Source organism: Hoylesella loescheii DSM 19665 = JCM 12249 = ATCC 15930, assembly GCF_000378085.1.
Lineage (GTDB): Bacteria > Bacteroidota > Bacteroidia > Bacteroidales > Bacteroidaceae > Prevotella > Prevotella loescheii.
Window position 1 is genome coordinate 115,343 of record NZ_KB899214.1, and the last position, 53,749, is coordinate 169,091.

General features: G+C 46.7%; 58 protein-coding genes, 2 tRNA genes and 1 pseudogene (1 of these 61 only partly in view). 11 read left to right on the forward strand and 50 right to left on the reverse strand.

Features of this window, described 5'->3' with window-relative positions; translation table 11 throughout:
* Together F453_RS0106730 and F453_RS15845 are read left to right on the forward strand one after the other, a co-directional pair.
* A protein-coding gene (locus tag F453_RS0106730) for an RluA family pseudouridine synthase (protein WP_018967326.1) crosses the window boundary here: on the forward strand, positions 1 to 861 show its 3' portion. 36 nt of this gene lie to the left of the window's left edge; only the last 861 of its 897 coding nucleotides appear in the window; the start codon falls outside the window, past its left edge; it ends in the stop codon at positions 859 to 861.
* 7 nt (positions 862 to 868) lie between these two features.
* On the forward strand, positions 869 to 1,024 hold the full coding sequence (locus F453_RS15845) for a hypothetical protein (RefSeq protein ID WP_009235821.1): 156 nt from the start codon (positions 869 to 871) through the stop codon (positions 1,022 to 1,024).
* Between the two features lie 37 nt (positions 1,025 to 1,061).
* On the opposite strand, the gene F453_RS0106740 is transcribed toward F453_RS15845, so the two are convergent.
* Positions 1,062 to 2,111: a type I asparaginase gene (locus tag F453_RS0106740; protein ID WP_009235820.1), complete on the reverse strand. Its 1,050-nt coding sequence runs from the start codon at positions 2,109 to 2,111 to the stop codon at positions 1,062 to 1,064.
* Between the two features lie 224 nt (positions 2,112 to 2,335).
* Here F453_RS0106740 and uxaC point away from each other — a divergent pair, with 224 nt between their 5' ends.
* The 3 genes from uxaC to F453_RS0106755 all read left to right on the forward strand — a co-directional run bounded on the left by uxaC (position 2,336) and on the right by F453_RS0106755 (position 5,506).
* Positions 2,336 to 3,733, forward strand: coding sequence for a glucuronate isomerase (gene uxaC, locus F453_RS0106745; RefSeq protein WP_018967327.1), 1,398 nt, complete (start codon positions 2,336 to 2,338; stop codon positions 3,731 to 3,733).
* An 83-nt stretch (positions 3,734 to 3,816) separates the two neighbouring features.
* Positions 3,817 to 4,542 (forward strand): hypothetical protein, encoded by a 726-nt coding sequence (locus F453_RS0106750; RefSeq protein ID WP_018967328.1) that lies wholly within the window; start codon positions 3,817 to 3,819, stop codon positions 4,540 to 4,542.
* 145 nt (positions 4,543 to 4,687) lie between these two features.
* A complete protein-coding gene (locus tag F453_RS0106755; protein ID WP_018967329.1) occupies positions 4,688 to 5,506 on the forward strand; it encodes a carboxylesterase family protein in 819 nt (272 codons plus the stop codon).
* A 1,299-nt stretch (positions 5,507 to 6,805) separates the two neighbouring features.
* Here F453_RS0106755 and F453_RS0106760 read toward each other — a convergent pair.
* The 4 genes from F453_RS0106760 to F453_RS0106775 form a co-directional block, all read right to left on the reverse strand.
* Positions 6,806 to 7,588, reverse strand: a complete 783-nt coding sequence (locus F453_RS0106760; RefSeq protein ID WP_018967330.1) for a prephenate dehydrogenase/arogenate dehydrogenase family protein — start codon at positions 7,586 to 7,588, stop codon at positions 6,806 to 6,808.
* 4 nt (positions 7,589 to 7,592) lie between these two features.
* Positions 7,593 to 8,657, reverse strand: coding sequence for a bifunctional 3-deoxy-7-phosphoheptulonate synthase/chorismate mutase type II (locus F453_RS0106765; protein WP_018967331.1), 1,065 nt, complete (start codon positions 8,655 to 8,657; stop codon positions 7,593 to 7,595).
* A gap of 198 nt (positions 8,658 to 8,855) precedes the next feature.
* Positions 8,856 to 10,046, reverse strand: a complete 1,191-nt coding sequence (locus F453_RS0106770; protein WP_018967332.1) for a pyridoxal phosphate-dependent aminotransferase — start codon at positions 10,044 to 10,046, stop codon at positions 8,856 to 8,858.
* Positions 10,027 to 10,863 (reverse strand): prephenate dehydratase, encoded by an 837-nt coding sequence (locus tag F453_RS0106775; protein ID WP_018967333.1) that lies wholly within the window; start codon positions 10,861 to 10,863, stop codon positions 10,027 to 10,029. Before F453_RS0106775 ends, F453_RS0106770 begins: the two co-directional genes overlap by 20 nt.
* A gap of 549 nt (positions 10,864 to 11,412) precedes the next feature.
* On the opposite strand from F453_RS0106775, the gene F453_RS0106780 reads away from it, so the two are divergent.
* Positions 11,413 to 11,487: transfer RNA gene (locus F453_RS0106780), tRNA-Arg, on the forward strand.
* A gap of 95 nt (positions 11,488 to 11,582) precedes the next feature.
* On the opposite strand, the gene F453_RS0106785 is transcribed toward F453_RS0106780, so the two are convergent.
* The 3 genes from F453_RS0106785 to F453_RS0106795 are packed head-to-tail and all read right to left on the reverse strand — an operon-like array spanning position 11,583 to position 12,452.
* Positions 11,583 to 11,873 carry a DUF1294 domain-containing protein gene (locus tag F453_RS0106785; protein ID WP_018967334.1) on the reverse strand — a complete coding sequence of 97 codons (291 nt, stop codon included), beginning with the start codon at positions 11,871 to 11,873 and terminating at the stop codon, positions 11,583 to 11,585.
* A gap of 4 nt (positions 11,874 to 11,877) precedes the next feature.
* Positions 11,878 to 12,141 carry a GlsB/YeaQ/YmgE family stress response membrane protein gene (locus F453_RS0106790; RefSeq protein WP_025790036.1) on the reverse strand — a complete coding sequence of 88 codons (264 nt, stop codon included), beginning with the start codon at positions 12,139 to 12,141 and terminating at the stop codon, positions 11,878 to 11,880.
* A 17-nt stretch (positions 12,142 to 12,158) separates the two neighbouring features.
* Entirely contained in the window at positions 12,159 to 12,452 is a 294-nt protein-coding gene (locus tag F453_RS0106795) for a hypothetical protein (RefSeq protein ID WP_009235808.1), read from the reverse strand.
* Positions 12,453 to 12,876: 424 nt separating this feature from the next.
* On the opposite strand from F453_RS0106795, the gene F453_RS0106800 reads away from it, so the two are divergent.
* Positions 12,877 to 13,419 (forward strand): beta-class carbonic anhydrase, encoded by a 543-nt coding sequence (locus F453_RS0106800; RefSeq protein WP_018967336.1) that lies wholly within the window; start codon positions 12,877 to 12,879, stop codon positions 13,417 to 13,419.
* Between the two features lie 113 nt (positions 13,420 to 13,532).
* On the opposite strand, the gene F453_RS0106805 is transcribed toward F453_RS0106800, so the two are convergent.
* The 26 genes from F453_RS0106805 to F453_RS0106935 all read right to left on the reverse strand — a co-directional run bounded on the left by F453_RS0106805 (position 13,533) and on the right by F453_RS0106935 (position 38,457).
* Positions 13,533 to 14,858, reverse strand: a complete 1,326-nt coding sequence (locus tag F453_RS0106805) for an McrC family protein (protein WP_018967337.1) — start codon at positions 14,856 to 14,858, stop codon at positions 13,533 to 13,535.
* Positions 14,842 to 16,953, reverse strand: coding sequence for an McrB family protein (locus tag F453_RS0106810; protein ID WP_018967338.1), 2,112 nt, complete (start codon positions 16,951 to 16,953; stop codon positions 14,842 to 14,844). The genes F453_RS0106805 and F453_RS0106810 overlap by 17 nt, the downstream gene beginning before the upstream one ends.
* A gap of 458 nt (positions 16,954 to 17,411) precedes the next feature.
* Positions 17,412 to 17,660, reverse strand: coding sequence for a hypothetical protein (locus F453_RS0106815; protein ID WP_018967339.1), 249 nt, complete (start codon positions 17,658 to 17,660; stop codon positions 17,412 to 17,414).
* Between the two features lie 153 nt (positions 17,661 to 17,813).
* Positions 17,814 to 18,323, reverse strand: coding sequence for a DUF6808 domain-containing protein (locus F453_RS0106820; protein WP_018967340.1), 510 nt, complete (start codon positions 18,321 to 18,323; stop codon positions 17,814 to 17,816).
* Positions 18,324 to 18,325: 2 nt separating this feature from the next.
* Positions 18,326 to 18,757 carry a DUF5675 family protein gene (locus tag F453_RS0106825; protein WP_018967341.1) on the reverse strand — a complete coding sequence of 144 codons (432 nt, stop codon included), beginning with the start codon at positions 18,755 to 18,757 and terminating at the stop codon, positions 18,326 to 18,328.
* Between the two features lie 12 nt (positions 18,758 to 18,769).
* On the reverse strand, positions 18,770 to 19,042 hold the full coding sequence (locus F453_RS0106830; protein ID WP_018967342.1) for a YfiM family lipoprotein: 273 nt from the start codon (positions 19,040 to 19,042) through the stop codon (positions 18,770 to 18,772).
* The gene (locus tag F453_RS0106835; protein WP_018967343.1) at positions 19,039 to 19,356 is read right to left on the reverse strand and encodes a hypothetical protein; all 318 of its coding nucleotides are present in this window, start codon (positions 19,354 to 19,356) and stop codon (positions 19,039 to 19,041) included. The genes F453_RS0106830 and F453_RS0106835 overlap by 4 nt, the downstream gene beginning before the upstream one ends.
* A 5-nt stretch (positions 19,357 to 19,361) precedes the next feature.
* On the reverse strand, positions 19,362 to 19,856 hold the full coding sequence (locus tag F453_RS0106840; RefSeq protein WP_018967344.1) for a hypothetical protein: 495 nt from the start codon (positions 19,854 to 19,856) through the stop codon (positions 19,362 to 19,364).
* A 12-nt stretch (positions 19,857 to 19,868) separates the two neighbouring features.
* Positions 19,869 to 20,309 carry a hypothetical protein gene (locus tag F453_RS0106845; RefSeq protein WP_018967345.1) on the reverse strand — a complete coding sequence of 147 codons (441 nt, stop codon included), beginning with the start codon at positions 20,307 to 20,309 and terminating at the stop codon, positions 19,869 to 19,871.
* Position 20,310: 1 nt separating this feature from the next.
* Positions 20,311 to 20,829: a DUF4376 domain-containing protein gene (locus tag F453_RS0106850; protein WP_018967346.1), complete on the reverse strand. Its 519-nt coding sequence runs from the start codon at positions 20,827 to 20,829 to the stop codon at positions 20,311 to 20,313.
* Positions 20,830 to 20,834: 5 nt separating this feature from the next.
* Positions 20,835 to 21,881 carry a leucine-rich repeat protein gene (locus tag F453_RS0106855; RefSeq protein WP_159105097.1) on the reverse strand — a complete coding sequence of 349 codons (1,047 nt, stop codon included), beginning with the start codon at positions 21,879 to 21,881 and terminating at the stop codon, positions 20,835 to 20,837.
* Positions 21,882 to 21,895: 14 nt separating this feature from the next.
* On the reverse strand, positions 21,896 to 22,891 hold the full coding sequence (locus F453_RS0106860; RefSeq protein WP_018967348.1) for a hypothetical protein: 996 nt from the start codon (positions 22,889 to 22,891) through the stop codon (positions 21,896 to 21,898).
* Between the two features lie 152 nt (positions 22,892 to 23,043).
* A complete protein-coding gene (locus tag F453_RS14685; protein ID WP_018967349.1) occupies positions 23,044 to 27,303 on the reverse strand; it encodes a phage tail family protein in 4,260 nt (1,419 codons plus the stop codon).
* Between the two features lie 25 nt (positions 27,304 to 27,328).
* Positions 27,329 to 28,171 (reverse strand): hypothetical protein, encoded by an 843-nt coding sequence (locus F453_RS0106870; protein WP_018967350.1) that lies wholly within the window; start codon positions 28,169 to 28,171, stop codon positions 27,329 to 27,331.
* Between the two features lie 5 nt (positions 28,172 to 28,176).
* Positions 28,177 to 28,599 (reverse strand): hypothetical protein, encoded by a 423-nt coding sequence (locus F453_RS0106875; protein WP_018967351.1) that lies wholly within the window; start codon positions 28,597 to 28,599, stop codon positions 28,177 to 28,179.
* Positions 28,600 to 28,604: 5 nt separating this feature from the next.
* Entirely contained in the window at positions 28,605 to 33,074 is a 4,470-nt protein-coding gene (locus tag F453_RS0106880) for a hypothetical protein (RefSeq protein WP_018967352.1), read from the reverse strand.
* Positions 33,075 to 33,300: 226 nt separating this feature from the next.
* Positions 33,301 to 33,816: a hypothetical protein gene (locus F453_RS0106890; RefSeq protein WP_018967354.1), complete on the reverse strand. Its 516-nt coding sequence runs from the start codon at positions 33,814 to 33,816 to the stop codon at positions 33,301 to 33,303.
* 16 nt (positions 33,817 to 33,832) lie between these two features.
* Positions 33,833 to 33,905, reverse strand: a tRNA-Ile gene (locus tag F453_RS0106895).
* A gap of 96 nt (positions 33,906 to 34,001) precedes the next feature.
* Complete coding sequence (locus F453_RS0106900) at positions 34,002 to 34,517, reverse strand: hypothetical protein (protein WP_018967355.1); 516 nt, start codon at positions 34,515 to 34,517, stop codon at positions 34,002 to 34,004.
* Positions 34,518 to 34,530: 13 nt separating this feature from the next.
* A complete protein-coding gene (locus F453_RS0106905; protein WP_018967356.1) occupies positions 34,531 to 34,941 on the reverse strand; it encodes a hypothetical protein in 411 nt (136 codons plus the stop codon).
* Positions 34,934 to 35,431: a hypothetical protein gene (locus F453_RS0106910; protein WP_018967357.1), complete on the reverse strand. Its 498-nt coding sequence runs from the start codon at positions 35,429 to 35,431 to the stop codon at positions 34,934 to 34,936. The genes F453_RS0106905 and F453_RS0106910 overlap by 8 nt, the downstream gene beginning before the upstream one ends.
* A gap of 3 nt (positions 35,432 to 35,434) precedes the next feature.
* The gene (locus F453_RS0106915; protein ID WP_018967358.1) at positions 35,435 to 35,749 is read right to left on the reverse strand and encodes a hypothetical protein; all 315 of its coding nucleotides are present in this window, start codon (positions 35,747 to 35,749) and stop codon (positions 35,435 to 35,437) included.
* Positions 35,750 to 35,758: 9 nt separating this feature from the next.
* Positions 35,759 to 36,091: a DUF6706 family protein gene (locus F453_RS0106920; protein ID WP_018967359.1), complete on the reverse strand. Its 333-nt coding sequence runs from the start codon at positions 36,089 to 36,091 to the stop codon at positions 35,759 to 35,761.
* 3 nt (positions 36,092 to 36,094) lie between these two features.
* A complete protein-coding gene (locus F453_RS0106925) occupies positions 36,095 to 37,015 on the reverse strand; it encodes a major capsid protein (RefSeq protein ID WP_244869412.1) in 921 nt (306 codons plus the stop codon).
* A 194-nt stretch (positions 37,016 to 37,209) separates the two neighbouring features.
* Entirely contained in the window at positions 37,210 to 37,812 is a 603-nt protein-coding gene (locus F453_RS0106930) for a hypothetical protein (protein WP_018967361.1), read from the reverse strand.
* Between the two features lie 36 nt (positions 37,813 to 37,848).
* The gene (locus tag F453_RS0106935; protein ID WP_018967362.1) at positions 37,849 to 38,457 is read right to left on the reverse strand and encodes a hypothetical protein; all 609 of its coding nucleotides are present in this window, start codon (positions 38,455 to 38,457) and stop codon (positions 37,849 to 37,851) included.
* A 243-nt stretch (positions 38,458 to 38,700) separates the two neighbouring features.
* Here F453_RS0106935 and F453_RS0106940 point away from each other — a divergent pair, with 243 nt between their 5' ends.
* The 4 genes from F453_RS0106940 (at position 38,701) to F453_RS0106950 (ending at position 41,025) form a co-directional block, all read left to right on the forward strand.
* Positions 38,701 to 40,146 (forward strand): DUF4942 domain-containing protein, encoded by a 1,446-nt coding sequence (locus tag F453_RS0106940; protein WP_025790168.1) that lies wholly within the window; start codon positions 38,701 to 38,703, stop codon positions 40,144 to 40,146.
* 49 nt (positions 40,147 to 40,195) lie between these two features.
* Positions 40,196 to 40,390, forward strand: coding sequence for a hypothetical protein (locus tag F453_RS0106945; RefSeq protein ID WP_033404202.1), 195 nt, complete (start codon positions 40,196 to 40,198; stop codon positions 40,388 to 40,390).
* 57 nt (positions 40,391 to 40,447) lie between these two features.
* On the forward strand, positions 40,448 to 40,684 hold the full coding sequence (locus F453_RS15190; protein WP_018967365.1) for a hypothetical protein: 237 nt from the start codon (positions 40,448 to 40,450) through the stop codon (positions 40,682 to 40,684).
* A gap of 86 nt (positions 40,685 to 40,770) precedes the next feature.
* Positions 40,771 to 41,025 carry a hypothetical protein gene (locus tag F453_RS0106950; RefSeq protein WP_154650691.1) on the forward strand — a complete coding sequence of 85 codons (255 nt, stop codon included), beginning with the start codon at positions 40,771 to 40,773 and terminating at the stop codon, positions 41,023 to 41,025.
* Here the strand turns inward: F453_RS0106950 and F453_RS14690 are convergent.
* The 16 genes and pseudogenes from F453_RS14690 to F453_RS14185 all read right to left on the reverse strand — a co-directional run.
* Complete coding sequence (locus F453_RS14690; protein ID WP_018967367.1) at positions 40,995 to 43,664, reverse strand: putative phage head morphogenesis protein; 2,670 nt, start codon at positions 43,662 to 43,664, stop codon at positions 40,995 to 40,997. The genes F453_RS0106950 and F453_RS14690 overlap by 31 nt on opposite strands.
* A gap of 19 nt (positions 43,665 to 43,683) precedes the next feature.
* Entirely contained in the window at positions 43,684 to 45,123 is a 1,440-nt protein-coding gene (locus F453_RS0106960; RefSeq protein WP_018967368.1) for a phage portal protein, read from the reverse strand.
* A gap of 52 nt (positions 45,124 to 45,175) precedes the next feature.
* Entirely contained in the window at positions 45,176 to 46,660 is a 1,485-nt protein-coding gene (gene terL, locus F453_RS0106965) for a phage terminase large subunit (protein ID WP_018967369.1), read from the reverse strand.
* Positions 46,657 to 47,190 (reverse strand): hypothetical protein, encoded by a 534-nt coding sequence (locus F453_RS0106970; protein WP_018967370.1) that lies wholly within the window; start codon positions 47,188 to 47,190, stop codon positions 46,657 to 46,659. The genes terL and F453_RS0106970 overlap by 4 nt, the downstream gene beginning before the upstream one ends.
* Positions 47,191 to 47,228: 38 nt before the next feature.
* Positions 47,229 to 47,921 carry a ParB/RepB/Spo0J family partition protein gene (locus F453_RS0106975; RefSeq protein WP_199899121.1) on the reverse strand — a complete coding sequence of 231 codons (693 nt, stop codon included), beginning with the start codon at positions 47,919 to 47,921 and terminating at the stop codon, positions 47,229 to 47,231.
* A 118-nt stretch (positions 47,922 to 48,039) separates the two neighbouring features.
* Positions 48,040 to 48,387, reverse strand: coding sequence for a VRR-NUC domain-containing protein (locus F453_RS0106980; RefSeq protein ID WP_009235771.1), 348 nt, complete (start codon positions 48,385 to 48,387; stop codon positions 48,040 to 48,042).
* A 26-nt stretch (positions 48,388 to 48,413) separates the two neighbouring features.
* Positions 48,414 to 48,872: a hypothetical protein gene (locus tag F453_RS0106985; RefSeq protein WP_018967372.1), complete on the reverse strand. Its 459-nt coding sequence runs from the start codon at positions 48,870 to 48,872 to the stop codon at positions 48,414 to 48,416.
* A gap of 3 nt (positions 48,873 to 48,875) precedes the next feature.
* The gene (locus F453_RS0106990) at positions 48,876 to 49,100 is read right to left on the reverse strand and encodes a hypothetical protein (RefSeq protein ID WP_018967373.1); all 225 of its coding nucleotides are present in this window, start codon (positions 49,098 to 49,100) and stop codon (positions 48,876 to 48,878) included.
* Between the two features lie 6 nt (positions 49,101 to 49,106).
* Entirely contained in the window at positions 49,107 to 49,421 is a 315-nt protein-coding gene (locus tag F453_RS0106995; RefSeq protein ID WP_234398582.1) for a hypothetical protein, read from the reverse strand.
* Between the two features lie 102 nt (positions 49,422 to 49,523).
* Positions 49,524 to 50,363 carry a hypothetical protein gene (locus F453_RS0107000; RefSeq protein ID WP_018967375.1) on the reverse strand — a complete coding sequence of 280 codons (840 nt, stop codon included), beginning with the start codon at positions 50,361 to 50,363 and terminating at the stop codon, positions 49,524 to 49,526.
* Positions 50,360 to 50,638 carry a hypothetical protein gene (locus tag F453_RS0107005; RefSeq protein WP_018967376.1) on the reverse strand — a complete coding sequence of 93 codons (279 nt, stop codon included), beginning with the start codon at positions 50,636 to 50,638 and terminating at the stop codon, positions 50,360 to 50,362. The genes F453_RS0107000 and F453_RS0107005 overlap by 4 nt, the downstream gene beginning before the upstream one ends.
* A gap of 284 nt (positions 50,639 to 50,922) precedes the next feature.
* A complete protein-coding gene (locus tag F453_RS0107010) occupies positions 50,923 to 51,138 on the reverse strand; it encodes a hypothetical protein (protein ID WP_018967377.1) in 216 nt (71 codons plus the stop codon).
* Between the two features lie 155 nt (positions 51,139 to 51,293).
* Complete coding sequence (locus F453_RS0107015; protein ID WP_018967379.1) at positions 51,294 to 52,163, reverse strand: phosphoadenosine phosphosulfate reductase family protein; 870 nt, start codon at positions 52,161 to 52,163, stop codon at positions 51,294 to 51,296.
* A 31-nt stretch (positions 52,164 to 52,194) separates the two neighbouring features.
* Positions 52,195 to 52,563, reverse strand: a complete 369-nt coding sequence (locus F453_RS0107020) for a hypothetical protein (protein ID WP_018967380.1) — start codon at positions 52,561 to 52,563, stop codon at positions 52,195 to 52,197.
* Positions 52,547 to 53,467 carry a GNAT family N-acetyltransferase gene (locus F453_RS0107025; protein ID WP_169333982.1) on the reverse strand — a complete coding sequence of 307 codons (921 nt, stop codon included), beginning with the start codon at positions 53,465 to 53,467 and terminating at the stop codon, positions 52,547 to 52,549. The genes F453_RS0107020 and F453_RS0107025 overlap by 17 nt, the downstream gene beginning before the upstream one ends.
* Positions 53,468 to 53,502: 35 nt before the next feature.
* Positions 53,503 to 53,749: pseudogene (locus F453_RS14185) on the reverse strand (A1S_2505 family phage non-structural protein); the annotation flags it as partial.

Below are 53,749 nucleotides of genomic sequence, written 5' to 3' on the forward strand. Positions count from 1 at the left end.
GACTACGACCGCTATGTGGTGGCCGAAGAAACCATGCTGCTAGATTGGCTACTGCACAATGTCAAAGGCAAGAGCAGAAACAAACTGAAAGACATTCTGCGTGGTCATGGCGTGTTTGTAGACGGCAAATGCGTTACGCAGTTCGATTACCGCCTACAGCCAGGCATGAAGGTGACGGTAAGCCGAGCAAAGAAAGCGGCCCCATTTAAGAGCCGTTATATAAAGATTGTGTATGAAGACCGCTACCTCATTGTTGTAGACAAGAGTGCGGGCGTGTTGTCTATGGCTGCTGGGCACTCGTCGTTGAATGTTAAAGCCATACTCGACACCTACTTTGAAAAGAGTGGGCAAAAGTGTCGTGCTCATGTAGTTCATCGGTTAGACCGCGAAACAAGTGGTTTGATGGTTTACGCCAAAGACATTGAAACCGAGCAAATACTTGAACATAATTGGCATGACATTGTGTACGATCGTAGGTATGTCGCCGTGGTATCGGGCGAAATCGTAGATGAAGGCGGAACAATCAGCAGTTGGCTGAAAGACAATAACTCGTACATCACTTACTCGTCGCCCGTAGATAATGGTGGAAAGTATGCCGTTACGCATTTTCATGTGCTCAACCGCACCACAACGCATTCGCTGGTTGAGTATAAATTGGAAACGGGGCGTAAGAACCAGATACGCGTGCACACGGCCGACATCGGCCATCCAGTGTGTGGCGACCTGAAATATGGCAATGGCGACAATCCGCTCGACCGTTTATGCCTTCACGCTTACATGTTGTGCTTCTACCATCCTATAACGCGCGAACGAATGGAATTCTTCACGCCCATACCCCAAACCTTTAAACAATTATTCTAATAAATTTATGTCGAGCTTATCTTATTTTATATTGGTGCTTGTGGCCATCATCATTGGAGTGGTGGTAATAAAGAAAGTTACGGGTTGCCTCATACGGTTTGTAGTCGTATCGGTGCTGTTAGCCATCTTGGCTTACCTGTATTTCACCTATTTTAGTGCGTAATTGGCAACAGCCTTTCTCGTATAGCGTCCTTTCGAAGCTATACTGATATTTCACCAGCGATGTTTTTATGCATCAGTTTTCTTACTGTTCCATTATCGCGATACATGCCTTGTAAAAACATCAGTTTGGCTAAAGCTGCTTCCACAGTGCTGTCGTAACCGCTCACCACACCAGCATTTTTAAGCTGAAAGCCCGTGTCGTAGCGCTCCATTTCTACGCTTCCGGCAATGCATTGGCTAATGTTCACCACCACCACGCCACGATTAGAGGCCTCTTTTAGCAGCTTCATCAACCATGGATGTTGCGGAGCGTTGCCGCTACCATAACTTCTCATAACGATACTGCGAAGTTCGGGTGCCTCTATCAGGTGGCGAATGATGTTTTCTTGTATGCCGGGGAAGATAGATAACAGCGTGATATTCGAGTCGAGGGCGGTATGCGGAACCATTGGTTGCTCGTAATTTGGCTTCAAAATTTCATGGTGATGAAAATTAAAGTTGATGCCTGCGTCGCAAAGCGAAGGGTAGTTAAACGACTCGAAGGCATTAAACCCTTCGGCGTTTTGCTTGGTCGACCTGTTTCCGCGAAGCAGTTTTCCACTGAAATAGATACATACTTCAGGTACCATCGGTGTTCCGTCTTCGTGGTGAGAGGCAGCCAAGTCGATGCTTGTAACAAGGTTTTCCTTGCCGTCGGTGCGCAATTGGCCGATGGGCAATTGGCTTCCGGTTAGCACAACGGGCTTGGTAAGATTCTCCAACATAAACGAAAGGGCCGATGCCGTATAGGCCATGGTATCCGTTCCGTGTAAAATAACAAAGCCATCATAACTATCGTAGTTATCGGCAATAATGCCTACAAGGTGTGCCCACAGCCGTGGAGCCATGTCGCTAGAATCGATGGGCGATGCAAACTGATACACCTCGATACCCGTTTTAAGGTATTTAAATTCAGGCAGATTGTCTACTAGACAATTAAAGTCAAGTGGTTCGAGGGCTCCCGTAGCAGGATTTTTGCCCATTCCGATGGTTCCGCCTGTATAGATAAGCAATACTTTGTTTGTTCTTTTATATGTGAAAGTTGCCATAACGACAATTTTTTAAACTTAATTTTTGCTGCAAATATACGTCAAATCTTCCGTTAATCAAAAAATAAATGTATATTTGCGTTGCGTAAACAAAGGCCTTCGAACACCTTGTTTTAGGCATTGTGTTATCCATTGCAGTGCCATAGCCTACAAAGTGTAGTTAAAAGGTGGATTGTGCCTGTCGGTTTTGCGATAAAACAACAAAACAAAGAAACTTATCTATAATGTTAAATATAGGCGAAAATTTTCTTCTTGAGACTCATTTTGCCCAAGAACTCTATCGAGAACATGCACAACGGATGGCTGTAATAGATTATCACAGCCACATTTCCCCACGTGATGTGGCCGAAGATCGCATCTTCGACTCCATTACCAGCATCTGGATGGAGAACAACCCATATCTATGGCGAGCCATGAGGGCGAATGGCGTGGAAGAGACGTATTGTACAGGGACGGAAACCGATGATTGGCTGCGATTTGAGAAGTGGGCGCAAACCATGCCTTATCTTATGCGCAGTCCACTTTACTTGTGGTCGCATTTGGCTTTGAAGACGGTTTTCGGCATTGACGAAGCGTTAAATCCACACTCGGCCCGTCGTATTTTCGATGCGTGCAACGCACAGTTACAGGGTGGGGAACTTAGCGCGCAATCGCTGTTACGCCGTTTTCGCATAGCGTGCATTTGCACCATCGACGATCCTATCGACAGTCTTGAACATCATCGAAAGTTGAAAGGCGAGGGGAGCGACATACGGATGTTGCCCACTTGGCGTCCCGACAAGGCCATGAACATTGAGAAAAAGGAGTTTCGTAACTATGTAACGCAGTTGGGCGAGGTGGCCAATATAGACATTTCTACCTTCAATGGCCTTGTTGATGCCCTGCAAAGCCGACACGACTTCTTTGCGCAGAATGGCTGTCGCATAGCTGATCACCAGCTAGAAGAGTTTTACGATGAGCAATATACCGACTCGCAGATAGAGATTATCTTTGAGAAGGCCATGCGTGGACAAGACCTTTCGCGTTCAGAGGTGCGCCAATACAAACACTGTTTTTTGAAACTCACAGCCGAAATGAACCACGCCGCCAACTGGACGCAACAATATCATTATGGAATTTTGCTAGACAATAATTCCCTTTTATACGAAAGTGTGGGGCAGGGTATTGGTGCCGACTCGATTGGCGAACCCTATACGGCGCACGCAATGAGTCATTTTCTCGACGATTTGCATACTCGCGGCAAGTTGGCACGCACCATCTTGACCTGCTTGAACCCTGCCGACAACGACATGCTTTGCTCTATGACAGGTAATTTCCAAGAGGCGGGCATCCCCGGTAAATTGCAGTTCGGTATGGGATGGTGGTCTAATGCCCAACCCGGATGTGTTGGCGAACAGATAGATGCCCTATCGCGCTTTGGCCTTTTGGGACGTTCGATAGGTGTGTCTACAGGCTCTCGCTCGCTGCTCTCGCTTGTAAGGCACGAGTATTTCAGGCGTTTATTGTGCAACCTTTTGGGTAACGATGTTGCAAAGGGGCTTCTCCCCACCGACATGGAGGCGGTAGGTGCGCTGGTGCAAGACGTTTGCTATAACAATGCCCATCGTTATTTTGGGTTCTAGATAGATGAGTGAGCACATGAACTTATAGGATATATATTACTGACAAATACATTTATAATTCTTAATTTTTAAAAACTGACAACATGAACAGAACATTTAAACAAATGGCTTTGCTGTTTTTCGCGGCATTGCTTTTCGCACAATGTAATCAACCCGATGCCAAAAGTTTGCGTATAAGAGGAAAACTAACGGGTGTGAAAGATTCGATTCTCTTTTCAATCACAGCTATAGAGAAGGGTGAAGCGGTGTTTCGTGACACAACGGTAAACACCAACAATGGTGAATTCGACTTCACAATGTCGCTCGATAGCGTATGCTCTATGGAGGTGGTAGATGGCGCAAGCGATCGAGAGAACCGCTATGTAGGCTTCTACACTTTGGCCGTGCCAGGCGAAGAGATGGTTTTGGAGGGCGACATTAATAAAGGATGGCGTTTTGATGGCAGTGCCTTTTACCGCGACTTTAATGAAGTGGAGCAAGCCATTCAGCCCATTAACTTAGAGATGAGGGCCTTTGCTGCGTCTTTTGACAGCATATTACAGGCTAATAAATTAACCGCAGAGGCCGAGATGCAGTATAGCAAGCATGGACTAGACCTTTATCGTAAACTAGAAAAAGCTGCTTTCGCTTTCGCTAAGTCACATCCCGACATGGAAGCGTCTGTAGGTCTGATAAGCTATTTGGATATAGACAGTGCCAAAAAACTAGTTAAACTGCTAAAACCTAGCGTGCTTGATGGACGCATGAAGGCGTTTGTAGATCCACGCATCAATTTACCCAGCATGCAGCCCGTACCATATAATAAGTAGAAAACGGAACTGTTTGTTGGCGATATTTAAGGCACGCCGTGGCTTTTGTCGTGCCTATAGGGCAAGTTGGGTAAACACCATCTAATTGCCTTTTCATGGAACGCGCCAATATGCCACGGCGTTAAAGATTGTATCAGTTAACGACATGAAGATGAGAAAATTGTTAATCTTGTCGGTTTTCTTTGCCTTGTGCCTTTCGGGTATGGCTCAGAGAACCGATAAAGGAAATTTTGTAACTAAGGTAAACGCAATACCCGGAGGGTATAACTTTTGGGTTTACACGCCTGTTGAATACGAAGTGGATCGACATCCCCTGCCATTGGTTATCTTTTTGCATGGAGCAAGCCTTTGCGGCAACAACTTACAGCGTGTTCGTCGCTATGGGGTTCTCGACGCGATAGACCGTGGCAAGATTATCCCTACACTTGTTGTGGCGCCGCAAAACCCTGGTGGCGCATGGAGTCCGCAGAAGATAAGCGACCTTTTGGAATGGACCAAGGCTAACTATTCGGTAGACACCACGCGTGTTTATGTGCTGGGCATGAGTCTTGGGGGCTACGGAACAATGGACTTTGTTGCCGCTTATCCCGAGAAGATTGCTGCTGCCATGGCCCTTTGTGGTGGGTGTTCGCGCAATGATGTCAGCGGGATAGGGCGTGTGCCGATGTGGATCATGCACGGAACGGCTGACCGAGCCGTGCCAATGAAACATTCGGAAGTGGTGGTAAACAAGCTTAAAGCCCAAGGCAACGATAAGCTTTTGCGTTACGATTGGGTGCAAGGTGGGTCGCACGGACTGCTTGCTAGACTTTTCTACCTGCAAAAAACATACGATTGGCTCTTTTCTCATTCGTTGCGCGACAATCCCCGAACGATAGACAAACACTTCGAAATTACTCGCGAAGATATCAATCAAACTTATCAAGAGCTTAAACGATTACCTTCGTGGTATGATAACGACTAGTTAAAATGAGGTTTTAAAAGCTGAGAGATAAAAGATGAAAGGGTGAAAAGATGTTGCTACCATTGGCAAAACGCTTTTCACCCTTTCACGTTTAAATCTTCTTTGTACACTTTTGCCTTTTCATTTTGATGCGAGTTCAGGATAAGAGAAATCTGTTATTTCAACTACCGCGTAGCGGTTGGTCTGTTGGTAGGGCAGGGTTGGTAGCAACGGCGATCTACCCTGCCTAAGTTGTACGTGAGCAAAGCTAGGCCGAAGGTCTTGGTCTTTTTATGGTTGAACTATCTTTTTGGGGAAACCAATGGATAAAAACGATGCCCTTCGTCAATAACATTTACCCTCATATCCGTCTATCGACTAGACGACAGATGCGGTAAACGTAAACAGATCAAGGCCTTCGGCCTAGTTTTGGTTTTCCATCTGCAAGACAGGGTAGCTTACTTCGTTAGCAACCCTGCCCTGCCAACAGACCAACCGCTACGCGGTAGTTGGTGAGGTAGTCATTCGTTTTTTATCTAATCTTTCTCAAAAGGCATTTTATCTTATCACGAATTCACGTTTAGATGAGAGTTCAGGATAAGAAACCTGCATTTTTGACCATGTGCTTAGGTAAAGAATACGCCTATTGGGTCCAACCGCCATACTGTGGTTGCTACAGGGAAGTATCTTTATAAGCAGACCATTATAAATTGTTTATAGCTTCAATAGGAACTAAATAGAATGGTGTTTATGTATATTGGTAACCGATAGGTGTTTAATGGGTTATGATAGTTTGAGCGAGTTTGGGATAAAACACAATCGTTATGCCAACTACCGCAACGCGCTAGTTGGCGAGATACTTATTCGTTTACCTGTCTAGTCTTGTTCAAGAGGCATGGTATCTTATCCCGAACGCGCCAATTAACCCTTCCGTGGTTCGCATTTTCATCGTTCCGAAGATGCGTCTTCTAAGCCCTTATGATGCGTTATTTGATTATCCACTGTGTTAAAGATGTCTTGGACACCTGTTCCATGTTATCTGGAATGCTGTTCCAGTTGATTTGGAATCCTGTTCCAACTTATCTGGAACAGGGTTACATCTTAGTGGTAACGTTGCAATTTACCCAAAAGCTTGTTGTGATTGCTAATCGATAGGCGTGCAGCAACATACATTTTAGCTTAAAACAAACTAGAAGAACGGTTTGGAAAGACGAAAAGGTGTGCCTGATAGGGATGACAAATTGTTTGCGATTAACCTTTAAAGGCCTATAAAATGGCGTCAGTTTCTTTTTGCCTTTTCACTTTTTCACCCTCTCACCTTTAAACCGCCTTTTCCACGTTCTTCCTTATCTTCGCAAGATATTCCTTCATTCCGTCGGCATCTTTCCTGTCGATAATCTCAAGCAGGTTGTTTAACTCGTCGCGAATATGGCCCACTTGTTCAGCGGTATAAGGGTTGAAAAGTATCTCGCGTAGCAAAAAATCGTCTTCGCCTAATACTCCACGTGCAATGTTAAGGTGTCTTTTGAAGGTTGTTCCGGGTGCATCTTGTGGCTTCATCACCGCTGCAAACACAAAAGTGCTAACAAAGGGGATGCTTAAAGAATAGGCCACGGTGCGGTCGTGCTGTTCAAACGTGTATTCGTGAATGTTCAGGCCCAACCTACCATATAGGTCGCGAAAGAAAATACGGCCCATATAGTCGCCCTCACTGATAATGATGGCGTTTTCGTCGCTTAGCTTATTGAGGTTGGCAAAAGTGGGACCGAACATCGGGTGCGAAGAGACGAAAGGGCGGTTGCAGCGTTCGTAATACTCTTGTAGTCCCGTTTTAACCGATGCAATGTCGCTGATGATACACTGTTGGGGCAGAAAGGGCATCACGGCTTCAAACGCAGCGACGGTATATTTCATGGTTACGGCGTTGATTAGCAATTGCGGTTCAAACTGTTTCACCTCTTCCAACGAAGAGAAACGGGCGCAATTGTATGTAAATCGCATTCTGCGCGGCTCTTTGTCGTAAACGGCCACCTCGTGTTCGAAGCTCAGTAGGTCGGTAAAGAAACTTCCCATCTTACCCGCGCCCAGTATCAATATCTTCATCTTGCTACTTGTTTATAATCTCCATTTGTTGTCTAACCGATTCTTCGTGTACGCTTTCGAACACCATTGCCACAAATTCGGGACTCATACCACATAGTGCACCCTGCGCACCACGCTTCTCTAATATCTCATTATATCTGCTTGCTTGAAACACCGTCATGTTGTGTTCTTTCTTATACTGACCAATCTGCCTGCAAACCCGCATACGTTTAGATAGCAGTTCCATCAATTGGTTGTCTAAATCGTCAATTTGTTGCCTCAATTGGGTGATCCCCTCCTGCATCAAACCTTTGTCGCGTACGATGAGTAGCGAGAGAATATAATCGAGAACATCGGGTGTAACCTGCTGCTTTGCATCGCTCCACGCCTTGTCGGGGTTGCAATGGCTTTCTACAATTAGTCCGTCGAAGCCCAGGTCCATGGCCTGTTGGCACAACGGAGCCACCAGTTCGCGCCTTCCACCGATGTGGCTTGGGTCGCAGATAATGGGTAGTGCGGGTATTCTGCGGCGCAGTTCGAGAGGTATTTGCCACATGGGCGAGTTGCGATACATCTTGTTGTCGTAGCTCGAAAAGCCCCGATGTATGGCCGCCAGCCGCTTAATGCCTGCCTGATTGATGCGTTCCATACCGCCAATCCACAATTCCAAGTCGGGGTTCACTGGGTTTTTAACCAGCACCGGCATATCCACTCCACGCAAGCTGTCGGCCAGAGCCTGCATGGCAAAGGGGTTAGCTGAAGTGCGCGCGCCAATCCAAAGGATGTCGACATCGTGTTTAAGGCATAACTCAACGTGCTTGGGAGTGGCCACTTCGGTAGCGATGAGCATACCCGTTTCTTCCTTAGCGCGCTTTAACCAAGGCAGAGCCATTTCTCCGTTACCTTCAAAGCCACCTGGTTTCGTGCGTGGTTTCCATGCACCTGCCCTGAAAATATGACATCCCTTTTGCGCCAAGGCGCGGGCGGCTTGCATCACCTGTTCTTCGGTTTCGGCCGAACACGGACCTGCCATCACAATGGGCCGTTCGTTGTCGCTGGGTAGGTTAAGGGGTAATAAGTCTAGTTCCATATCTTTTTTCCTATTGTATCGTTGTTATTTTGGGTTGATGGGTTGATGAGTTATTGAGTTCGTGAGCTGTTTGGGCTTTAAAATTGTCTTGAATTTACAGGTTCTTTGGCATATCGTCAATGGCTCGTGCGATAAAACGAAGAAGTTCAGAACCTAAACACTCATAAACTCATAAACCCAATAACTTAAAAACTCAATTTACTTGTTGCCGATAATTCTCTGTAAGGCTTCTTCCATTCGTTCTTTTTTTGCACACAACGAAATGCGCATATAACGCTTGCCGTTGCTGCCAAAAACAAATCCAGGTGTGACGAACACGCCATGTTGGTGAAGCAATTGTTCGGTAAGTTGTTCTGCATCGGTATATTCGTCGGGTATTTTTCCCCAGAGGAACATGCCTGTTTGTTGTGGGTCGAAGGTGCAACCTACCGCTTTCATGATCTTCTCGGCAATGGTTCTACGCTGCAAGTACACCTCATTATTATATTTGGCGTGCCACATTGGATCGTTTCCGATGAGTGCTTCGGCAGCTGCAAGTTGAATGCCACGAAACGTTCCGCTGTCTATGTTGCTCTTCACCTTAAGTATCCATTGCACCCAAGTAGCGTTGCTGACGCACATTCCCACACGCCATCCTGGCATGTTGTGGCTCTTGCTAAGCGAATTTAACTCGATACAGCAATCTTTGGCACCGTCTACTTGCAGTATAGACATTGGTTTGTCGTTCAGTATAAGCGAGTAGGGGTTGTCGTTCACCACGACAATGTTGTGCCTGCGGGCGAAATCTACCAGTCGTTCGTATGTCTTCCTTGTTGCCCTTCCACCAGTAGGCATGTGCGGGTAGTTGGTCCATAGCAGCTTAACACGACTTAAATCCATGTCCTCTAGTTCGTCGAAGTCCGGCTGCCATTGGTTTTCTTCACGCAAGTTATAGTTTAAAACCTCTACCCCTAGCAGTTTACTGAGCGAAGTGTAGGTTGGATAACCAGGGTTGGGTATCAACACTTGGTCGCCTACATTGGCTAAAGCTAGGGTAACGTGCAATATACCCTCCTTGCTTCCGATAAGTGGTAACACCTCGTTTTGCGGATCTACGTCCACGCCGTACCACCTACTATAAAATGCAGACATGGCTTTAAGCAATTCGGGCGTTCCCTTTGTGGGTTGGTATCCGTGTGCGTTCTCCTGCTGTGCCACCTCGCAAAGCTGTGCAATCGTGTTGGCAGAAGGGGGCAAATCCGGAGATCCGATGGCCAAACTGATAATGTCGTTGCCCTTGGCCACTAGCTGCGCCACCTCTTCCAGCTTTTTGCTGAAATAGTATTCTTGCACCAAGCCGAGTCTTTTTGCAGGCTTTATGCCAAGTGTTTTATTGTTTCCCATCTTCATATTCTCCTAAAATCTTAAGTTTTTTGGTAAGCGGAACGATGGCGTCGATGCTTTGGTGATAGCGTGTGATGTTATCGAACGTAACGTCAACGTAGAACAGATATTCCCATTCGTGTCCGATAACGGGCAGCGACTGTATCTTGGTGAGATTGATGTTGTAGAACGAAAGGATGGTGAGTACCTTTGATAGGCTGCCTTCTTCATGAGGGAGCGAGAACACCAAGCTAGCTTTGTTGGCGTGTTCCCATGGCCGCAGGCTACCCGCACGTTGCGGATGACACACCACTAGAAAGCGCGTGAAGTTGTGCTTATTGTCTTCAATGTGGTCTTCCAGTACCTTTAATCCATACAATTTGGCTGCCGAGGCGTTGCAGATGGCTGCCCAGCCTTGCTGTTTAGTTTGTGCGATAAGTTCGGCTGATCCTGCCGTGTCTTCCGCTTCCACAGCTTTTAGCTTGGGATGTTGTGCTAAGAACTCCCTACATTGCATCAAGGCCACGGGGTGCGAGTGCACTTCGCGCAACGAATGCCAATCGTCTTCGGGCAGACAGCAAATTGAATGCTCAATATGTAGCTTGTGTTCGCCAACGATGGTTGTGCCCGAGGCGCGTAGCAGTTCGTAGTTATGCAGCAACGAACCTGCAATGGTATTCTCGATAGCCACCATTCCAATCACCGTTGGGTCGTTGGCAATCTGGCGGAACACCTCTTCAAAGGTGTTACAATATATGCCCTGCACCTGCTCGGTGTTGAAATATTGGTGAGCGGCTATGTCGTGGAACGAGCCCGCGATGCCCTGAATGGCAATTCTCTTCATACTTCTTATAATAAAAAAACATCCCGCCTCAATGGTGTTGAAGCGGGATGTTGGTGTTATTTTATTCTTGTTATGTTTACGTCAGTTGTTGGCACGCATCTTCCCGCTTTACATTTTCTTTGTAAAGTAAAAGTAAAAGAAGTATGCGTTAAAGCTCAACATGTTGTATTATTTATAGAAATTACATCTGCAAAAGTATTACTTTTATTCTTATTTCCCAAAAGAATTATCACTTTTTTAGTGTCATAAGATATTTTTCTTCGGTTTTAAGGTGGATGGACTGTTGTCTGTGGTAGCTGAATGGTAATGTGTGCTGGGGGCTTCGATGCCTTATTTGGCTTTGTAGAAGTCTGTTTAGAGCATTCGTTGTAGCACGTTAACTTGTCTGCTAGTACATTTTTATCCATTCACCAGCTTGCCGATCTGTTAACTTGTTAACGTGTATTCGTCAACTTACCTAGCAACATTTATCGTGAAATATTTTGCTATCCCCCCTTTTTTTGCTACCTTTGCCCCCGCAAAACGCGGATGTAGCGTATTTGTGATACCGGTTCCGTAGCTCAGTTGGATTAGAGCAACAGCCTTCTAAGCTGTGGGTCTTGGGTTCGAACCCCAACGGAATCACTTGAGAGGACACCTTTTAGGGTGTCCTCTTTTGTTGTAAACGAAGCTTATTTCGGTACAGATATGACATTAATGCAGGGTTGCATTCGCCTGTGTTATATGCTGTTTAACCAGTATAAGGTAAACAGTAATAAGGAAAACTGAAGCACCATGACCAATGGTATGCCATATTTAAACTTCTTTTGCATCGTTTTATGATGCCATACTTTCATACCAACCCACGCCCCGATACTACCTCCTATTACCGTTACGCTTAAAAGTGTAGCCTCAGAAATACGCCACTTGTCATGTTTGGCCTTCCATTTATCTATGCCAAACAGAACTAAACCCAACACATTGACGGTGATGAAGTAAGCAAGAACGACATGCAAGGGAAGCCCTTTCATCGGCTTAATCGAAGATTTTCTTCCAAATCCATAATACCGATACTGCTCCAAGTACGCAAAAAACGAAGTTCGTGAGATAGCCTTTACCGAATAGCTCGATATTTAATAAGTGGCTGATAAACGTACCAGCGTAGCTACCCACAACGCCTACGACAAGGTTCATGCAACATCCTTTGCCTTCTCCACTCATGATACGATTGGCAACGTACCCAATCAAAAGGCCTGTCAGTATGGGCCATGCTGTAAAATCTGCTATATGTTCTAACATGAGTTTCCCTATTTTACTTAACATCCTTTGCCGTCAATGCTACATGCAGCACCTTCGGGAGCATCTTCTATCGTAATGTTGTCTAATGAAAACTGTACGCTTCCATCTTCAAGCAAGAAGCATGGAATGCCAACGCTACCATGTTTCTTAGCCTCGGCAAACGCAGGGTTATTGTCGCGGAGTGCCAAGAACTGCTTTAAGTTTCTTACGTGTTCACCAATATCTATCAATTCGTAAGCGGGATTACCTGCCAACTGTGCCTTTACCTGTGTACAATCAGGACAGGTGGCCATTACAAATACCTTTGTCATAATTTATTGTTTATTTATGTTGATGTTATATTTTAATTTTCAAACGCCGCGTCATTAAATGGATTGGTGTTCTTTGACGTGGGTTTACTCTTTCGTTATTGCAAAGTTACAGTAATTAATCCGAAATCCATCTTCTTGACTTGTGTATCTGAAGTCACTCATGTATTGACGCCTCATCTTAGTCTATGCAGTTACAATCCGTTTAGGTTAAATTCTAAACAACTTCTTTCGCCACGTCGTGGTTATTATATTGTCCTATCAGAAATTATCTTTTAATTGTTAATAATGCTTTGAAGATGGGAAGTTATTTATGGCTACCTAAGATATGGTAGAGAAAAAGTTGTAAATTAGCACTCGGAATTTTGCTCCAACCGATATAAATTAATAGGAGTTTTACTTCAACTTATAACTTAACGCCTCGATTATGATAGATCAGATTATAAACTACAACAAGACTTTTGTGGCGCAGAAAGGCTACGAAAAGTATATCACGGATAAGTATCCAGATAAGAAATTGGCTGTGCTTTCTTGCATGGACACAAGGCTTACCGAACTCCTTCCTGCTGCATTGGGTTTAAAAAACGGCGATGCAAAGATTATTAAGAATGCAGGAGGCTTGGTTATCTCTGCCTTTGATTCGGCCATGCGAAGTCTTATTGTGGCCATCTACGAACTAGGTGTAACAGAAATCATGGTGGTGGCTCACTCACATTGCGGTGCTTGCCACATGAACTATGACCACTTCCATCAAGAAATGATTGCCCGTGGCATAACGGACGAGACACTAAACACCATCCGAAAATGTGGAGTAGACCTCGACTCTTGGCTTGAAGGTTTTAAGGATACGCATACTTCTGTGCGCAAAACTGTTGATACGATCAAGACCCATCCACTAGTTCCAAAAGATGTTGTGGTTCGAGGGTTTATCATTGATTCTGAAACGGGAGCTCTAGAAGAGATTTTCTAAGTGGCTTGCATCTTTAAACGAGACTTCTCCCAATGGTCAATGCCTGGTTGGAGAAGGTTCTGCTAGGCATATTTGTTCCTTTGTTTGGCGCAAAATTCCTACCTACTTAATAGCTACATCTTTGGTTGGAAATGAGATTTGAGTGCAGTTTCCGATAACATCATACCTGCTGTAAACCTATTGTAATCACTTGCCGTTTGTGGTATGGGGTAATTGTATATTTGTAGTTCGGCATTGTTTTCTTCTCCATAACCTAATAAAAAAGAAACCTCTTTGCCTTCTGTATGGTTTGGATGAACGAAGACCCCACGTCTCCCTTGTAGCCGATACATGTAGGTGACCATTTGATTGGTATCATCTCGGTTGGTGTCCCACTTATATTTTGCATCTATAATAGTACTATCCCGTTCTCTATAAAAGTCTGGATAGCGTGGAATTTTTTTGTTTTTAGCCAGATAAATGCGGCCTATTCCTTTTTTGTTGTTGGGATGTTTAAAGCCTTCTTGTGTAAGAATGGTGGCAATATACTCTTCCCAAAGGTAAGATGTATCAAATATGATACCATGTATATTATCGTCTTGTGCCCTATATTTTACTTTCTCATGCCTCAATATGCGTAAGCAAAGTTTTTGAAGCGGGGCATATTGAGAGTAATATGGGTGGGTTACGATTTTTGAATTTTTCTTTATAACCTTTTCCCTGTCCTGTTTATTGTAACGGGGCGTTGCAGATATAATTTGTGCAACACAAGTTCTAGTTTCAGCATTGTTTTCCAACACCGCCTTTCCTAATTTGCTTTTGCCGATATAGTCAAGAGTGTGACGTATCAATTGTGTTACATGATTGTCGTGACTAAACTCTCTTGTGCGGTATGCAACACGCCCATTAAAAGGTACATTCTTTTTTAAATGCATGTTAATGTCTATTCTGCCTCGCAGATTGGCATCATTATATTCATTTTGTTGGTATTCTTTATATACTCCTTGCATTAATGCTTCATTGAGAAGTTTTGGGAATAGATAAAGCAGAAAGTTGAATATTTGCTCGTCTGTTGTACCATGTGAAAGGTTGACAATGTTTATACACAAAACCTTTTGAAGCATATAATGCAAGAAGAAGTCTTCTTCTGCTTTTGGTGAAAAGCGTGAATGGATGGAAATAGCGTGACCGTTGGCACTAATAAAGCCTATTATGTTCCCTGTTTGTAAGGTGGCTTTTGTGCATTGTTTCTCTTTCCAATGAGTTTGTAACGATAGGAGGTATTGCTGACCTATGCCGTCCTCGCATTTGTCAAATGAATAAGGGTAGATAAGTAGGTTATTATCGTTCTCGTCTAGAATGTCTGATATTTTCTTGTTTGCGATATTTTGTAATGACAGAAATGTTTCAATGTTGTTGGGTGTTGAAGAATATGAGGTGTTATCAGTTAATGTCATCATTGTTGTTCCCCTTAAAATATATCTGCTGCAACATATCTAAATCTTCCATTGCATTGGCAGTACCTCTTAGATACTCGAAAAGTACCCCTTTCAAATGGTTGTCCCAAAGGTTCATATAGGCAGCCTTCTTGTTTGAATGGTCTTCGTTTAGGTAAAGACTTAATTTGCTAAAATATGCTCCGCCAATATGATATGCTGAGTTAAGTCCCTCAATGCCTGTATTGGTTTCTTCATTCCAGATTGCAGCATTTAGGCGTTGCATTACTTCAACCACTTCATCTTTCATCTCTTTAAGTTCGTCTAACATACTTGTATTATCGTTAGCCTTTATTTCTTCCCATGCAAAACGACGGCGCATGGCGAAATCCATGCTTTCAACACTTCTGTCTATATCGTTCATTGTTCCAATGATGTACACATTTTCAGGAACAAAGAAATACTCACAAAATGGATCAGCCTCATCGCTTATCATATTTTGATATTGCGTTTTAACCATTCCCTTTCCTCCCCGATAAGCTGGGTCTATGCTGAAGAAAAGTTCTCCAAATATCTTTGACATTTCTCCACGGTTTATTTCATCAATGATGAAGACGAACTTCCTTGATGGATCGTCTTGAATGTCATTAGGTTGGTAACTAAGATAATGATCTTTTATATAGTCTCCAATTGACTTTATATAAGTGTCGTTAGGGTGCCAAACTCCGTTTGCAATGTAGCCTGACATTCTTCTATCTGATATACTCCATCCTGATTTATCAGGAACAGAAATTAGTTGATTCTCATTCAGCGCAGTTTTAATGATCGTATTACTTCTGAAACTTTTGATATCTACGTGTCCTTTTTCTCTTAGTTCGTCTTTAAATGCGTGTATTGCTTCTGAAATCGATTTTAATTTTACGAAACTGTTCATACCCTTTATTGCTTTTTTGCAAAATTCTTTGAACACGCCATCTTTTCTTTCAAATCCAATGTTGCCATTCCTGTCTGGTGGTGTAGGGCGCAATCCTTCAACAAAGTCTGTATAATCGTACGAAGGATGAAATTGAACGAAGTCGTATTCTGCGTTCATTGCCTCAGCTATGGCTTTTGCCAAGTAAGTCTTTCCTGTTCCGGGGGCTCCAGTTAAGATAAGATTTTTATTTGCTTCCAATAGCTTTATGTACCTATTATATTTATTATCGTCTCGCATCCTGTTATTGTTCAGTTTTAGTAAATAGTTATGGATATAATGTGGAATTTGGTCTTTCTTGCTCAGTGTTCCGTAAGGCGACCATTGTGTTTCAGGTGGATTAATGCCTAAATCGTGAACAGATATACATCCCTGTTTATTAAAACACAGCCAAGCCACATCAATATAATGTGAATAGAAAGAGTCTTTCCCCTCTTCATCTCTTCCTGCATAGTGGATATGTTTCTCGTATTTGTACTGAGATAAGGCAATTCCAATACCCCATAACCCATGGTTGTTATTAGTACAGCACACAATGTCTCCTTCGTTAATTTGTTTTATCAACATGAAAGACCTAATCGCTGCTGAGTCATTTTGATATTCCTGTTTAATTCTGTCCATGCTATAGTCCGTGTAATCTGTATTATTCCAGCCTATTGACATGATGTTCTTAGACAGGAAACTCTTCCACGCCTCCTCTTTTTGTCCCTGGCAGTGAGAAGGACAGATAAAATAACACTTGCGTTGTCGTTGCAAATCCTCGATTGTGAGATGATATGGTATAAAGAAATTAGGGGTATCTTTTTCTATTCCTAACGTCGCCATGAAACGTTCAAATTGCTCTGATAGGAAATCATCTGCTACTCCTTTGTACAATTTCAATTCCTGAAACTTGGGATTGGTATCTCTTCCATCCCCGTGGTTTTTTGTATGCTTCTCTATGGTGTTGTTCTTGTAACCAACAAAACGGCTTGGAGCAAAAAGCAAGATGTTTCCAAATGGCTCTACCACATACCATCTCCCTCGTTTGAAATGTTTCAAAGCCCATTCTTTCTCCTCTTCATTATTGCTCTTTGCATACGAATATAGCGTATATATGTTTTTTATAACATCAATTCTGTTTTCTATAAAATCATCTCTTTTCATGTTTGTTGTTAGATCTTAATCGAGTTTTAGTAGATAAAAGTGATTATATTACAATCACTTACCGATGCAAAATGTAAAGTTGGAGGTTGTTTATTATTATATGTGTATGATAGCTAGTCTTTTATTATAGTTTTATTGGATTACTGGTGTTATACGGGTAACAAACTGGTAACATATTTAATGAAAGCGCCTCCCGAGTTGATAGAAATCAGCTTCGAGAGGCAATTCAACGCAACTGATTAAATCAGTCGCGACAAAGGTACATCTTTTTTTAGAATTATCACTTATTATGTGTTTGAAATCAACATGTCATTCGTGATATAGCTGAGGCTTTACCATTATTGTTATCTTGGTTGTCAATAATGTGAAAAAGCCCGCTACATGAAACTTCTTCCTGTCATAATAGAATAGAGAACCCGAATTCAGGTTCTCTATTCTTATTGTATGCTTCTATCACACTAGATTTGTTGGTATTGTTCTTCAAACGTATGCTTTAATCGTTTGTACATTTCGAGTTCAGCATCAAATTCGTCGTTATAAAAATCCATGAACTCGTCACACTTTTCTCCATAGATGTATAAATCATAAATGCCATCACACTTCCTACTCTTGAAAGAAACAAATTCTTTACCATAGAACGACTTAAAGGTGTCATTAACGGCTTCTTCGGGAAGGCACTCAAACATTATAAAACCAAGCTCTTTCATATTTAATCTTTATTAGTTGTTTATTATTATGCTGCAAAGATACGAACTTATTTTGGTAGTACCAAATATTACACCATCTTTTTTTGAAAATCAATAAAATGGGTGTGTCATCGCGACACACCCTTACCAAAAACTAATACAAAACTATGAAAACTAAAAAATTACATACGTGACGCCAATGCCTATATACGGCTCGAATAATTTAGAGTTAATGCCATAGCCATATCCTGCGCTGATGCCGATGCCCCACTTTCTGGGAGGTTTGGTTACCATGCGTTCGATAGTGCGTGTGGTGTATACCATCTTATTATACGTGTGTATGCTGTCCAATCTCGGCTGATAGCCGCTTACCCATGCCGTATAGTTGCTGTCCCTGTATGTTCTCTGGGTGATTGGTAACGTAACATCAACGCTATCAGTGTCTTTTATCATTTTCGTGACCTCACGAAAATGGTGGATAGGAACTCTCGCCGCCTGCCACTTTACGATGGTGTCGTGGACAGGTTCGGGAGCTGCTGCTTTGATAGTGTCGTACATTGTCACCACCTCCGTCCTTATCCGCTCCTTTACGCGCTCTTCGCCTTTCCCACCTTTCCCTAGGATAAAGCCTAAGACGAGAGCAAAGAGCAGCAATACCAATATAAGAATGTTCTTTCCTTTCATGCCTACACAATTTCAATGAATACTTTCTTACCTCGTTGCACCTCCGCCGCCATTGTCCGATACAGCCTATCGAAAGTGCTGCGGCTTTCAACGAGTTGTCCCTTAATCTTGTTAAGGCCTACAAGGATGCACCCCTCCGTGTCTTCGGGGGTATTCCCCGAATGGATGCGCACGCCCTCAAATCCTTTCACATTCATAAGCAGGGGCATCACGCGCTTGAACCTTGGCGACATCGTGAGCCTTACCTCGTAAGTGCCTCGCGGTATGGCCGTCCTGCCTTTCACTTTCCCTTTTAGGATTTCGGCGGTGGTCATACTATCATTAAGCCCACGATTGGTGTCTTCCAACGTGTCACAGAAATACTCACCATCGACGAACAGGTGTCCAATGGTGTATGTTTCCTTGTTAGCCCTTGTCTTTAATGTTAATTTCATTCAGACCTCCTTTCACACTAGTCCAATTACAGAGCCACACGCCGCGCCGATGATGTCCGCCTTGATATCGCCCAAATCAAACGTTTCTTTTTCCTTAAACCTGTCATAACACTCCTTGCTGATGCCAACCGCCAAACTCACACAAAAGCCTAGACCAGCGGATAAAAGGCATCCTGCGCCACACCTGCGCAAGCATCGCGTGGTGATGTCGGCAAGGACAAGGGATGCCGTGATGTGCATCCACCTGTCCGAGCCGAAACTTGCCAATCTTTCGGTCAGTTTCATAGCAGTAAGCATATACCGATAGAAATGGCAGTCGCCACTAACGCCAACACAGGATTGTGCCAATCATAACGGGGTTTCTTTACCTTCTCTTCCTTGTCTTCCTCATCTTCCTCCACCTTGGGTTTCACCATTACCGCGCGCATGGCCTCCAAAAAGGCGCACATGATGGCGCAGGCAATGAATGCGAACACCCAATTGTACTCAGCCTCGCTTTCGGTCAACATCGGCACAAATCCGAACACTAGACCAAGGACGATGAACACCATCTTTGCCACACTAAAATACTTCTTGAAAAATTCCTTAACCTTTTCCATTTTTGCTATTGTTTTTTGTTCATGTTATTTTTCGTTCCCTCTATATTCTCCGCCCCGCTCTTCATGTACTCGCTTAAGTATGGTATCTTCTCCACCATCTTCAACGAAAGAACCCAGTAAAGGAAGTTGAAGAACTTCCACATTGGGGTGTCGGTAATTAATATCCTGCATACGTTCTTCAAGATGTTCACTCCGTAGAACCATACGGCCATAACGCACATTATCCGTATTCCTGTTACCGCCTCTTCCGCATTATGCAGGAAATAACCCACTATGCACATGCAGGCCGCAATGACGAAGAACACCAATATGTGCAGGAAAAACGTCTTCGCCTTACGCCATTCCCATCCGTTGCCCTTTACCACATCGTCAACAACCCCGAAAACGAAGTTGATGAGGAAGAGCAGCATCATCCCTTGCATGAAGTCGGCAATAGGCACGAGCCGTGAAAACAACCAACTGCCTATCACTAATAATACTCCTTTAATCTCGTCTATCATATATTTCTGTTTTTAAGTTAGAATTGTTCCATATATAAGCCCGAAAGCAGCCACCTCGCCCACATAGTACGGCTTTGGCAACTTAGCCGCCCAATAGCAACCCCACGCCATCGCCACACATGCCACAATCCGCGTATGGAATGACATTGCCCACATCACACCGCATATCAACGCAGTGAATGCCCCGACGGCGTGCATCTTGTCTACCTTGTAATGGGGGGCAATGGCGACTATCAGCAGCCCGAATACCACGAACAAGGCCAAGAAAGGAGCATCACCGCCCTTTTCCAACATCGGGGGCAGCATCAGCCCACCACTTACGGCTATTACCACGGAGAACAGCCACGGATGCTTGCCGATGTAGTAGTTATCGCTCACATACTCTCTCACTCCATACGCTAAGCCCATTGCCATTAGGTATGTCGCCAAAATTATTAAACTGATCACTGCCATATCACATCGTCTTTAAGTCCAACTTCTCGGGATAGCCTTGTGTATAGTCGTATCTCTGTACCTCCTCAATCGATTTCAACCCTCGCACCGCATGGATGTGAGCCTGCGTGCGGTTGTAGGCCTTGTAGGCGTAATGGCCTACCATACCCAGCATTTTCAAGGCTAGGTCGCAATTCACATTTAGGCAAAAGCCATTTAGCCATATCTCGCTCTCGGTTTGGCCATTCTCTTTGTCCAATTGGATAGCCCTGCTTGTTCCAATACGGTCTTCACGGCTTAGCCACGCGTCCATGCCATTCAACTTGAACGAATTGACCGCGCTAGATTTATCGTACTCCTTAATCTCGTCCACCTTATTCTCAATGGCTTGTTTCAATAGTTCCTCCTCTGATGGCATGGTTTCGATATACGGCATATATCCAGCCTTTTCGTATTGCTCGGCCGTTGGATTGATTACCATCATGCCGTCTACTACTATGTTGTTCGGGGCGAAATTGCCCTCATTGTCTATGTATCTCATGTCGTCTAGTTGTTAAATTCGCTCATCGGCCTAATTCTCTCACCTAAGTTTTTGAAATTGTGGTCAGCCTTATATTTGTCTACACTCTGGTCTGGAACATACAATTTCCACGTGTTATTATTTATTGCAAAATCAAAGGGATATTGGTCATTAGCTGTTATTTTCTGTGGAACTTCCTTAGAATGCATTTTTATCCATTCCAATTTTGGGCAGGCCCATACCATCCCGTGGCCCCATTTGAAATTTTGAGCTAAAAATTCAATTCCGACCAATTGTGTCTGATAAAAGGTTGTTCCATTTACTGTCATTACGCTTGATGGAATTGTCATTGTCCCAGTAAGGTTTTTACATCCGTAGAAGGTTCTATACATTGAAGTCACACTAGTGAAATACTTCAACTCTTCAAAAGTACGTAATTGGAGAGAGTTATTAAACGTATTGTTTAATACAGTTATTCTTAGTACATTTGCCATGCTCATCTTACCATTGTATAATCTCTCTAATGTCTGCCTAGCATAAGGGTCTACTATATTTAGTTGTAGCTCTGGATTACCCCATTCATGAACTCTATTAGAGGGAGTTTTAGATATTATTTTTAAGGATGTAAATTCTTCTAAACCCTCCTTTGGTACATATATGTCTAAATCACCACATTGAAATGGCTGAAATTGTGAATTAAATAGCTTAGGTACGCTAGATAAAATAACCGTACGTAAATTAGGTGTACCTTGAGGGTATCTCTCAAGCCCCATTGACCAAGCACTTAATGTTATTACACGGTTTGGTATAGATATTGATACAATGTTTGGTGCGAATCTGATGTAATGCTCTGGAATATACACTATGGGACGGTCAGCCTTGACTTTCCAAAGTCCATTTTCAAATACATGTTCCAAAATCTTAATATCCCTATCGCCACCATAATTATTCAGCATGGCCACTGCATCAGCCTTATTGTTATCTATGGTTGTGTACCATATCTCGTTGTTGGGCTGTACAGAGTAGTTAACTCCTTCAACGCATAGCCTATCGAGGTCACTTCTCATCATCATTATACGTCTGTGCATCACTCAACCTCCCCCATGATAATAACGTTATTCACAATAGATGCCTGATACCTCTTACCTGCGCGAATGGTTGGTGTGTAGTTGTTGTACCATTTCAACGTGGCAGGGAGTGATAAGTTTGTCGGTGTCGCTGGCGATTGGAACTCGAACGCATATTCATTCACCACATTTGGCATTGGTGCGCCTAATGTTAACGTAAGTTGCGCTACCTCTCCCCACACGTGCATTGCGTTCGGCGTAAGCGCAAAAGTTGTGTCGGCCGTGCCGTGGTTGACGAGTGACAGCCATCCTGTGTCGCCTTTTACACCTTTGAGCGATGCCAGCCATTCCTCGGTAGTGCCGATATATCCATGTTCCTTGGCAAGCTCGTATGCGCTCTTGCCGTCCTTGATGGTACTTAGCTTGTCGGTTATGGACGTGTTCAACTCCTGCCACTCTCTATTTACCTCTTCCAATTTCGTTTGCAAGCCCTTGGCCGTTTCCTTGGTTGCGTTCATCGTCTTGGTGAGTTCGGAGAACGTGGCGTAGAACTCCTCCTGCGTGCCTTGGTAGCCTTTCTTTACGGCCAACTCGTATGCGGAAACAATGGCATAGTTCATCGCCACCTCCATCTGTACGTCATCGAAAGAGCTAGCCCCTGTGACGAGTTCTATCACGCCATCGGGGAAAAGCACGTCCCTGCGCTTGCCGCTTGGGAAATTGGGGTCGTCCTGCATAATCCGCACCTCCGCTTTGAGCGTGCCGACCTCCAAGTTACCGCCTTGGATGAAACATGTGGCGGTGCCGTCTGGGTTGACCTTGCAATTGGTCAATGCGCCATTCTCACGGCCACATGTGTATCTGCCACCGCCTGTGCTTGTGAATATCACCGTGAAGTCGCCATCGGGGAAAGGCTTGTGGCTTCCCTCCGTGCCCAACCGAAGACGTACGTAGAAGTCCTCGTTGTAATTCTTTCTCGCTAGCGGTGTCAAGCCGCGGTTATTGTTGCAATTCATTATGTCGTGGTGCATTATTAATTTACAAAATTAAGCAATAGATACCTGTTGGGTATTTTGTTAGGGCGAAATTAATGTTTTTTGTCTAGTATATTATGAAGACATGAAAAGTGATTGCGCCCCAATAATTTGGGGCGTTATATAAAAAGATACTAAGTCCTTTGAAAACGACCTCTTATGTATTCCCAATATGTCTCTTCTATTCCATTATTTGTAAATTGCAGCTTACAAACGAACTCAGCCATTTCGCCGTGCGGTAAAGCGAACGACTGCATCGCATTACTTCCTTTTTGTACTAAACTCCCTGTTATGGGGATGTATTCCCCTACGTTATTATAAACAATAACACTTGTACCTATGAAAGACCGCGCGTACTTGATGTATTCTTTTTTGTTTGGAGATTGATAATCAGTAACACTTGGCAGGATTAGACCGACACCATCAGGCAAACTGTCAATCATAATTAAGTTTCCTGTTAAACCAAGGTCTAAGGTGGGTAATGTGTCTTTATCTATGCAGTACTGTTCATAGTTGTCTTCTGTAATATGGATAATGTTGCGTCGTACCATCCCCGAGATTATTACATGTCCTCTTTCCCCATCTAATATGCATGAGTTGTTCTGTGAATGCAACTTCCCATCGCGGAAGACCCACCCCGCCAGTTCAGCGTTCTCGGCCAGCAGCAGCCCCGTGGCTACACTGTCGAAAGACGCACCGAATGCGTTCCACTTACTTGTATCGGTAGGCTCGACACCCTTAACCTCGCCCGCGTCATTACGGCAGACATAGTAAGCGTTTCCAAACTTGCACGCATCAACCCGATAGCGATTGCCATAATACGTCTTAGAGGCATCATATTCACCGCGGAAGACAAGGGCGGGTGTCGGTATATCTGCTGCCACATCGGTAATATTCCGCGTATATGTTGAGGCCACTTTACCTGTTTCTAGTTTGGGCATGCAGATTTCACAATAATTCTTTTGCCCAGTAATAGGAGAGGGCAGCAATCGGATGAGAGCGTATTGCTCGGTGTCGGCAGGCATTGTGGCCTTGGTTTTGAACGTTACCACATGCCTGCGCCACATGTCGGTATCGTTCGGGGCGTACGTGACGGACAAGTCACCGCCGATATCACGCCTCTCCGCACCATCAACAACCACCAAGCTATTATCCACGGCCGAGGGATAGACGAAAGATTGCGTACACCACGATTGGTTCACCAGTCTAACCCAATTGAGCGTGGCCTTGCCGTCACGTGGTGTACTGTCGTTGTATAGGAATGCTGTCATAAGGTACTCGCCGTCGCGCGGAACGTCCGAGAACTCCAGCTCTACCGTTTTATCCTCGGTCGTATCTATCTGAATGGCTTTCTGCCACGTCCAATCTTTGTTGTATAAGAACACGGCCAGCACCTTGCCGTCAGCCTTTGCACGCGCATCGATACGGCCATTTACTTGTAAGGTATACTTCTGCTTGAAGAATAGGTATAGCTTTTGTTCGGCGAACCCATATGCGCTGCTCGTTTGGTTGATGTCCAGCCGACGCGAGCCGCTGCGCTCCCAAAATGATAACGTGTACCATGTCGATGGCTGCAATTTGGCAATACTATTCCCGACAAGGGTCTGTTGCAATACGTCACGATATGGACTTTCGGAATAACGTTTGTCGTTCGTTTCGACATAGGCGTTCGTACCGTTTTTGCCCTTGCCCTTGGCTATATTGTCTTCACCTTTGGTGGCCGTCCACTTGCCCATCTTGGACGCACCCTCAAACTCGCTCTGCTCTAACAGGTTTTCATTCGATTGTGGTAATACCGCCCACAGCTTAGGCGTGCTCCAATTACCCCATACCCCATTGTCGCCCTGCTTACGCGTACACACATACTCAAAAGGATATTCGGCCGTAACGCCCGATGGGTTGTCCGTCCATCCGCTGGGCACATGCCCATTGGTATTCTGCGAGGCGGGCGTGGCTGGTACGGCCTCAAAGTCCGTGCGCTGATAGATGTATTCCACACCCTTTCCGTCCTTGCCCCTTTGCCCTTGGGCTATTACCGCCCAATATCCTACCTCGGTAGGCAGATGACCTTTTGACGGTGTCTTATGCACATATCGGTATGTCGAATAGTTGCCGTCGACAAGGTATGTCACCTCATCGCCATTGTAATAGGTATTGGCGGCATTGTAATCACCGCGGAAACATCCGATTGGGGCTTCGTCCCCCGATTGGCTCTGCACGATAGTACCGCGTATCTTCAATTGGCCGTCACCGTTAACGTTGTATTGCAGCTTATCACCGAGTTTGAGGGCATCGGACAGCATGTCGAAGTAACTATTGCCATCACCGCTTACAATCTTGTCCGTGGTGATGCGCCCTGGCAATACCTCTGTATAGCCATATAGTGTCGTGAAGCTGCGGTCGCCCTCATGCTCGCTATTCAGAACGCCAACGAGGAAGTGGTAGAAGTCGTTGTCTTCCTCCATGCGTATTGCACGCTCTGATAATATGAACGTGGCGTTGAGGCCGTTGCGCATGGCCTTGACGTAGAGGTAATAGGGCGTTGAGGTCTTGTCCAGCCTTGCGCTGATGTACTCCGATAGTGCCCAATATCGGTATTCGATAGGCTTGTGCTGGGGGCTGATGGACTTGATGCCAAGCGTCAGGTGCTGTATCAGCCTAGCGTTGACTGACAACTGCTTGCTCGTGCCGTTATATGTAATGTTGGGCGATATGGCCGTTGGGTTATTCCTGCTGGTGACAAAGCGGAATTGCAGGCTCTCATCGCCCACGAGCATCTGCATCGTGCGTATGGCAATAGGAGTAACTTTGTCGGTGAAACCCTCCAATAACGAGCGTTCGAGCAATTCCATTGTTTCTTTCGCGTCTCGAAAACGCCTCTTGGTGTACTGCACAATCTCCCTCTTGGTGTCGGCAAGAGCCACCTCTTGGTTGTCAATCTCCCTAAGCTGCGACCCGATGCCTTGCGCGGACACTGTGTTGGAAATCTCGATGGTGGGCGAATAGGGGGTTGTGAGAAAATCCTTGATGCCCGTAATCCGTATATCCACGCCATCTTTGGCAAACTGAGTGTCAGAAAAGCGGATATAACCTCCTACTTTCAGGTATCCGCCCACATTGACCCAATTGCGCTTAGCATACAGGCCTTGCAATGTGCCCGTGAACGTAAACTTCGGGTCTTCGTGCTCGCGTAGGTGGCGTGCAGCCTCCCTTAGCATGTCCCACGACGCGCCCGACTTCGTGGCATTGTCGCACACGTAGGCATCGGGCAGCATGCAGCCGAATATGGCATACGTGTCGCCAACTTGCGGCTTGAACGTTTCATTGGGCATGGTGATGCCGTCTATCTCTTGCGGAACAAGTTCAAACCGCTTGTCCGCGTGCTTGTATTTTAGTTCAAATTCCTTGCCCGTGCCAGCTAACATGCCACTTTGGAAGATTATGGTCATATTCTCGCCAGCGATGATGTACTTATTATAGTCTAGGCTGTCGGGGATGGTGCTGTCCACGATGTCGTAGAAGTTCTTTTTTTTGTTGGCCACATTGACGGCCGTCACCTTGCCCACCCTTGACGGGTAGATTTCAGAACAGTCCAAGCTGTCTTCCTTGACCGCGTCGGAAACCTTGTCCACGCGCTCGACATATATGCCCTTATCGTCCGTGCGATACGTGCGACCGTCATATTCCAGCGTCTGCCCTTTGGGCAGCAGCAATTCGGCCGAGCCGTACTTGGAGCGGTCTATATTCTTGTCGCCACCCTGCACATACAGCCTCTTTATCGGCTGCTCATTGCTTGCCGTGGTACGGCCGACCCCAGGGATGAAACCCTTGCCCTTACCATACGACAATGGCAGGGGGCTATCTTTGAAGTATTCGACCTTGTGAAGAGATATGACGTGATTCACTATCTCCCATTCGGTCTTGAACGCCTCGGCCACATCCTGCAATGCAGCATCGATATAGGCATGGTTGAACTCCACCGTCTTCTCATTGGCATCTAAGCAATCACCGACAGACCACACATCCGCGCCCTCGCGCTCGTTAAGGTTCTTGACGATTTCCTCCACAAACTCGTGCGGTTTGGCACACATCGACCACTTCAGTCGGTGGTCGACCGAATTACGAAACTTGTAATCGGCCAACTTGTCTTCGTCACCGCCCATATTGAGCGTGTACTCGATGTTTCGCAAGCCGTTCTTCTTGATGTCCTGCGCCTTATGCAGGCGATACTTTTCTCCCATATACTCGCACCATGCGCCGATGGGGAACTCGATGTACTCTGTCAGCGAGAATTTCAATACTAGTTGAGGTTTCGCCATCAGCGCGCGATAGCGGTAGCTGCTGTCGCTCTCTTGAACATCCTTGGTCTTGTCATTATAATGTAGCGTAATCATATCTTCGGGTATTGAATGGGTTTTATCACACGGCGTGCCATGCAGTGAAAGTCAGCGTAATGGTAAACTCACACCATACGCGCGTTTGGCGCAATATCTCGAACTTGGAAATCGAACAGCCCTTATAATGGCAGTCGTATTCCATCTTCACGTCGGGGCACCTGAACTTGCGGCTGTTGGGCTTCAATAGGGCTGCAAAGAGGCTGTCATAACGTCTCCAAAACTCGGCCATGGTATCGGCCTTAATGAGCAGGCTAACGGCCACGTCCTTTGATTGGAACTTCACGCTCTCGCCATCGTACGTCACGCCTGCGACATTGGGGACGCTGACCGACAGGGCAGACTGCACGTTGGGCAATTTACGTACGGCCGTGTCCGTGCCGTCCAGCACGTATGCACCGAATTGTGAGAAGTCCACCCCGTCTAGGGCGTAGCCCGATTGGGCGACGCCACTCTTCCCCTTGGGGTAAGGGTTACCAGTTGGCACTTTGGGAAAATCGTCCGAAAAGGAAAGGGTTATCTTTCCGACCTTGACATTCCTTGTAAGGACGTTGTTGGCGGTCATTCGCAGGCGGAACGTCTTGTTCAACTCCGTAAACTTGAACTCGTGGTAAGCACCATTGGACAAGTCGTTGAACAGGAGTTCCGCACGCTTAGCGTCCATGATGACAAGGGGCAGCTGCACGGCCTGCGCGTCCAGCACGGGGGCTGTCAAGTCCACCTCCTCTCCGTCATGCTCTGGCCACGTGATGGCGTCCAGCTTCTTGAACGCAGACATTTGCACAAGCCCTTTCAACCCCTGCTTCTCTACGAATACGCCATACTTGACGTATGCATCTGCGCCGTCTATGAATAACTTGCCTTTCATCCTGCTTATCTCAATATTAGCGCGTTATCTGATGTATTTACTTCAACGCGCGACATCCTGTCCTTGCCCACACTCACCACGGAATATCCCGATGCGTTGACCGTGGCTTTTGCCCCAAACATTAACCGCACCTTATAGGCGCGTGTCTGCGTGAAGTTAAGTGTGGCGCGCGTATCACCGATAAGAAAGACCCTCTCGGGGTCGGTAAGCATGATGTCTCCGCAATCGATGTACACGCCTTTCTCTTCCACTCCGTATTTCTTGAACTTACGGAATGTGTCTAGGTCGGGGTACGCGTTTTTCATAACGAACTCCAAACCCTGCGGTGTGAACAGCTGTTCAATCAGCTTGTCAAGCGTGCGCCCTTCGAAAGTGTCGCATGCCCCCATGCCCTCGACCGTCATTGTCACCTTGTCTACGATATTCATAACTCCTAAGTTTTAATCTTAATTCCGCGTGTGGCGATGTCATCTAGGCTATCGTCCATGCTCTTCATCCGTGCATCCATCCTTTCCAACTTGGCGTTGGCGGCATCCGTATTACGCTCTATGCCTGTTACATGCGCGAGGATAAGGTTGCTCGTGTTGTTCAATTCGGCCAATCCTTGCACAAGCGTGAACGTGTGTCCTTGGATGGTGGTTAACCGCGCGTTGTTCTCGTCCACACTCTCTTGCGACGCCGTGGCGATGCCCTTGCTCGTCCCCTCGCGGTCTGCGATGTTTTCCATCGTGCCTTTGATGGATGGAGGTAGGGATTGCCAAAAATTGTTGAATGTGTTGCCGAGGTTATCCAAGTCGCGGGAGAAATCGTTCATCGAGTTCATGACGGCATTACTGCCATTTTTGAAGTTCCCTTTGTCATCAAACCACACTTTCTTATATTTATTGAAGAGGTCTCCAAGTGGCTTCTCCAATGCCTCCTTAATGGCCATCCTCTTAACAATGTCGGCTATTATATCCTTAACTTTGGCGTGCCAAGCGTCCATCGCGTCCTTGCCTTGCTCTACCGCATCAAAGAATGCGTTACCGAGTTCCTTGGCGAGGTCTTCTGCCGTGTGTCCGATGATGGCTTCCAGCAATTGGTTGATGACCTCTACCGCTTGGTTGCTCAGTTCCTTTATCTTGCGTTCCCATTCGGAAATTTTACCGTCATCGCTGCTTTTCTTACTCTTCTCCTCGTCAATCTGTCGCTTGATAAGCACTTGCTGGTTAACAAGGTTCTTAACCCTATCTTTCGCCTCCTCGAACGACTTAGTGCCAAGTGCCTTGTTCGCGGTATAATCCAATTGGACATACGTGTCAGTAAGCTTCTCAACTGTCTTTTGGTACGCTATTACGTCACGCCTTGCCCTTTCTACAAGCATATTGACCAATCCGCTAACACCATGCCCCCTACTGATTGCGCCATACATGTTGTTGACCTCTACGGTGGCCTCTTGATATGCTTGTTTCAATCGCTCTATGGCATCGCCCGTATTCTTTTGTAGACGTACGGCCTCGGCGTTGTCCAACTCCCATTGTAGCTGGTCGATACGCTCTTGCAGCCTGCCTATCTCCTTTTCTTTGCTGTCGTCGTTATTGAAGAGGTTGGCAATTGCCGTAGCCACCTGCAAGGCTGCCGAGATAACCGCAAGGATAACCGATGCCTTTTCAATGGTCGATATGGCAGTTGCACCCGTGGCTGCTGCGGTGGTTGCACCCGTGGCTGCTGCCGATACGGCCTTTTCCACGCCCGAAGCGACACCCTTGCCAACATCACCGATGGAATGGATGACGGAGGAGGTCGCATCAAACACCTCATTGGTGAAGTCTAGTGCCTTGGCAATGCTTGCCGAGACATCGGCTGAGAATACAGAGGCGAGGTTCTTGGCTTGCGCCCCAACCTTATTCACTACATTGCCAACATTACGGAGGTTGGAGGCGAACATGCGGTATGCGTTGGTGATACCGTTACGCGCGTTAACAGTACGCCTTTCGGCTGACAAGACCCTTTCCTGTGCATTCGCACGGTTGTTCTCGGCTGCCACAAGCCTTTCGTTTGCCTCTACCATCTCCTTGCCAAACGCCAATAGTTTGCCGTCGTCGACCTGCTGTTGGATGATAGTCCGATTGAACAAGGCTTCGTTATATTCTTGTTGTGACGCCGTCAACTCGTCTTGTGCCGTCTTCCATTCGGACATGGCGTTGGTGAACTCGACCTTTGAGCGACCGATGTCGTCTAGGCTCTTATGCAGCGCGGTGAACGGATTGCGGTTGGCTATCTCGTCCTCCATCTTGCGCAGTGCCTCTTGGAAGTCCTTTATCTCCGTGCCCGACATACTGCCCTTATTCTGTTCGAAGTAGGCCTGCACCTTGTCGCGGGTGTGAGCCAAGGCGGAAATCGACTGTTTGGAAAGGTCGCCGAACACGCCCTCCCAATTAATGGACTGCTTGAAATCCTCTGATGCCAGCTTGGCCAAGGCCTCTTTCATCTGCTTGGATGCGTTCTTGGCATATTCAGGCGGCACGTCCGCCATCTTCTTCTCCCACTCGCGCTGCAATTTCTCCAACTTCTGTGCGGTCGTGCCGTATTGCTCCACCATAGCGTCGGCATGCTTTTGGCGCACCTCTGCCAATTGCCTTTCTCCCTGCTCGACAATGTTGTTCTGCACACGATAGTACTCGGCATTTATCTTCTTGTCTTCCAGCAGGTCTTTCATGTGGTCTTCGGCCGTCTTCTTGCCCGTTTCCGACTTTGCCCAACCGCTCTCGGTAGCCCCCTTGCGCGCCATGTACAACTCTTTCATGGACTTCATGCGCACTTCGGCCAATTGTCGCAGCTGGTCTTCCCACGCCTGCTTTTTCTTCGCAGTGTCGGCCTTTATCTGCTCTAATTCCTTTTCCAGTCCGTCTTCACGGACGTTCAAGGCATGCTCGTTCACCTTGTCGGTGGCATCGCGCTCGTATTTCTCCACGGCTGCCACCCATTCATCGTTAGCAGCCTTAATTTGCGCCAAGGACTTTTCCTTGTCGAACTTGTCGTCCTTACCACTCTTACCGCCATTGCCATTATAAGCCTTGACGTTGGTCTTCTTCATGCTGTCAGAGTATGCTTTGTTACTCTCGTCCTGAATTTTGATGAGGTCGGCAAGCTCCTTTTGTTTGGCTGTAATTGCGTCCTTGCGCTCTTTCTCGGCCTCCTTTCGTGCGCGCTCCTTATCTTTCTTGTACTGCTCGTCGGTTTTGTTTGTCAAGTACGTGTTAACGCCTGTTATAGAACCCGACGAGTAACCTATGGTCTTGCGTGAGACCTCCCTTGGCTTGATGGGGTTGTTTTGTAATTCGATGAGCTCTTTCTGCTTTTGCTTAGCCATATCGAACGCCGCTGCTGCACGAGCCTGCGCCATCAATGCGGCCACAACGTCCTTGGATTTGGCGATGAGATAGTTGTTTGCGTCGTTGACATTGCCAATCTGCACGCCCAAGCCATGAAAAGCGTCTTGGTTGTCTTTGATGAACTTCTTCTGTGCGCTTAGGTTTCCGCCAAGAGCTTTGTACTCACGGCTAAGCTTATTGTATATGGTTATTTGGTCGGCGACTTTTTCAGCCACCGCCTTATTGAACTCTTCCTGTTTCTTAATTGCTTCGTCGTAGGCCTCCGTTGCCTTTCTCTTTGCCGAGGCGGATTTGGTGGCTAATACACCTACGGCCGTCGCGATTGCAGCCACGGCTGCTGCAATCCAGCCCCACACGGGTATGGACTTGATGGCGAGGCCTAACGTGCGGAACGTGCCCGCCAACGTGATATTTGCTTTGGCATTAGCTCCTGCTGCCACGGTGTTAACCGCCTTATTGGCCGTGTCTGCCGTCTGTGACGCTGCGCTTTGACCCGATGCTGTCGACACTGCCTCCTTAGACGCTGCATCAGCAGTGTTGGCGGCTGCATTTTGTGCAGCGGCTGCCGTGTTGGCCTCTGTTGCTGCCGTCTCGGCTACTTGCGCCACCGTACCCTCCGCCGTTAGCTTATTCCACCATTGTTTTAGTCCGTTAAGCGTAACCAATGAAAATGCGCTGTCCTTATTCAGCGTCTGCTGCACCTGCTGCAATCCCATCGTGATGGCCATGAGTGACTGCACTTTCAGCATTATCTTGTTGAGTTCCTCATTTTCGCCTGCGAACAAACCCACCGCTCCTTGTGCAGCGGAGAATGCGCCCGAAAGCCCTCCCAATCCCTGTATAAGGCCTGCTATATGCTGCTCGTCATTGGCTAACACTTTTCCTTGCGCTTGAATGTCGCCCTGTATGTCCGTTAGGCGGCCAAGTTCGCTAACAAGACGCTTATAAGCCTCGCTCTGTTGGTCAATGCCATTGGCGACCAATGTGGCCATCTCTTCCCTTAGGGCACGTATCTGCCCGCGCAGGGAAACATGTTGCGATGCGGCTTTCTGCGCCTGCTCGGCCTCAGCCCTCATGCGCTGTTCAACCTTAGCGAGAGAGTCTGCGGTCTTTTCCGCCTCCGCGATGACTTTCTTACGCGTTTCGATGACTTGCCGTATAGCGTCGCGCTCTTGGCGATAGCCTTGCATCTGCTTTGCGTCGCCCTTTTGGGCTGCCTTATTAGCCGCCGTGCCAAGCCTCTTGTATTCCTCTTCCAATTCACGGATGGCGGACTTGTTGGCATCGACCACGCGGTCTACCTCATCAAAGCCCTGCTGTATGGTGTCCAGTGTTGAGGCTGCATTGCTCACCACGTCGATATTGACGGTAGGGATGTCGGTCAATAGGTCGTGCATGCGCTTCGCCTGCTCGCCAACCTCTTGCCCCATTTCCTCTGCAATCTCTGCTAGCCTTTTCGCGCCTGCTTCCGCCCCCGACATGTCGATAGCGGTGCCGATGTATAATGTGCCGTCCGTGTTGTTGTTCATACTCTTATAGTCTCTTCGTCTGCAAAATCATTGAATAGGTCTGGGTTATTAGCATCCTTGGCCTCATCGTACGGTAGAGCGTCTCCGTCGTTGTCCTCATCCTTGGGCATCGGCATCGCGCTGCTGTATAGTATGGCATTCTGATAGCTGATGTCGTACAAGGCCTGCTTGTCGGTGATGCCGAATGTCTTCGCGATGCCTAATACCGTAGCCCAAATGCTGTCGTTTAGACCACTTCCCTTGTTGGTTTTAGAATGTTTGCCTCGCTTAGGGAAGTGGTAATTGAGAAAAAACTACCTAACTCCATATCTTTAAGTCGCTTAACAATGACATCAAAGAGTATAGAGGGGCGCACCTCCTCCAATATTAGGCGCGCCAATTCCGATTGTCGGTCAATGGTGCGTCTGATGGTGTATTTCTTATTGAAGATGCCCCACACGCGCCTTTCGTGAGTTTCCTCCACCTCCTCGGTCAAGCCTTTGGCGCCAAGGATGAGAACAGCACAAATGTCGCCCAAGGCCTTGAAGTGGCGTGCATGGTGTAATACGGAGTTGAATATTTTCTCATTAGGCACGCGCTCGACAATGGGGAGCGTTGACACCAACTCTGACACGAGGATGAGAGTGCCCACCGACGGAGGTGCGATTTCATACGTCTTACCGCCTATCTCGATGCTCCCTATATTCTTTTCAAGGATAGCTGCCGCTACCTTTCCCTCTATCGTCTGTATTTGTTCCATCATTCGTTTACTAATTGTTTGGTGGGGATGCGGGAGTTGAACCCGCGAGCTGCCGTCATGAGCGTAACAGCCTGCCTCTAATCCTAATCCCCAATAAGCGGTCTAACCTCCCTACCGCAAGGGGCTGTCTGTTCCAGCCGTCAACCAAATAAACCAAATGAAGAAAAATGTATCCTTGCGACAATCCGCTACGACCAATCGGACGCAGCCACCTTGAATTTCTTGTACAACTCGCCGTCGTCACACGCTAGGATTTTGAAAGAGAGGTCGACATATTGACCCTCTTCCTCCGACGAACCAGGTTTGAACGAGACGTGTGTCTTTCTAGCCTTGATGCCCGTCGCGCCGATATTCTTAGGCGTGATTTTGACCGAGAAGTAATCCGAAACCACGTTCGACTTGACCGTGAGTTCCTTTTTCGGCGTGTCAATGGTCGCGCCCGTAAACATGGATTCGGTCTCGAAATCCATCTCCTTAACGCGCGTGGTGATGGTGATGACGGGCTCGCCCTCTTCCTCGGCTACCACGACGCCACCTGACGCCTTAGCCGTGAGTTTCTCACCATCTTCAACCGAAATCGTGGTAGATTTGTCGTTGATGATGCCAACCGACTTGAGCGTAGTCGCCATTGCGTCATTTGCGCCCGTCTTGCCAACTTCAACCTTACACTTCGACCACGACATGATAATGCTTTCTTTTGTCATAATCTTATACTTTTTACGATGATAACCTATAAAATCTAATTCTTGCGTACACAACGTGTTGTTCCACGCCCTCTACCGCCATTGTGGTCGGCGACACGTCCGTCTGCATGCGATACTCGGTATTGGCGTTATCGTTAACAAACGATTGTATCAATGCCTGCAATTCACCGATACGCGCTTTGTCGCTGACCTTTCGTGCGGTCTTCTGATAGGGGACATCGGGGACGTAGACGTTGACGATGACAACACCAGACTGCACCTGCTCGTCAAGCCCCGCTAGGAATTTGACAACCAAATCCTCGGTGTGCGCGTTGTCGGGGCGCATGTCGGAGCGGTACACCCCGCCCTTGACTGCTTTTCCCAGCGGACTATCCTTGATGAAAGAATAGAAGTCCCGCTCAATCTGTTGTTCTGTCTTAACCATAACCCAAACTCATATCTTGCATGAGGTCTTTCAAAAGGCTCTGCGCCTTTAAGTCGGCCGTTGTCAACACGTCCTTATGGTAGATATTCTCAACGTAGGCCGCATAGCGCATGCCAGCGCAGATAATCAGTACAATGCCCTGCGGGTATTGCGCTTGCAGCTTCTTCAATAGGTTTTCCGCAGCGGTCACGCCCTGCGCGCCATTGCCCGCCTTGCCGCCATACTGCTTTGGAATACCCTGCTTGACGGGCTTGCCGTCTTGGAGCACCATGTACCCGATTGACGACCGAAGATTGCCCGTAATGTCATTATAGCTGCCATTCTCACGCGCTATGCGCACACACTCTTCACCAATGTAGGTGAGCTGCTCGATAAGGGCTTTGGCGATGTCCGCGAGCTTCATCTTCAAGCCCTTTTGGAGTTTCAAGACGTTAGTCTTATTGACCAACGCGCCTTTGTACTTCCCGCTTGTCGGTGACTTCCCTGCCATTGCCTATACCATTATCTGTGTGCGTCCTACGGTGGTAAGAGGCTCGGAACTCAACACTCGGTATTCGCCCAGTTCCTCTCCGTGACGCTCCAACTTGACGCGGACGTGCGGAAAAGGCATGACCTCAACCAAGATGAGGAAAGACGCTTGGCGAAACTCACCGTCCTCGTACTTTCCCTTACGAGTGTCCGAATTGGTCTTGATTGAACAAGGGATGGGCGCACTCCATGCGCTCTGCGCGGTGTCGGCCACCTCGCCCCACTCATTCAACCCTCCGCCATTGGGCATCTCGTACCTTAGAGTTCCGTTTGTCCTCATACCATCATATTACCATAAGTGTGTGCCATCCTCAATAGTCGTAGCTTCACCGCCCAATACCTCGTCTACGTCAACTCCATAAACGCCACACCAATATTTGATGCTGTTCCGTATCGCGTCCTCGCGCACGGCCGTCGATACACCGTTTTCGGAACGGCTGCTCTCGACAAAGCCCATGACGAGCCGCACGGCCGTACAGAACAATTCCTTGTCTGTCGGCGTGGCCTCGCCATCGGGCGATATTCCGTGGCTCGCAAGCACGAACCTAACGGTCGCGTTATCGGGGTAGAATGTGTTAACGATGGCGTTACACAAACTTTTTGTCGCATCGAGGTTGGTCATGGGCTAGTTCTGCGTTTTGAGGGTGTAGATTCCGTTCATTTCCGTGATGACGGGAAGCGCCAGCACCTCCGCCTTAGTGAACTCAACGCCGTTCGAACCCTGTGTCTCGCCAACGCCCCACTGCGATACGCGCACGCGTCCGTAGTTGGAGTAGGCGACGCCGTTCTCGGGTTTCAACTCGTTGTTCGCCCATGCATTCTTGACTACGCCAAGTTGGCCGTCTGGAACAAAGACGATGTTCTTCTCATTCCATGGATTGTAGGGCGTGCGTACCGTGCCGTTTTGAATGACAACTTGGCGACGCATGGGTTCGAAGACTGGATAGCCGTTCTCTTCCATGTACGCGTTGATGTCACGCAGCTGCACGATGCGCGAAGACTTGTCCGTGCCGTGTATCATCTGCTTCATCTTTTTCGACCTACACATGTAGGAGATGAGAGACGGGGCGAGGAGAGCCTTGCCGAAGACAACCTTGTCTTGCGCCACGTCGATGATTGCCTGAATGTCTTCGAAGCAGTCCACGGTGTCGATATTGGCGGCCGTCCAATCGGTCTTCGACTTCGCGATGTTCTCCTTGGGCTGATTATAGCTGATAGAGCCACGCACACCGCCCTCGGGGTTGGTCGTGGCGTCCAGCTCGAACTTGCCCTCATTGGAGAGCGCACCGAGGAAAATCATGTCCAGCTTACCCAACACGGAGCGCACCACGTTCTGCACGTTGCCCCACATGAGGTCTACCAGCTGTTGCGTCTTCACCTTGTCGGGCAATGACTTGCTGTCCAAGATTTGGAGAACCTTGCGGTAGTCCTGAATGGTGAGGGGTAGGGTGATGGCGTGGTTGAGGACGACCTCTTTCAAGGTGTCCAGCCCGTGAGTGCCAAGGATGGCCTCTTTCGAGTTCTCCCCGATGGTGGGGGCGGCCACGGTCAAATTGTACTGCCCGATAAGTTCTTCGAAGTTCAGCCCGACTGTCGGGACATCCCATTTGAGGAACCGTTCGAAAATGATGTTGTCAAACAGCCGCTTGTTAAGCTCGCTGATTGCGTCAAAGCGTACCTGCACGTTCTTAGTGAGTTCGCCGAATACGGAGCTAAAAGTGAATTGTGCCATAACTTGCATTACTGTTTGATGAACAAGATGTTCGGGTTATACTTCATGCAGATGCCGTTGAGCCAATCTGCGATAACGGGACATGCGAGGCTGGGGTAGAGGACTACCGCCTCGTAGGCCGCATCGATGGTGGGGATGCCCCTGCCGTTAAACTCCTTGTCCGCACCTACTACCGCATTAGGCATGTACTTCGGGCTGGACGAGCCGCCTTGCAGCTCCGTACCCTCCACAATCACGTCATTCTCGGCCAATCCCGTATAGGCGGCTGATAACGTAAGCGTGTCGTACGCGTCATTGGTAGTGTCGATGGACTTGATTGTCGGGGCTGCGGTTGATGCTCCAACCTTAGTGATGGTGTCACCAACGGTGAACAGATGCCCCTTGGGAACGCGCGGAGCGGTAGTCGTACCGCCTTTGAGGATGGTAGCCGTCTTGCACACCGCGGCTGTCATCTTCTCGAAATCCACCTTGATGGGCGTACCACGCCTAAGCAATGTCCCTATGGGGAGCTGCTGCTCGGGCTTGAAGCCGCCAGGCAGTATCTTGCATTCGCCTCGCCAAATGGAGGGGAAGCTGCCCGAGAGGTGGGTTCTTTCAAATTCAATTGCCATGTTACATTCGAATTTAAAGGGTGAAACAAAAAATGATTACTTGCTGGGCAAGCTTTCAGCCCAAGCCTTGGCATCAGCTTTCATGGCCTCTTCCGTCTTGCCCGTCTCCAATGCCGCGCCTTTGGGCATCAGATTGCTGTTGACCCAATCCTGCTTGACGGCCTCCAACTCCTTGTCTAAATCCGCATCGTCAGCGAATGACATGCGACTAACCAATGATTGGGGCAGCCCTAGCTTCTTGGCCTTTTCGGCAATGATGTTGTTTCGCTCCGCTTTGGTCTTCTCCGCTTTTAGGGTCTGGTTTTCTGTCTCCAAATCGGAAATCTTCTTGTTTACCGTCTCCATCTGCTTCTTAAACCATTCGGGCACGTCCTTGTCATCATTGCCTTCGTTATCACCCCCACCGTCGCCATCCTTGCTTGATGGTTTAGGCTGGTTGCGATTTTTGCTCGTCTTTCTCGTGATTTCCCCTTGCATCGCCTTTGCATAAGGCACGAGCAAATCCGCTTTTGCAGCGACGTCCTCTTCCGAGGCGTCCTCTTCAAGGCCTTGTGAACCCAATTCGCTGAGTTCGTCCAATGCCTTGTCTGTTAATCCCATGTCCTTGCACTTCTCGGACAAGGTCTTACGTAGTTTCTTGTTCATACTTATTTTGGTTTGTATAATTTTCAAGCAAAAATAGCGAATAAAAAGAATGGATACTCAATAAGTATCTCGATTTTCGTATTTTTAACTATATGGAAAATGCTTTTATAGTGGGTGTTTCACGTAGGTTTTGTATATTCTGCTTTGAAATAAGTCGCTAAAACCTTGCATATTTTAAAAATATGTAGTATTTTTGCGCTATAAAAGACACCCAACAAGTACTTTATTTAAATTCAACGCAATATGAGATTATTCACAGACAATTCGGACTTTTATCCGACACCTGAAGAGGTGATTAACACAATGATGATGGGGGAAAACATCATCGGTAAGACAATTCTTGAGCCGTCGGCAGGCAGCGGTAATATCGTCCGCTGGCTGAAAGAAAATGGTGTAGGCGAAGTTATCGCATGCGAGAAAGACAGACATCTGCAAAAACTCTTGGCGGGCGAGTGCCAACTGTTGGCCGAGGACTTCTTGTCCGTAACGGCCGAGCAGGTGAGCCACATCGACTACATAGTGATGAACCCCCCATTCTCCGCAGGCATGAAGCACATCATGCACGCATACGAAATCGCACCCGCAGGATGTGTGATTATCGCGCTGTGTAATGATGCCAACACACGCAGGTACGACACGGAGAGCCTAAAATTCGGGGAATTGATAGAGGCGAATGGGCATAAAGAATACCTAGGTCGTGTGTTTGACACGGCCGAGCGGAGGACCAACGTGGAGGTGGCGATGATAAAACTGTATAAGGCAGGCGAGGGCGATGCCGAGTTTGACAACTATATGTTCACGTCCGAGGACGACATGCTTAACGCCAACCAAACCGAGGGGTTGGTGCAATATAACCTTGTGCGTGACCTCGTTAACCGCTATGTCTCGGCCGTCAAACTCTTTGACGAGACGATGGCAGCCGCCAATAAGATTAACGACATGGCGCGCTTCGACGACGGAGACCGCACACGCGCACACTACCTGCCGATAGAGTTCGGTGCGTACAGCTCCGATGGGAAGCACATACACGTGACACGCCAGCAGTACAAAAAGCAGATGCAGAGATATTATTGGCGCATCATCTTCGATAAGCTCAACATGGAGAAGTACGCCACGAATGGCTTACGTGAGCAGCTAAACCGCTTCATTGAGAAGCAAGTTGAGGTGCCATTCACAATGCACAATATATATCAGGTGCTCAACATGGTAATGCAGACCACTGGGCAGCGTATGGATAAGGCCTTGTTAGAGGCTTTCGACCTCATCTGCTCGTTATCGGCCGAAAATTCGACCGCTGGGGAGAAGTGGAAGACAAATGCCAATTATATGGTCAATCGCAAGTTCATCGTGCCGTACATGACAAGCTACGATGCGCGGTGGCCACGAGACTACGTAACGTTAAGTTATAGCAGCAATGAAACAAAAGTTATAGATGTCGTAAAGGCCTTGTGCTATATCACGGGTACTGATTATAATAGCATCAGGCCTTTGAACGGACTTATCTATGAAAGCAAGATACCTTACGGGGAGTGGTTCGAATGGGGCTTCTTCCGCGTCAAGGCTTTTAAAAAAGGCACGATGCACTTCGAGTTCTTAGATGAGGCTGTCTGGGCGAAATTCAACCAAGCGGTAGCCAAACAAAGGGGTTGGGTGCTGCCTAAGAAGAGCGGGAATAAGAGAAAACAATAATATTAATCGGGGGTGGGATAATCGCCCATCCCCACAATGCTATACAATCATGACAAATTCGGAAATGGACAAGCTAGGCGCGCTATTAGAACAGCGATACAGTCTCTTTCACGCAGACCTAATCATGCGCGCTATCTTGGATGAGAGCGTGTCGCGCGAAGACTTCATGCATGGAAGTGAGGAGATACTCGCCAATGAGGTAGACGAAGACGAATACACGCCCCAATGCTGGGCTGGAATATAATAACTTGGCTGTCTGTGCGTTATATGAGTGCGCACGGGCAGCCTCAATAAAGCAATAATGAATAATAAATATAAGGCGAAAGTGGTGCATTTGCACTTAAAAGAGCCGAGAAACGGGCAGTCGGACTTCTATTTCGGCTCGGTATTAGCGATGTATAGTGTGTTGACGCGCGAGGATGTAGGCGCGCATTATCGCACGATAACGCAGGTACTACTCCATTCAGGGGTGTACGAGAACAAGAAATGCATCGTGCGATTGGGTGAGTTGATTAGGAAGAGACACAACGAACATTAAAGTATGATATGGTAAAAAATGAACTTATAAAAAAGTGTAAATTCTATCGGGGTGAGGAGACATTCCCCTCCGAAATGTCCAATACAATGTACGCATTCCTATTTTGGGAGGCTGAGTGGGCATACGTTACCTACTATAACGCCCAAGAGGAAGAAAATGCCATTAAGGCATACTTGGAGGCAGGACTTGGTGGGGCTAATCTTGAAATAACCACACCACTATTAGCGTGGTTATTCGCCATCTATTGTAAGGGGGCGGATATTGACATTACAACCGCTGCCGTATACTTTCGCCAGAGGGTATTACCTACTTATGTGGCTTCTACTTCGAGGATGATATAGCTTCCCTCTTTCCTTTCGGCGACAAGTTTATAACGACAAAACATAGAGGTCAATACCTCGTCCTCGGATGAGAAGCGCGACAAGTGTCTGATACTTGTCGCTTTTTTGTGCTTATGTGCGACAAGCATCACCTTATTATTCTTCACATCGCCATAGACAGGAGAGGATTCGCCAAGATGAGCCCCCGAGAAGTTTCGAGAGACACTTTCCCTTGTACTCCAAGAGGCACTTCCCTGCATATTTCCCTTCCCATTCTTCAACTCTTTACGCAATGCTTCCAATTCTAGGTTTGATAGTGTCATCCCTCGATACGTTGTCCCACCATCCCACTGTGGGCTTTTAGCAATGAATTTCTCTAAATCTCGCGCCTTTTTTAGTATTTCTTCATTTGAATGACCGTGACGCGATACCACGCTATTGCCCGATTGCACCTGTCTAATTTCGTAGTCCCATTGAAAACTAAATCCGCGCACAGCCTCGAAATAAGATTCAGCCTCCTCTGTATCCGTCGTATTCGTCATTTCCATTATTTTGGATATCAGCTCTTTACCCTTCATCCCCTTAGATATGTGTTCCTTTTGAAGGGTGTTATTGGTCGACTTTATCTCCTTGAAGATGTTTTCCTTTGTTTTTTTCTTAGCCTCTAGGGACACCTTTTTTGCTTCAAGTTGTTCCAAGATGGCGATACCTTTGATGGTGTCCTTATCTGCGATGGCCTTGTCGAGGGCTGCAATGTACCCCTTATATATGCTTGATTTGGTCTTACTTCCTTTCAGGAATTCCTTATGCTCATTTAGCTTGTTCATCAATTCCTCAAGCGCAAGAGCATCTTGAACTGCGCCCAGTTTCTTCTGATAAGCCTTTTCTGCTACCTCCCAAGTAGGGTGTTTCTTCCCGCTAACCAAAGAAGACACCTCTTGTATCAGTTTGTTCTTTTTATGTTCATTCGGGGCTTCATCCCAACTCTTGTATCCGTACTTAGTCAACCATTTGTTCAGCGTATTCTCTACGGCAGCCTTAACCTGTGATAGCTCGCCTATTGAGAAAGTTTTGTGCCAGTGGTGCACATTAGGAATGATATTTTCCAAATCCGCTTCTTGTTTTTTCATCGCAGACGCTGCCAATCCAACTTGTTTAGTGGCAGCCTTTATCACCCTGACATTTCCGCCCATAATGGCTTTTTCCAATGGGGCGAAATCCACCTCATTATAACCCTTAGCCATCTTCAACACATGGTCTGCCTGCTTCTTTATTTGGGCTGTTTTCTTTTGTGCGGAGACCTTAACCGCCTGCGCTTCCTTGGAGATAAGCGCGCTGTTTCCCGATTTCAAGGCATCTTGCAGCTTGGAGGTGTCCATGTTCGGGTGGTTCTTTTGGGTGTAGTCCAGCATCTTATTGGCGTACTTCTGTGCAACCTCCATGTTGTGAACCTCAGCTTTGGCCGATGCTGCCTTATCGGGGTGTATGATGCCGTCAATTTTGGCGGCATTATTCTTGATGAAATACGGTTCTTTCCCGCTCTTGCGCACCACATGTATCTTCTCCTTGTTGTCGCTGACCCACGACTTGAAGTTGTCGGGGCATTCGGTTATGCGCTTCCCCTTAGGGGTGTATGTTTCGCCCTTTAACTTGGCGCGGAAGACCTTGCGCTGCTCCTCCCAATCGACCAAGATGGGTGTGCAGACGCAAAAACACTGCGGATGCCACCCGTCAAATATAAAGTCCTTGGGGTAATCGCCCTCCAAATCGTCGCAGATGTCCCTCTTGGGATGGTTACGTGACAACTCGATGTGTTGCCCCAACACGAATTCCATATTCTGCCATCGCTGATGGTCGGCCTGCCGATATGCCATATTCGTTTCCGTGCGCGCTACGCGCATAGCATTCTTAGCGGAGGACTTATATACGCCTGCTCCCGTCTTGTAGCTGTCACGGTCGTAATCAACCCATCGGTACTTGCCCGTAGATTCGTCCTTGACACGCTTTTTCCACTTCCTGCCGTACACGGGCACTTTCGTTATCTCGCCCGTGTCCTTGTCCACCACCTCTTTTTCTCCAGCCTTGTAACGAAATCTACGGAACATCAACTCGGGGTCATTGAGGTACTCTCGCACCTTGCGCGACATGGAACTAGCACTATCACCTTCACCAATGGCAACCGTCATGGCTACTTCCATTTCCTCGCGCAACTGTTTAACGGACTTCCACACCCTCTCGGACAATCCCAGCCCCTTGTCTGCACGATTGGTGAAAGCGTCACGTGCAGAAGTGTTCCTATCGACCCATGCCGAGAACTCGGGGCTAGACAACACTTTCTTGCCGAAAAGCGAAGCAATGAACTTGTCGCACTCCACGTTGGCCTCCTCCCATTCAAGGTTGATGCCGTTACGGATAGCTGTTGTGACAGTTGATGCTAGACGACGAAGCAGCATCTCGACCTCTTTCTGCATCTTGTCATTTGTCCCGTCAAACGAGTACATTACGCCCTCTTCTAGTTTGGGCATGGACTTGTTGAGTGCGAGGATGTCATTCACCGTCTTGGCAAACAGCAATCTCACCCTCTCTGCGTACGCTTCCGTCCTTTGAATGCGCAGCACCGCTGACTTCTTCTTGTCAGAAAGTTGTTGTCTTTTGTCCATAGGGATGTGTCAATATGGATTATTCGTCCTCTCCCTCTTCTCCTGCGTTAGCCGTGCCTGCACCACCGTCTTCACCGCCACCGAAGATATTCTCCTGCATTTTCCTGCGCTCCTCGGCCTCGGCTTGTATGCGCTCAATCTCTCGGTGCGCGTCCTTGATGAGGGGGTTGAGTTCTATGCCCGTCTCCGAGGACAGGATGCCAGCGTCAACGGCGCGGATAACGTTATTGAGCGCATCTGCTACGTCTTCTCCGAACGGCTCTTGGAACTCATGCCCGACTTTCAATGCTTCACACTCCGTATGCAATCGAACATCCAGCACGTTGCCAATGATGGCGGTAACGAGTGATGCCGTGCGGTCTAACAGTTCATCGTGCGTCTCCTTGTGTTTAGCAGCCTTGATGTCGGCAAGCATCATGACCGTACGCAGTGCCTTGCCTGACAGTTGGGACACTTGTTTAAGGGTGTCGGTGGTGATGTTGGGTGTGAACGTCTTCTGCAATATTTGGTTTTGCAGCCACTCGATTTCATCTTTCTTCGATTGCGGGGCATTGTCCCAAGTGAGGTACTTGGCTGCCTTGTCGACACCATCCTTACCGTTTGTGATAAGCAGTTTGCCAGCATCTTTCTTGTCGGGTACGTTCTTGATGATGTCCGCGTCCATGATGGCGATGGGGTCGGCAAAATAGTCGTTAGTGTCGGCCGTGCGTGACGCAATGTACTCTTCTCGGTGAATAAGTGTTTCCGCCCCTTTCCACTCCTTGTCCTGTTGAAAAAGAATGATTGGTATCTTACCGATTAGGTTTGGTTCTTTCAGCACATCCCAACCTAGCGACCGCTTGGCACAGCGGTATATGACATCCTTGGTGAAGATGTCGAAATGATAGTTTACCTGCTCTTTCTCTTCCTTGACGTAATACCCCCATGCGATGGACAAGATATTTTCGTATTGGTCTCTGCGCACGAAGATTTCGTCCCCCTTGGACGCTGCCAACACGCGTATCTGTGCATCGGGATTACCGTCATCACCCTTGAAAACGCGAAATAGCATCGCGCTTTCGGTCTCCGCTCCTGCGATGCGCTTGCATTGCCTAATTTTGCTGTCAAAACGCAGCCTCTTCAACGTGTCTTGGAATGCCTTAAAGGCGTTGTCCGTACCCTCTGACAATTGCGTCCACTTGACGGGACGGCCATAGAGAAAGACGAGGGCAATCTCATTGATGAACGGCTGGTAGGGGATGGGCAGTTTCCATACCTTTTCAAGCCTTTTGAAATTGCCGTTCTTGTCGGTTACAATCTTATCCTCACGCTTCATAATCTGATGCGTGCTGACATCGTACTCCTGCACCGCCTCCACAATCGCGTCAAACCGATTGCTCATCTTGTCCTTGACCGCGGAAATGTCCTTGGCGGCAAGTAGCTGCTCGAACTCTTGGTTGCGTCCAATCAAGGCGTTCATGTAATTTCGAAATAAATCAAACAATACCATGATATATCTATTTTTATCGTTATTATAATCCAAACATTCCCTTGTCTAAGGCATTGTAGTCTATATCCTCGTCTTCATCGTATAGGTCATTGATTGCATACCCCAGAATGTCTACGAACTCGTCATGGGGCATCGACGGGAAACCGCACACTTGGTTCAAGAGGTCTTCATTCCACGACCCCTCTACAATATACACGCGCCCACACTCGATGCGAGGAGAAACAACACGGAACCGCACTTCCTTGTCATCTGTCGGGGTGGGGGTCTCCTTGACATTTAGTGTGGAAATCTCGCGCAGCATCTGCACCACGCTAATGCCGTTAGCCTTTGGCTCAATGTGCAATATGCTTTCTTTGTTACCCTCGTGTGCTGCGATGTAGTCGGGCAAAAAGCGCAATAGGTCGGGCATCTCTTTCCACACCTGCTGCGCGTCATAGAGGTATATATTGTTGCGGATGCGGCATGCGGCCAATATTCCGCTAGGGTCGTTGTCCTGCCCCTTTTTCTTCTTGTTGTACGCCGTATCGAGATAGAAGTGCATGGGTTCATTAAAGCGCATGGAAGTGAACTCAGCCATTGATATTCGCCTGAACCAATCACGCTTGACGATGTTACCACCCTCAATTGTCGGGTGCTGTTGGTATAGTGCCGAGAACTCACGCGGTGCACGCGCCTTTTGTTTCAAAAGCTTATTTAATGAGTGTCTGTTTTCCCACAAGGCCTCGCCTATATGTCGCGGTGAGCCGATGTCACCATCACCCTCTTGCTCGCAGATTGCAGGGATGGACAGCACCGTCCAGTCTTGCGGCTCGGCCTTTAAAATACGTCCTGCTAGGTCGTCCTCGTGCCACCGCGTCATGATGAATAGCTGCTTGGAATTGTTGTGCAAGCGTGTCGAGAGCACCGTGTTGTACCAATCCCACACCCTTTGCCGATAGGTCGTTGAATTGGCCTCGTTTGCATCCTTGACGGGGTCATCGATAATGGCGATGTCCACTGGAGTTCCCGTGAGAGAACCGCCTACGCCCACCGCCTTGTAGAAGCCTCGGTGGTTCACGGTCTCGAAGATGTCGACATTACGCAGATAGCCTTTGGTGTCGGTACGGATATTCGAGCCGTTTAGGTAGGTGTTGGGGAATATCGCTTGGTATTCCTTGCTATCTATCGTACGCTGTATGGAGCGCGAGAACTGCTCGGCAAGGTCAGCCGAGTATGAACTACCGACAATCTTCAAGTCGGGGTCTCTACCCAGTGCCCATGCAGGGAAATTACGCGAGATTATCTCGGATTTGCCATGCTGAGGCGGAATGAACACCATGAGGTTCTTTATCTTCCCCTCCAAAAGTGACTGACAACCCTCCGCGACAACTTTGTGAAACCACTCCATCTCATATTTGGGGTTGGCGTAGCCGAGGAAACATGAGAACTTGTTTGGGGCTTCGAGTTTTAGTTTCGCCTGCCTCAATTCCAACATTCTACGCCTTACCTCGACATTTCCATTTTTCATTCTCCTTGCGTTTCTTCCTTGTTTTCGTCTTCGACGTCAAACTTTCTCAATCGTTCCAGCTCCTTGTTGACCTCTTCAAGCGTCAAAGGTTTGTCGTCCTCCTGTTTCTTGATGGCGACATCCGCGCGCTGTTTGTTTTGATAGTGGTCGGGGTCAATGTTGGTAAGCAGGAAGATGGCGGCGGCTACGTTAGGCTGGTAGTACACCGTCTTCTTCTTCATCTTCTTGATGGTAGCCTCGCCCTTGGCGTTTGGGATGTATTCTGTTTCTGTCTCTTCTCTGGAATACCCACGCGCCACCTCAAACAGTGAGGTGGACAATTCGTGCGAGGCCTTTTGCTTGAACACCTCTCGTGCCTTGGTTATGGCCTCCTTGAACTCTGGCTTGTCCATCCAATGGTAGAATGTCTTATTGTCGATTGAGAAGACCTTGCAGAAGTCCTTGAAGAGCGCACCCCCATACTCGATGAGGCCGTGTTCTTCAACCCATCTTGACATTTCATTGACTAGTGTCTTATTGTATTTTCCCATGTCGTTTCATTTTTATTGTCAACTCGGAATTATCGGGTTCAAATCGACGAGGCTCGACACTTGTAGCCGCTACTCGTCAATTGCCCAAGAGCTTTCTTCTGCTCAATTTCGCTTGAACACTCCACGATTATCTCATAGGTCGGTGAGGAACCATTGCCACCTCCATCGCTCGTGTCCTTGTCACTCTTGTTTCCGTTCTCGCCGTCAAATATAGGCAGGTCAACCCCCCAGCTTGTCAATTGGGCTTCATCCCATTCATTGGCAAGCATATCCCAATCCCACTTGCCGAAGCTGCTGTTGTCAATGATGGAGTAAGCCTTGAGTTGTTCTATTGGCGTTTCTTTGGGGATGATTACGCATGGTACTTTTTTATGTGGACTAGACAACCACCTTTCCCACTGTTCGCGCAACATGGTACGTTCTGCGGCCGTTCTTTGGGCATAGCCCGAGCAAAACCCCAAAGCTATATTTACCTTTGCAGGTGTTAATTTGGCAATTTCAGACAATGCACGATAACGCATGTTTCCCCCACAGACAATGTGGCGACCGTTATCGAGCGGATAGACCATCAATCCACGTAAATAAAGCATTTGGGGATTTAGCAAGACACTTTGCTTCAACATCTCCACTTTCTCCTTGGTGATGTCGCGCGGGTTTGAGGGCAATCCCTCCAACTGCCCTAAATTCGGTTCAATGTCTGACAGCGCGAGCAAAGCATGTCTTGCGTCCACATTTTTTTGTTTATCTTCCAACCTCTTCATATTCACGAAAGTTCTCGTAGTTTATCAAATCACAAATATACGAAAAAGAGTACCCAATAGGTACTCTTTCTTTGCAAATTAACAAAATTCAACGCAAATAATCGTTGATTTCGTTGATAAAGTCTTCAAGTGAGCGGCAGATGGCATACTTATACCCTGCCCATTCAAGCTGCCTCTGCATAATCTTCTGCGATGGTTGCTGCCTGCCTGTCTTTGTTTTCATTTCAACGAATAAGGCGTGATGCCCTTTTGACGGGAAACAGAGTATCAAGTCGGGAAATCCTCTTCGTGTCCCCATCCGCTTGAACTCCATTGCCTCGAATCGCGTGCGCTTGCCTCCATTGGGTGAATGATGGAGTAGGAGGGCGAGTTTTGGATATTGCAGGCTGAACCAATTCACGCAAGCTATCTGTATGCGGTCTTCTTCGTGTCTCATAACGCGCTATGTTTAGCTTTCGCCCGCTAATATCGGAATGGCGTAAAGTGAATTACTATGCCTTTGAACAGCTTACTTTCTTGCGGATTTTTCCCGAATATCCATTCCTTGAAATCCTCCACCGAAAGGCCGTCATTTTTCGCGAGCGTGTTGATTGGGACAAACGCGTCGCCGACTTTTGCCACGATGAAATTGTTCTTGTGGTCATAGCGTATCATTGTCGACTGATAGCCTACACCCTCCTTAGTGCGCAGGATTTCCACTTGCGGAGAGTTGTATGGTCTGCCCGCCCATTGGCGCAACGACAACACATGCCCCCCTTTTTTAATTGCATCTAGTTTGTTCGCCCAGACGGCGAAGTTGTCGCGGATTGTGTGTATCTTCCGACCATCGGAAATACTGGCCTTAAACCCCGTTTCCTCCCCAGCACGGCTGCTGCCGAGTGGGAATGTGCGCGACATGAGTACGATTACTTTCTTGTCCATGTTTTACAGATTGTCTATATCTTCCTTAATTTCCCGACACCTAGTGTGAGCGGTGATATCGAACATTGCAATTAACCTCTGGTCGATAATTACAACATAGTTATCGTGATTACTATCGTCCACCAACCTAAGACGCTTTCGGTTGACTTCCAAGAAGTCGATGCACTCTTTAATTTTTTCTCTTTCCTGAAAGAGTTCTTTTGCCTTTTCAAACGTTTCTTTGTCCATGTTATCTTACTTTTGTTTCATTGTTATTCTTTCCCCCACGCGATGTCTGGTGTAGGTAATGCTGTCAACATAAAACACCCTGACTGCGTACTTGTTCGCCACGTAGAGCTTCCACTCTGACGGCACGAGTTGTGGTACGCGCCTAGGGCGTGGTACATAATGCACTCTTGGCACGAACATGGCCTCTTCCACGACGTGCGCCTCTTCGTTGTCCATGTGTGCCTTGACGTACTCCTTGCACACGATAATACCCTTGAAAGGTTTCGGCTCACAGCCGACTAGCACAGCCAAAAGGCCTATTGCTAAGATTGTTCTAATCATTTTCTTTGCCATAATTAAATAATTCGTTAACTTTGTACTGCAACTTGTGATTTAAACATTTGGAACTCTCCTTAGGGGCGGTGACACAGCACCGCCCCTATTTCATACTTCAATCTCTATCACATTATGGACGTCTTCAGCAAGCATCGGCGCAAGCAGAAACCTTACCCCATCAGCCTGCAATTCGCATGCTCTCCCTTTCCCGATACCATATCCTCCGTGATGTGTCATGGTAAGTGTTTCCAATCCTAGGAGTTCCATCGCTTGTGCGAGAATGTCAAGCCTATAACCCATGAAATAGGCCTCGCCAAGCTTTATCGGTGTACTAAAATCGGCAATCATTTTCCCTGTCTTCTTTGGTGCACCATCAACATATCCTGTGCCAAAGCATATTGGGCAATCAGCCGTGACCTCATGAGTTGCACCATTATTATCAATGTATTCGCATTCTACCTTCCCACTGCCGTCACACTCGTCACAATCAACGTCTTCCATGTCTTCCTCTTCTACCATCGGCAGCTTGGCGAGTGCGTCTTTAATGGCTTTAAGCGTTACTTTTGCATTGCATGGAGTTCCGAATTCAATATTCTTTGTCAATTTCCTCTTGTGGTGCTTTTCTGAAACGAGTTCAGCTTTTACCGCCACGGCCATACGTCTATTGGCAGCCCAAACTTCATTATGGACTATTTCAAGAAACGGTTCTTGATATTGCCCAAAACAATTATCTTTGTCGCAGAACAACTCAAAGAGTTCCTGTTCGTTACTTATCTTTTTCATATTTATTCGTTTAAATTGTTGCAAATTTTGATATTTGGTTGTCGTCCGCCCATTCAGCCCAGCCTCGAATGCTGTTGATATGGTGAGGTGCATCTGTGGCAAGTTGGGGATATTGTCTTGGCAGTACTTCTTTGCTGCCTTTTCGATTAACTCTTCTCGTGTCATTGTCTACTTTTTATTAAATCTAGCACTCTTTCTTTGAACTCATCTTCCGTTTCACAGAAGTAGTACTCATCGGCATCATCGTCTGTTTCAAAGACTTCTCCGTCCCTGTAAAACATAACCCATTCTTTCCCCTCTCCTGATATACCAGGCCTTATGTAGTAAGGAGCAATCAATCCCCTGCGTTCATCACACTCGGGATAATCTATTGGCAGCATGTCTATACTTCTTAGCCATGTCCTTAACTCTGCCGTGTTCTCGTTTATATATGCGTACATACTTATTTCTTCTATTTAGCTTTGACTGTGTATCTTATTTCTGCTTTTCGCTCTTGATTATTCCACTACATACGTTAGGTACTCATAAATTAGTTGTCCATATTTAGTTGTATAGTAAGTGTCATAATCTCCTTCATAGGGTATAAACCTGTCCACACGCCCTTGACATTGCGTATGCGCATGCCTTAGCCACCTTGTTTTTAATGATACACTATCCATATAGGACTTGCAAGCTTTTTTAATCTTGCGTGGTAGTAAATGTGCCATTTTATCCAAACCTAAAATTACACTACCATCCCATCAGGATATTTCGTAGTCTGTGGAATATAGTCATCCGCTGCTTTCTTACCGCATTTTCCACACACCTTACTAGGGATGACTTCCCTGTGGAAGAACTCATCATCATACCCATAACTTTCTTCTGTATGACCACAATGTTCACACTCATATACTGCCTGAAAATCTCGGCGAGTTTGCGAGATTATCTTCTTTATTCTCATATTCTTGTTTTTTTTTGTTTTTACTTAATGGGGTTTTGCCCCGTTTGTGTCTTCTCCCCACGCAAAACAGCTTGCGTGAGGAGAAATTTATCGTTGAACATTATCTTTTTCATCTTGTTTGTCTTTTTATTGTTTATCCAAATACTCTAATGTCCTTACTCACATAGGCCATGATACAAACTCATACACGAGTATCCTCCCTCTGGTTCGAAAAGGTCAAGTTGTGCGTCATTGCGGTTCACATATTTGAACACCTCCGCTATTGTCGGGTATTCGCCATTTGCGCAAAATCGTTTCGGGATATAAGTCGGGGGAAAGAATGTAGAGCCGTTTTTGGTTTCGTTCTTCATTTTCTGTTCAGCTAATATAAGCCGTTGAGATGCCCACTCATCTTTCGATATTAGCTGCATCTCACGTTTCCTGCACATAATACACGGGAAACATCCTACACGCGAGAAACCTCGTTCGTACAGAGGATTTGGACGTTGTCCGCTAGCAAGGATGTAATCGATAACCTCTTGTGCAGACCAGTTGAATATGGGGCGCAACACGCTTGCATCGTGCGTCTTACACCATTCTAACACTTCTTTCTTGTGGTACAACCCTTTTACTTCGCTATTAAAATACTCCTTAAAATATGAGCATTCCACATCGAGTTTTGCACGCGAGGTACTTTCCTTTGCCCTTATTCCTTGGATTATTATAAAGCTATCGTCTTGTGATAATATATAGTCTATCATTGGAATGACTTTCAGCTCTGATGTGCAGAACCTTGCCATAGTTGATGGGAAACGACCCTTCCTAATCGCCATGTCGACAAAATCCTTATACTTCTTACTTTTTATAGTTACCAGTTTAACACCAAGTGCTTTTACAACGTTGTCGATATGCTTGTACGTTTCTTCATGTTCCCACCCAGTATCACAAAATACAGCTGTTATTTTATCTTTGCCGTAATCCTTAACGGATTTTATGAGGCACGCTTGACTATCCTTGCCGCCACTAAATTGAACTAAAATCTTCATATCATACGTTCTTTTCGTGTATTTACATCTCTCAAATACTTAATTTCAAGTGTTTAACTCCTGCTTCGTTAAGTTCTTGTAGTATTCTTTTACTAGCTTCATATCTGTTTAGCTTTTGCCATTCGTCCGAAATGTCATCTAAATTTTCGTCATAATGATTTTTGTAGATGTAATCTTGGATGGCTTCGCAGAAAAGCTGTTCAGTTATTCCATCATAGTCGCCAAACTCTATGATTGACGTTAGCTCAAAACACTCAAGATGTTCTCTGTTTGACCACACGTCGCCGCCATCTTTATTAAATTGTAGATTATACATTGCTCCCTTTTCTATTTTACAACCGCAGAAGTCGCAATGATGTGGCTTGCGTGCTCTAACTATTTTATTATTTATTGCTTTCATAATCTTCGTAGAATTTTCTCAGTGTAGCCTTAACCAACTTGGCAGCTCCCTCAGCTTGCTCTCGGGTACGGAAGTAATTGCCAAACTCGTGTCTATTTTTATCAGCACAATGACCATCTTCTTTATCTACCATTATGATTCCTTGATTGCCAACATAACAATATTCCTCACCATCTTCTGCTCTCCACCTAATCCATTCAAGCTCCTTTTCCTCAGCATTCCACCGCAGGTTTTGTTCTGCCATCTGAGCGGTAATGGTTTGCCTTTCCTTTTCCGTAGCTAGGCGGAATACCTCAGCTCGCCATTTCTTAAATTGACCTAGTTTGGAATCGTTGTCCCAATGCATGTATATGACGGGGTCGCCGTTGTTATCTCTGCATTCGTATACTATTCCCATTACCCTGCCTCCAATACTAGTGACAAAGTCACCATCTTTGAACTTCGGCGTTTCCGTTCTCTCTTTCTCAATGGTGATAACACCATCCTTTATCTCGGCCTTGCAGCCCTCGGGGACGTTTATCTTGTCCCCGCATTTTAGAATTATTTCCATAGATATTCTGTTTTTATTATTCTCATTTTTAAGGCTTTTATAGAATGTGATGTATTCTTTGTCTGAAAATATAGGTTTATAGCCTTTTCTCTCATACCAATCAGCCATAAATTTATCTTTTTCCGCAGCCAATGACACGACACTTGCTCCCAGTTTTTGCGCTACTTTCTCTGCTTCTTCAAGCAGCCTATTTCCGTAGCCTCTTACTCGACACTTTTCTTCGACGCTTAGATTGTATATACAAGCACAAGACCTTATATTTTCATCGATAGATACAGAGCAAATTCCCTCTCCACTACTTGTCATTATCAAAGTGTAGTTTTCTGCGTTGTGGTATATAAATTCTTCTTTCATTTTGTCCTCGCAATTCAAAATTATTTCCATGATTATCAAATTTCCGTGAATTGTCCGTTAATAAGTTTATACCAAGTGTCTTCCTTGATGCGTTCTCCATCTACCTGTTCTGTCTTTACGCAAACAGGTGTCCAGTTCCCGTCCAAACTATCCCATTCAGCAAGCGTTATCCAACTGCCTTTCTTTGCTTTGGCTTGTGAATTGTAGCCAGCCGCCATTACCACTGCGTAGTCTCCTGATGATGCGAGTTGGGCGTAGTCTCCTGATGATGCGAGTTGGGCG

Bases quoted from the DNA above. Each gene is read 5' to 3' on its own strand.
- uxaC (WP_018967327.1), top strand. From the start codon at position 2,336: ATGTTAAATATAGGCGAAAATTTTCTTCTTGAGACTCATTTTGCCCAA.
- F453_RS0106805 (WP_018967337.1), bottom strand. From the start codon at position 14,858: ATGATGACATTAACTGATAACACCTCATATTCTTCAACACCCAACAAC.
- F453_RS0106790 (WP_025790036.1), bottom strand. From the start codon at position 12,141: ATGTTAGAACATATAGCAGATTTTACAGCATGGCCCATACTGACAGGC.
- F453_RS0106775 (WP_018967333.1), bottom strand. From the start codon at position 10,863: ATGAAGAGAATTGCCATTCAGGGCATCGCGGGCTCGTTCCACGACATA.
- F453_RS0106945 (WP_033404202.1), top strand. From the start codon at position 40,196: ATGACAAATTCGGAAATGGACAAGCTAGGCGCGCTATTAGAACAGCGA.
- F453_RS15190 (WP_018967365.1), top strand. From the start codon at position 40,448: ATGAATAATAAATATAAGGCGAAAGTGGTGCATTTGCACTTAAAAGAG.
- F453_RS0106980 (WP_009235771.1), bottom strand. From the start codon at position 48,387: ATGAGACACGAAGAAGACCGCATACAGATAGCTTGCGTGAATTGGTTC.
- F453_RS0106905 (WP_018967356.1), bottom strand. From the start codon at position 34,941: ATGGTTAAGACAGAACAACAGATTGAGCGGGACTTCTATTCTTTCATC.
- F453_RS0106855 (WP_159105097.1), bottom strand. From the start codon at position 21,881: ATGATGATGAGAAGTGACCTCGATAGGCTATGCGTTGAAGGAGTTAAC.
- F453_RS0106840 (WP_018967344.1), bottom strand. From the start codon at position 19,856: ATGATAGACGAGATTAAAGGAGTATTATTAGTGATAGGCAGTTGGTTG.
- F453_RS0106960 (WP_018967368.1), bottom strand. From the start codon at position 45,123: ATGAACGCCTTGATTGGACGCAACCAAGAGTTCGAGCAGCTACTTGCC.
- F453_RS0106990 (WP_018967373.1), bottom strand. From the start codon at position 49,100: ATGGACAAAGAAACGTTTGAAAAGGCAAAAGAACTCTTTCAGGAAAGA.
- F453_RS0106880 (WP_018967352.1), bottom strand. From the start codon at position 33,074: ATGAACAACAACACGGACGGCACATTATACATCGGCACCGCTATCGAC.
- F453_RS15845 (WP_009235821.1), top strand. From the start codon at position 869: ATGTCGAGCTTATCTTATTTTATATTGGTGCTTGTGGCCATCATCATT.
- F453_RS0106785 (WP_018967334.1), bottom strand. From the start codon at position 11,873: ATGAAAGGGCTTCCCTTGCATGTCGTTCTTGCTTACTTCATCACCGTC.
- F453_RS14690 (WP_018967367.1), bottom strand. From the start codon at position 43,664: ATGGACAAAAGACAACAACTTTCTGACAAGAAGAAGTCAGCGGTGCTG.
- F453_RS0106815 (WP_018967339.1), bottom strand. From the start codon at position 17,660: ATGAAAGAGCTTGGTTTTATAATGTTTGAGTGCCTTCCCGAAGAAGCC.
- F453_RS0106800 (WP_018967336.1), top strand. From the start codon at position 12,877: ATGATAGATCAGATTATAAACTACAACAAGACTTTTGTGGCGCAGAAA.
- F453_RS0106765 (WP_018967331.1), bottom strand. From the start codon at position 8,657: ATGGAACTAGACTTATTACCCCTTAACCTACCCAGCGACAACGAACGG.
- F453_RS0106875 (WP_018967351.1), bottom strand. From the start codon at position 28,599: ATGAATATCGTAGACAAGGTGACAATGACGGTCGAGGGCATGGGGGCA.
- F453_RS0106915 (WP_018967358.1), bottom strand. From the start codon at position 35,749: ATGAGGACAAACGGAACTCTAAGGTACGAGATGCCCAATGGCGGAGGG.
- F453_RS0106740 (WP_009235820.1), bottom strand. From the start codon at position 2,111: ATGGCAACTTTCACATATAAAAGAACAAACAAAGTATTGCTTATCTAT.
- F453_RS0106820 (WP_018967340.1), bottom strand. From the start codon at position 18,323: ATGAAAGGAAAGAACATTCTTATATTGGTATTGCTGCTCTTTGCTCTC.
- F453_RS0107000 (WP_018967375.1), bottom strand. From the start codon at position 50,363: ATGACACGAGAAGAGTTAATCGAAAAGGCAGCAAAGAAGTACTGCCAA.
- F453_RS14685 (WP_018967349.1), bottom strand. From the start codon at position 27,303: ATGATTACGCTACATTATAATGACAAGACCAAGGATGTTCAAGAGAGC.
- F453_RS0106920 (WP_018967359.1), bottom strand. From the start codon at position 36,091: ATGACCAACCTCGATGCGACAAAAAGTTTGTGTAACGCCATCGTTAAC.
- F453_RS0106900 (WP_018967355.1), bottom strand. From the start codon at position 34,517: ATGACAAAAGAAAGCATTATCATGTCGTGGTCGAAGTGTAAGGTTGAA.
- F453_RS0107015 (WP_018967379.1), bottom strand. From the start codon at position 52,163: ATGAAGATTTTAGTTCAATTTAGTGGCGGCAAGGATAGTCAAGCGTGC.
- F453_RS0106750 (WP_018967328.1), top strand. From the start codon at position 3,817: ATGAACAGAACATTTAAACAAATGGCTTTGCTGTTTTTCGCGGCATTG.
- F453_RS0107005 (WP_018967376.1), bottom strand. From the start codon at position 50,638: ATGTACGCATATATAAACGAGAACACGGCAGAGTTAAGGACATGGCTA.
- F453_RS0106935 (WP_018967362.1), bottom strand. From the start codon at position 38,457: ATGAACAAGAAACTACGTAAGACCTTGTCCGAGAAGTGCAAGGACATG.
- F453_RS0106940 (WP_025790168.1), top strand. From the start codon at position 38,701: ATGAGATTATTCACAGACAATTCGGACTTTTATCCGACACCTGAAGAG.
- F453_RS0106755 (WP_018967329.1), top strand. From the start codon at position 4,688: ATGAAGATGAGAAAATTGTTAATCTTGTCGGTTTTCTTTGCCTTGTGC.
- F453_RS0107020 (WP_018967380.1), bottom strand. From the start codon at position 52,563: ATGAAAGCAATAAATAATAAAATAGTTAGAGCACGCAAGCCACATCAT.
- F453_RS0106910 (WP_018967357.1), bottom strand. From the start codon at position 35,431: ATGGCAGGGAAGTCACCGACAAGCGGGAAGTACAAAGGCGCGTTGGTC.
- F453_RS0106970 (WP_018967370.1), bottom strand. From the start codon at position 47,190: ATGGGAAAATACAATAAGACACTAGTCAATGAAATGTCAAGATGGGTT.
- F453_RS0106985 (WP_018967372.1), bottom strand. From the start codon at position 48,872: ATGGACAAGAAAGTAATCGTACTCATGTCGCGCACATTCCCACTCGGC.
- F453_RS0106830 (WP_018967342.1), bottom strand. From the start codon at position 19,042: ATGAAACTGACCGAAAGATTGGCAAGTTTCGGCTCGGACAGGTGGATG.
- F453_RS0106950 (WP_154650691.1), top strand. From the start codon at position 40,771: ATGTACGCATTCCTATTTTGGGAGGCTGAGTGGGCATACGTTACCTAC.
- F453_RS0107025 (WP_169333982.1), bottom strand. From the start codon at position 53,467: ATGAAAGAAGAATTTATATACCACAACGCAGAAAACTACACTTTGATA.
- F453_RS0106795 (WP_009235808.1), bottom strand. From the start codon at position 12,452: ATGACAAAGGTATTTGTAATGGCCACCTGTCCTGATTGTACACAGGTA.
- F453_RS0106930 (WP_018967361.1), bottom strand. From the start codon at position 37,812: ATGGCAATTGAATTTGAAAGAACCCACCTCTCGGGCAGCTTCCCCTCC.
- F453_RS0106825 (WP_018967341.1), bottom strand. From the start codon at position 18,757: ATGAAATTAACATTAAAGACAAGGGCTAACAAGGAAACATACACCATT.
- F453_RS0106890 (WP_018967354.1), bottom strand. From the start codon at position 33,816: ATGATGGAACAAATACAGACGATAGAGGGAAAGGTAGCGGCAGCTATC.
- F453_RS0106850 (WP_018967346.1), bottom strand. From the start codon at position 20,829: ATGAGATACATAGACAATGAGGGCAATTTCGCCCCGAACAACATAGTA.
- F453_RS0106835 (WP_018967343.1), bottom strand. From the start codon at position 19,356: ATGGAAAAGGTTAAGGAATTTTTCAAGAAGTATTTTAGTGTGGCAAAG.
- F453_RS0106760 (WP_018967330.1), bottom strand. From the start codon at position 7,588: ATGAAGATATTGATACTGGGCGCGGGTAAGATGGGAAGTTTCTTTACC.
- F453_RS0106870 (WP_018967350.1), bottom strand. From the start codon at position 28,171: ATGAAAGGCAAGTTATTCATAGACGGCGCAGATGCATACGTCAAGTAT.
- F453_RS0106995 (WP_234398582.1), bottom strand. From the start codon at position 49,421: ATGATTAGAACAATCTTAGCAATAGGCCTTTTGGCTGTGCTAGTCGGC.
- F453_RS0106770 (WP_018967332.1), bottom strand. From the start codon at position 10,046: ATGAAGATGGGAAACAATAAAACACTTGGCATAAAGCCTGCAAAAAGA.
- terL (WP_018967369.1), bottom strand. From the start codon at position 46,660: ATGAAAAATGGAAATGTCGAGGTAAGGCGTAGAATGTTGGAATTGAGG.
- F453_RS0107010 (WP_018967377.1), bottom strand. From the start codon at position 51,138: ATGAGAATAAAGAAGATAATCTCGCAAACTCGCCGAGATTTTCAGGCA.
- F453_RS0106860 (WP_018967348.1), bottom strand. From the start codon at position 22,891: ATGAATTGCAACAATAACCGCGGCTTGACACCGCTAGCGAGAAAGAAT.
- F453_RS0106845 (WP_018967345.1), bottom strand. From the start codon at position 20,309: ATGGCAGTGATCAGTTTAATAATTTTGGCGACATACCTAATGGCAATG.
- F453_RS0106810 (WP_018967338.1), bottom strand. From the start codon at position 16,953: ATGAAAAGAGATGATTTTATAGAAAACAGAATTGATGTTATAAAAAAC.